Origin of the sequence: Nonomuraea sp. NPDC048916, from assembly GCF_040649575.1 — a bacterium.
In the GTDB taxonomy this organism is placed as follows: Bacteria; Actinomycetota; Actinomycetes; order Streptosporangiales; family Streptosporangiaceae; genus Nonomuraea.
On record NZ_JBEZFS010000003.1, the window covers coordinates 283364 to 332702 of the forward strand.

The window sequence follows — 49339 nt, forward strand, 5'->3', positions numbered from 1 at the left end:
AGGCACGGCGGCGGCGCACACGCCGTGGGGCGTTGGCAGGATCAGGTGATCGGCGAGCCCGGCTCCGACTGGCAGGTGGCCCAGCTCGTCAGGCTGGCCTCCCTGCTCGGCGCCCGGCTCATCGGCGAGGACGGCGAGACCTACGCGCTGCGCGACGGCGTCCTGGAGGTCCTGGCCGACGGCACCGCGATGGAGATGGGCAAGTTCGACGAGATCATCGAGGCCGGTCCGGCCGAGTGGAGCCCGTGAACCCCTACGCCGAGCGCGTGCTCGAGGTGGTGGAGTCCATTCCCCCGGGCATGGTGATGTCGTACGGCGACATCGCCGAGTATCTCGGCGAAGGCGGGCCGCGTCAGGTCGGGCGGGTCATGTCGACGTGGGGCGGCGGTGTGCCCTGGTGGCGGGTCGTCCACGCCGACGGCACGGGTGCCCCTGACCACGAGCAACGCTGCCTGGTCCACTGGAGGGACGAAGGCACCCCTCTGCGCGGTGATCGTGTCGACATGCGGCGGGCCCGGTGGAGCGGGCGTTCAGGGGATTTTCAGGAAGGTGTTTGACCTGCGGATTCGTCTACTTGACGGATCCGTGGCAAATGACTCCCCTTAGCATGGGCTGAACAGTGATGGCGGTCCGAAAGGCGGTCCCCCGATGGCCACCGGCGTTACAGCCCAGAGCCAGGGCGGCGACCTTGCCGCCGACCGCCTGAAGGCTGTCCAGGACCTCTGCGATCGGGGTGAGTCACTCGAAGCGGTCATGCGGGCCGTGGGGCCTGGCGGTCGCGACGCGGCGTTCGACAGCGAGGTGCTCAGCGGTCCGCTGGGCGCCCGCATGGACCTCGCGGTCAAGCGCGGCGTGCCCCGCAGGCGCGAGCTGCTCACGTTGGTGCGCCCCTATCTGGCGGCCGTCGACGCCGGCGTCAAGCGCGAGCTGCCCGTCGCCCGGCGGCTCATCTGCCATCTGATCGAGCACCGGCCCGACGAAGAGCTGGTCGAGGGCGACACGCTGACCACGGTCGTGGCGGCCGCGGCCGAGCCGTCCAAGCGGATCCGCAAGGGCCTGCGCTGGTACGCCGACCTGCCGTTCCGCGACGAGCTCCCGCCCGCCCTGTTCCGGCTGCGCCGCGCCGACCTGGTGCCCGTCACCCACATCGACGACATCCAGTGGATCGACGGCAAGCTGCGGATCACCGGGTTCGCCTACCTCGCCGGGCTGTCCGTGCGCAGCCGCCGGTTCAACTGGGCGACCGTGGTGCTGCGCGGGCCGCGCTGGCTGCCGCCCGTGCGCCTGCGCACCCGCCGCGTGTTCGAGCCCGAGGCCACACACGGCGCCCGCGAGCCGGGCTGTAACTACGACTGGTCCGGGTTCTCCGCCGACCTCAGCCCGCTGGCGCTGCGCTGGCGCGGCGCGGTGCGCGGCCTGGTCTCCGCCGTGCGGCGGCGCATGCGCCACCGGCCCGCCGTCCGCGACGCGACGACGTGGCGCGCCGAGATCGTGTTCTGGAGCCGCGGCGCCAGGGCGACCGGCCTGCTGCGCGGCTCGTCGATCGGCCGCCCCGAGCGGCCCGCCGGGCGCAAGCTGCGGCCCGGGCTGTGGGCCAGGCCGGTCTGGACCTCCGACCGCGCCCTGCAGATCGTGCTCCAGCCCAACCGGGCCGAGCTGGCCGAGGCCTCTGTCCACGGCGACCGCCTCGACCTCAGGATCTTCCTGCCCGGCCGTACGGTCACCAAGGGGCACGCCCGCCTCGGCGGGCACCGCATGGCCGCCGAGTTCACCCCCGTCGCCAACGGCACCGAGGTCCTGGTCGGCCTCGCCGTCCCGGCCCTGCTGCAGGAGAAGGACGGCCGGCGGCTCTGGGTCGAGCCCAAGGGCGACCCCGCCGCGTCCGTCATGCTCGCCGATTCGGGAGAGATCCGGGCGCCGTCCGGCGACCGCGAGATCACCGTGCTCGGCGACCGCCGCGACCGCGTGATCGTGTCCGCCCACCGGATCCGCCCGGTGATCACCTCGGCGGTGTGGGAGGGCGAGTCGCTGGTCCTGCGCGGCCGCTACCCCGACGCCGCCGGGCCGCGTGTGGTGACCCTGCGCCACCGCTCGGGGCTGTGCTACTGGATCCCCATGGACCGCTCGGGCGACGAGTTCTCCGTACGGCTCGCGCCCGCGTCCATGGACCGCTTCGGTGAGGCGGTCCCGCTGTCGTCCGGCACCTGGAACATGTCGATCCGCCATCCCTCGGGCGAGATCGTCCCGCTGCGCATGGACCACGCGGCGCTGCCCGGCCTCGACGAGGACCCGCGCACGTTCGACGGCCGGGCCTACCGCATGGTGTCCACCCGCTTCGACGTGCCGGTGGTCACCGTCGAGGAGGCCCGCCCCGCCGACGAGAAGGGCGTGGCCGGCACCCATGTGCTGCGGCGCGTCTTCTACCCGGCGCAGCGCACGGAGCCGCTCAACGACGCCACCGTCTACGTGGCCAACGACGGGCGCCTCTACGCCGACAGCGTCCGGGCCATCTACGAGGAGCGGCTGCGCCGGGGCGACGACCGCGAGCACATCTGGGTCGTCAAGGACGGCGCGTTCGTCCCGCCCGGTGGCGCGACCGTGGTGCGCGCGGGCAGCCGCGAGCACCACGCCGCCCTGGCCAGATCCCGCCACATCGTGACCAACGCCTTCCTGCCCGTCTGGTTCCGCTCCCGCGAGGACCAGGTGGTGCTGCAGACGTGGAACGGCACCCCGGTCAAGCACATCGGCAACGACCAGCCCCACATGGCCCGCGACCCCCGCCCGCCGGTCTACCACCGGCAGGTGGCCGAGGTGCGCGGCTGGGACGTGCTGCTGTCGCAGTCGCCGTGGGCCACGCCGGTGCTGCGCCGGGCGTTCGGCTACCAGGGCGAGGTCCTGGAGAGCGGGCTGCCGCGCAACGACGTGCTCTCCTCTCCCGACCGCGACCGGCTCGCGGCCTCCGTGCGCGAGCGGCTGGGGCTGGCCGAGGGCAAGCGGGTGGTGCTCTACGCGCCGACCTGGCGTGACTACGACCGCAAGAACGCCATGGTCAAGCTCGACCTGGCGAAGGCGCGGGAGGCCCTGGGCGCCGACCACGAGCTGCTGGTGCGGGGGCATCCGATGCAGGCGGTGCCGGCGGTCCCGGACATCGCCCGCGACGTCACGACTTATCCGGATATGGCTGATCTCCTGCTCGTCACCGACGTGCTGGTCACGGACTACTCCTCGGTCATGTTCGACTTCGCCGCCACCGGCCGGCCCATCGTCTTCTACGGCTACGACCTGGCGAAGTACGCGTCGAAGCGGGGGCTCTACCTCGACCTGCCGGAGACCGCGCCGGGGCCGCTGCTGTCCACCTCGGCCGAGGTGATCGAGGCGTTGCGGTCGATCGACGAGGTGGCGGCCGCCCATTCCGACCGCTACGACGCCTTCCGGGCCACCTTCGCCCCCCGAGACGACGGCAAGGCCACGGCCCGGGTCGTCGACCACCTCTTCTCGTAGCCGCCCGCGTCAGACCTCCGACGCCGCCCAGTCGACGTGGGGTTGCTGATCAGCGGGGTCTCGCCTGGCTCGTCGAGGAGTCGGCTGTCGTCTGGCAGAGCTGTCGTCAGGCATCAGTGTCCACTCGCCGGCCGAGCCCACGGTCTGTCATCGAGCCGGACCGCGCCAAAGGGGGCGCAGGTGTACGGTTCTGGGCGGCGTGTCGGCGAGAACTTGGATATTTGCCTCGATATCGTTGGCGGATTCAGCGAGGAGACCGGTCAACTCGGCACGATCTACCCCTGTGGTCTGGTGGAATCTAGTGTTGTGAGTGGTCAGACCTGGCGGCTGGTGCGACGTGGGGGCGGGGGACCCGTTGAGGCCCCTGTGCTCGATGAGCACCAGCGTGCCGTGGTCCGGCACCAGAGCGGCCCGCTGCTCGTCCTCGCGGGTCCCGGCACCGGCAAGACCACGACCGTGGTCGAGTCCGTGGTCGAGCGCATCGAGCGGCGCGGGGTCGATCCCGAGCGGGTGCTGATCCTCACCTTCAGCCGCAAGGCCGCGGGAGAGCTGCGTGAGCGGGTCACCGGCCGCCTCCGCCGCACGACCAGAACCCCTCTGGCCCTGACCTTCCACAGCTACGCCTACTCCCTGCTCCGGCGGGAGGCGGTGCTCGCCGGGGAGCCGCCGCCGCGTCTGCTCACCGGCCCCGAGCAACTGCTGGAGGTCCGGCGGCTGCTGCACGGTGAGCTCGAGGACGGGGCCCCCGATTGGCCGGCCTCCCTGCGGGAGCCGCTGAAGACGCGCGGGTTCGCCGAGGAGCTGCGCGACTTCCTGTCGCGGGCGAACGAGCGCGGGCTCGACGGGGAGCGCGTGGAGGAGCTCGGCAGACGGCACGGCAGGGCCGACTGGGTGGCCGTCGGCCGGTTCGCGCTGCGCTACCAGGCGCGGTTCGACCTCGATCCGGAGCCGGCGCTGGACTACGCCGAGCTGATCAGGGCCGCGGCGGCGCTGCTGGCCGATCCCGAGGTGCGTCGCAGGGAACGCGCGGCTCACGATGTGGTGTTCGTCGACGAGTACCAGGACACGGACCCGGCGCAGGAGCTCCTGTTGCAGCAACTGGCCGGCGACGGGCGCGACCTGGTCGCGGTCGGCGACCCCGACCAGTCGATCTACGGGTTCCGGGGGGCCGACGTGCGCGGGATCCTGAAATTTCCGGAACGGTTCCGCACCCTGGACGGGCGCGACGCCCCGGTTCTGGCCCTGCGCGTCTGCCGCCGCAGCGGTCCCGACCTCTTGGAGGCGTCCCGTCGCATAGCCACCCGCCTCCCCGCCGCCCCCCTCCCCGATTCCCCAGCCGTCCCGGCCCCGGCCCGTCCGGGCGTTCTGGCTCCGAAGTCCCCGGCCGTCCCGGCTCCGGACCTTCCGGCCGTCCCAGTCCCCGACCTTCCGGGTGTCCCGGTCCTGGACTCTCAGGCCGTCCCGGCCCCCACCTCCTGGGACGACTCCCCGCGAGCCGGGGAGCGGCGGGTGCACGGGCATCGGGAGCTGGTGCCGCTGGCCGAGGCTGACGCCGGCGAGGTGCGGGTGCTGCTGGCCGACAGCACCAGCCAGGAGGCGGCGGTCGTGGCCGACACGCTGCGCCGGGCTCACCTGATCGACGGGGTGCCGTGGCATCGGATGGCGGTGCTCGTGCGATCCGCCACCCGGCAGGTGCCGCTGCTGAGGCGGGCCCTGGTCAGTGCCGGCGTGCCCACGATGGTGGCGGGCGACGAGGTGCCGATCGCGCAGGAGCCGGGCGTGCGGCCCCTGCTGACGATGCTCAGGGTGGCTCTCGAGCCCGGCGAGCTCGACGAGGGCGTGGCGGAGGAGCTCCTGACCGGCCCGCTCGGCGGCACGGACATGATCGGCGTCCGCCGCCTCCGCCGAGCCCTGAAGATCGCCGAGAACGAGGCGGCCGCACTGGATGAGGACGGCGCCGTCCCGGGGGAGGCGGCGTACCCGTCGAGGGTGCGTTCGTCCGGGGAGCTGCTGGTGGCGGCCGTGAAGGACGTGCGGGAGCTCACGCGGGTGGAGCCGCACATCGCGCTGCCCGCCGAGCGGGTGGCCGGGCTGCTGGCCACGGCCCGCGAGGCCGTACGGCGGCAGGGCACCGCCGAGGACGTGTTGTGGGCCGTCTGGCAGGCCAGTGGGCTGGCCGAGCGGTGGACCGAGCTGAGCCTGGGAGGGGGCGCCAGAGGGGCGCAGGCCGACCGCGATCTCGACGCGGTGGTGGGGCTGTTCGATCACGCGGCGAGGTTCGTGGACAGGATGCCCAAGGCGGGTCCCGAGGTGTTCCTGGACGACCTGGCCTCGCAGGAGATCCCGGGCGACACGCTGGCCGAGCGGGCGCCCGACGGCGACGCGGTGCGGGTGCTGACCGCGCACCGGTCCAAGGGGCTCGAATGGGATGTGGTCGTGGTCGCCGGGGTGCAGGAGGGCGTCTGGCCCGACCTGCGGCTGAGGGGTTCGATGCTGGGCGTGGAGGATCTGGTCGAGGTGGTGGAGGGGGCGCGGCCCAGCGCGGCGTCCCTGGCCTCCAAGCTGCTGGCCGAGGAGCGCCGCCTGTTCTACGTGGCCGCGACGCGGGCCAGGAAGAGGCTGGTCGTCACGGCGGTGGGCGGCGAGGACACCGACGAGCGGCCGTCCAGGTTCCTGAGCGAGCTGATGCCGGGGGCCGTCGACACGGCCACGGTGGACGACCGGGCGCGGTGGCTCAACATGTCGGCCCTCGTGGCCGACCTCCGGAGCGCGGTGACCGATCCCACTAAGTCAGCAAAAGTCCGGCAGAAGGCGGCTCAGCAGCTCGCCCGGCTGGCCGCCGCCGGAGTCCAGGGCGCCCACCCCAACGACTGGTACGCCCTCACGACCATGACCGACGACCGCCCCCTGAGCTGGCCGGACGACATCGTCAGGATCTCCCCGTCGGCGGTCGAGAGCTTCAGCAAGTGCGGCCTGCGCTGGCTGCTGGAGACGGCCGTCGGGGCGGCCGGCACCAGCTCCGCCCAGGGGCTCGGCACGGTCATCCACGCGCTCGCCGTGCTGGCCGCGACCGACCTGCCGAACGAGGACCTGCTGGGCGAGCGCCTCGACGAGATCTGGAACGAGCTCGACTTCGGCGGCGTGTGGTTCAACCGCAAGCAGCGCCAGGTGGCCGAGCAGATGATCGGCAAGTTCCTGCGCTGGCACAAGGAGAACCCTCGCGAGCTGGTCGCGCTGGAGGAGGCCTTCATCGCGACCGTGAGCGACGGCGTTCAGATCAAGGGCCGGGTCGACCGCGTGGAGCGCGACTCGGAGAACCGCGCGGTGATCATCGACCTCAAGACCGGCGGCTCCAAGCCCAAGGCCGGCGAGCTCGACCGCCATCCCCAGCTCGGCGTCTACCAGCTGGCCGCGCTGCTCGGCGCGTTCGCCAGGCACGGCATGACCGAGCCGGGCGGGGCCGCGCTGGTCCAGCTGGGCAAGGCGGCGGGCAAGAGGGAAGCGCTCGAACAGGAGCAGGGCGCGCTGGCCGACGACCCGAACCCCGGCTGGGCCAGAGACCTGGTCGACACCGTCGCGGTCGGCATGTCGGGCCCGTTCTTCCAGGCCAAGGTCAACGACGGCTGCCGCACCTGCGCGGCCAGGGCCAGCTGCCCGGTCAACGACAACGGGGGTCAGGTGTGCTGAACCCCGCCGAGCTGGCCGCGAAGCTCGGCGTCCTGCCGCCGACCCCCGAGCAGGCCGAGGTCATCAAGGCCCCTCTCGAACCGATGGTCGTCATGGCGGGCGCGGGCTCGGGCAAGAGCGAGACCATGGCCGGCCGGGTCGTCTGGCTGGTCGCCAACGGCATGGTCAGGCCGGAGAACGTGCTTGGGCTGACCTTCACCCGCAAGGCCGCCGCCGAGCTGGCCACCCGGGTGCGGGAACGACTGGCCGGGCTGGCCGAGGCCGGCCTGGTGGAGCCGGGGCTGCTCGACGAGGAGCCGACCGTCTCCACCTACCACGCCTACGCGGCGCGCCTGGTGACCGACCACGCGCTGCGCGAGGCGCTGGAGCCGACCATGCGTCTGGTGACGCCGGCCGTCTCGTGGCAGCTGGCGTCGAGGGTGGTGGCCATGTACGACGGGCCGATGGACCGGATCGAGCTGGGCCCGCCGTCGGTCACCGCAGCCGTGCTGGAGCTCGCGGGTGAGCTGTCGGAGCACCTGCGCACCGCCGCCGACGTGCGGCGGGTGGGGAAGTGGCTGGCGGAGCGCCAGGCCGGGCTCCCGGGCCGCATCACGCTCGCGCAGCGCAAGCCCGGCACCGTACAGGCCGCGAGGGAGCAGTTGCTGCCGCTGGTGGAGGCGTACGAACGGCTCAAGCGCGCCAGGGAGGTCATCGACTACGGCGACCAGATGTCGCTGGCCGCCAGGATCGCCGCCAACCACAGGGAGGTCGGCGAAATCGAGCGCTCCCGGTTCGCGGTGGTGCTGCTCGACGAGTACCAGGACACCAGCCACGCCCAGCTGGTCCTGCTCAGAAGCCTGTACGGCAACGGCCACCCCGTCACGGCGGTGGGCGATCCCTGTCAGTCGATCTACGGCTGGCGCGGCGCCTCGGCGGGCAACCTGCGCCGGTTCCCGTCCGACTTCCGCACCGGCGCCGGCGATCCGGCCCCGGTGCGGCAGCTCGGCGTCAGCTTCCGCAACGGCGACCGGGTCCTCGACGTCGCCGCCCGGGTCCAGCTGCCGTTGCGCATGGAGGCCCGCGAGGTGCCGGTGCTCGTCCCCGGCGCCAACCGGGTCGACCGTGGCCGCGTCACCTGCGCCTTCCACGAGACTGCCGAGGACGAGGCGAAGTGGATCGCCGACGGCGTCGCCGCGATCCTCGGCCAGGAGGTCGCACCCGACGGGCTGCCGTGGGGCGACGGCGAGCGCAAGAAGACGCCGGCCCTGCAACCGCAGGACGTGGCGATCCTGGCGCGGAGGCGGTCGCAGTTTCCGGCGCTGCGCAGGGCGTTCGAGGAGCGTGACATCCCGGTCGAGGTGGTGGGCCTGGGGGGCCTGCTGACCGTGCCGGAGGTCAACGACATCGTGGCCACGCTGCGGGTGCTCTACGACCCGACGGCGGGTGACGCGCTGGCCAGGCTGCTGGCCGGGCCGCGCTGGCGGATCGGGCCCGCCGACCTGCGGGTGCTGGGCGAGTACGCCAGGGAGCTGAACCGCGAGCCGCGCGAGGGCCGCCGGGAGCAGGACCCGCTCGACCAGGTGGTGGCGGACCTGTCCGAGGAGCGTGGCAGCCTGGTCGACGCCCTCGACGAGCTGCCCGACCGGGAGGCGTGGCTGGAGTCGTTCTCGCCGCTGGCGAGGACCCGGCTCGTGGCGCTGGCCCACGAGCTGCGCCAGCTCAGGGCGCACACCGGTCAGCCGCTGCCCGACCTGATCACCGAGGTGGAGCGGAGGCTGGGCCTGGACATCGAGGTGGCCGCGCGCGGAGGCACGGTCAGCGCCTTCGCCGCCCGGGCCGACCTCGACGCGTTCCTCGACGCGGCCTCCCGGTTCGCGGGCGACTCCGAGGATCCGACGCTCGGCGCGTTCCTGGCCTATCTGCAGGCGGCGGAGAGCGAGGAGTTCGGGCTGGAGGCGGGCCGGGTCGGCGAGAGCAACAGCGTCAAGCTGATGACCGTCCACGCGTCCAAGGGTCTGGAGTGGCCGGTCGTGGTCGTGCCGGGCCTGTCGCAGCTGGTCAGCTCGAAGGGCACGATCGCCAGCGGCAGCATCTTCCCCGCCACGCCGGTCACCAACAGTCGCTGGACCGACAATCCGCGCAAGCTGCCCTATCCGCTGCGTGGCGACGCCGGCGACCTGCCCCGCCTGACCGGGCTGAGCAAGGAGGAGCTGGCGGCGTTCGAAGAGAGCTGCCGCGAGCGCGACCTCATGGAGGAGCGGCGGCTCGCGTACGTGGCCGTGACCAGGGCGCACTACCACCTGATCGCCTCCGGCTACCGCTGGGGCACCGCGTCCAAGCCGCTGGAGCCGTCCGACTTCCTCCTGGAGATCCGCGACACGGCCGACCGGGTCGCCTTCTGGGCGCCCGCCCTGGCCGACGGCGCGACCAACCCGTTGCTGGCCGAGCCCGCCGCGGCCGTCTGGCCGGTCACGCCCGAGGGCCTGCGGTACGAGTCGGTGCTCGACGGCGCCCGCCTGGTGGAGGGCGCGCTGGCGGGCGACCTGGAACCGGCCGAGGACGAGCCGCTGCGCCCGTTCGAGGAGGAACGCGTCCGGGCCTGGGAGCGCGACACCGACCTGCTGCTGCGCGAGCGGGAGCTGCACCGGCGGCGCGGCGCCACGACCGTCGGGCTGCCGTCCAGGCTGACCGTGTCGTCGCTGGTCACGCTGGCGGCCGACCCTCGCGAGCTGGCTCGCCGGATCCGCCGCCCGGTCCCGGTCAAGCCGGCGCCGCTGGCCCGCCGGGGCACCTCGTTCCACAGGTGGCTGGAGTCGCGCTGGGATCAGCAGCGGCTGCTCGACGACTTCGAGCTCCACGACCTGGACCGTGAGGAGGCCGAGGAGGCCGACGTGCGTCTGGCGGAGCTGCAGGAGCTCTTCGAGCGGAGCGAATGGGCTGAACGCCGGCCGCTCGACCTGGAGGTGCCGTTCGAGACCATGATCGCCGACCGGCTGGTGCGCGGCCGGATGGACGCGGTCTTCGAGCTGCCCGGCGGGCGCTACGAGGTGGTCGACTGGAAGACCGGCGAGCCGCCGAAGGGCAAGGGGGCCAAGGCCGCGACGGTGCAGCTGGCGGCCTACCGCCTGGCCTGGTCGCACCTCGCGGGGGTGACCCTCGACCGGGTGGGCGCGGCCTTCCACTACGTACGCGCCAACCGGACCGTCCGCCCGGTGGACCTGCTCGACGCCGACGGCCTGGTGGCGCTGATCGAGGCGGTGCCGGTCGGCCCTCAGACGTAGTGGAACTCCGGGTGGGGGTGCATCAGGAAGTCGTGGTGGGAGATGTTCCAGGCGTAGGCCCCGGCCATCGCGAACACCACCGTGTCCCCCATTCGAACCGAGGTCACGATATTTCGGGCGAAGACGTCTTTCGGGGTGCACAGCTGGCCGACGAGCGTGACCGGTTCGTCCGTCACGCCCGGTCCGTCGCCCGTGGGCAGGACGGTGAACGGCTGGTCATGGCCCTTGGTGACCGGCGTGCGCAGGTGGTGGGTGCCGCCCAGCAGGATGGCGTACGCCTGGCCGCGCACCCGCTTCACGTCCACGACCGTGGTCACGTAGTGGCCGCAGTAGGCGGTCAGCGCCCTGCCCGGCTCCACCCGCACCCGCTGCCCCGCCCGCCGCAGCCCGGCCAGCCCGCCGCCGTAGCCGGCCCAGTCGAACCTCGCCTCCGGCGCCGCGTAGTCCACGGCCATGCCGCCGCCCAGGTTGACCTCGGCGTGGTCGGTGTCCAGCAGCCGCTCGGCCAGGCCCAGCAGCCGGGCGGCGTCGAGGCCGCTGGCCAGATGGGCGTGCAGGCCGCGCAGCCGTACCCGGTCGGTGAAGAGCGGCAGGCACTCCTCGACGCCGGCCTCGTCCATGCCGAACGGCCCGTTCATGGTGAGCGCGGCTCCCTCGACGGGCAGGTCGGGGTTGACCCGGAGCAGCACGTCGGCCTCCCGGCCGGTGGCGAGGAGGCGGCGCAGCTCGTTGGGCGACTCGACGTGCAGGCGGTGGCAGGGCAGCCGCAGCTCGGCGTCGGTCTTGCCGGGACCGCCCAGGGCCAGCGGCCTGCCCGGGAGGAGCGCCGCGACGTGCGCGTGCTCGCCGCCCGAGGACACCTCGAAGCCGTCCACGTGCCGGGCCAGCACGCGGAGCAGCTCGGGGTCCGGGTTGGCCTTGACGGCGTAGTAGAGCTCGATGTGCGGCAGCGCCCTCCGTACCTCGGCGGCGTGCTCGTCCAGCGCGGACAGGTCGTAGACGTAGGCCGGGACGCCGGACGCCCGGAGGGCGGCGGCCCGGACGCTCGGGCTGATCATGCGAAGGGATTGGCGATCGGAACATAGCCGGCGGACCGGTCGGCCGCCCTGGCCCAGCGGACGCTCAGGTTGGCCTTGGCGGGCAGCGGGTCGCCGGCCAGCAGGTTGGACAGGGGGAGCGGCCAGCCGAGGTCGGCGGCGTGCCGGGCGAGGATCTCGCGGGCCGCCCGCCACAGCTCGCGCAGCAGCTCGTCGCCGTGCGGCGCGGCCAGCGTGGCGGCGATCTCGGTGAGGTGGTTGACCAGCAGGCAGTAGACCACCCGGGCCCAGCCGCGCTCGGCGTCGTAGGTCAGCGCCTGCGCCACGCGCGACGCCATGCCGCCGAGGTCGTGGCGGCCCGCGGCCAGCTTGGTGCCCTCCAGGTCGCGGAAGACCGCCTCGACGGGCAGGCCCGTGGCGTCGTCCAGGCCCACGAGTACGTTCTGCAGGTGGGGCTCCAGGATCACGCCGTGCGCGAAGTACAGCTCCAGCACGGGCAGCGCCACCACGGAGACGTACGCCGTCCACCAGGCGAGCGGGTCGCGGGCCGGCGCGTCGAGGGCCAGGGCGCCGGCCAGGACGGGCACCACGCCGGGAGAGCACACCGACCACGGGCTGGCCCTGACGATCACGCCCAGCCCTTCGAGCAGCCGGGTGCCGAGCGCGGCCGAGCGGTAGCCGGGCTCGGGCAGCCATCGCGTGCCCGGCAGCCTGGCGGACACCTCGTCGAACACCGGGCCGAGCCGCGAGGTCAGCTCCACCGCCCCGGCCAGTTCGTACCAGGCGTTCTTCCGCACGCAGTTGGTGATCCGGACGTCCAGGCTGAACTTCAGGCACGCCCCCGCCTTCGCCGCGTACACCGTGCGGACCGACGAGGTGGGCACCACATCCGGGCCCGGACCCAGGTCGGCCAGCTCCGCCCCGAACGCCGGGCGCAGCAGATCGAGCTGCCACGGGTGCGCCGGGAGCAGCAGGTAGCCGGACGGCGCCTCGCCCAGCGCGTCGAGCGCCGACGCGTCCCCCTCCTCGGCGAGCATGTCCTCGCGCACCCCGAGCAGCCGCACCGGGAACTCCGCGTGGGCCTCGGGCGCGTAACGCAGCCAGTCGTGCTCGTCACCGCCCCGCGCCTTGGGGCTGGGATGGAACGGGTGCCCGTAGACCAGGGCCTGCTCGGAGGCCAGCCATGGGTCGGCGGGCGGCTCGGCCCCGGCCCTCGCCGCGAGGATCGCGGCCACCGCCGCCCTGCTGGCCGCCACCTGCCGGGCGAACTCCCCGTTGTGGGCGGCGGGCAGCCCGCCCGACAGCTCGGCCTCGGCGAGGCGGACCAGCTCGCCGGAGGTCAGCGGGTGCCAGGCGCCGTTGTCGAGGCGCTCGGCCGGCCCGTCGAAGCGCAGCGCCGCGCCGCCGTGGGTGCGGACGCGCAGCAACCGTTCCGCCACCCTGAGCAGAAGGTACGGCGGAGCGGGCCAGACCAGCCCCCGGGGGCCGGCCACCTCCCGCACGCAGCAGCGGAGCAGGGCCGCCAGCGTCGCCTCCTCGGCCAGCGTGGCGGGCGCGTCGAGGACCAGACCGTGCATTCAAGCTCTCCTCAGATAGTTGGGCCCGCTGGTGCCGTAGAACTTGTTGATGTCAAGCGCTCCGGAACGCTCCTTGGCCACGAGGGTCCCGGCGGTGAGCATGGACTTGCCGGTGAGCCTGGCCGCGTCGAGTGTCCTGGCCCGCAGCAACCTGGCCATGGGGTCGCCGCCGTGCTCGTCGAGCGCCTCGGCGAGGGTGTCGCGCAGCAGGGCCGCCGCCCGCCGGTGCGGCAGGGCGCCGAAGACGACCGCGGCGGCGGCCAGGTGCAGGGTGATGGTCACGAACACGTCGGCCAGCGCGTGGGGGTCGTCGGTCAGCATCCGCCGGTCGGCGAAGGCCGGCGCCTCGATCCCGGCCGCGGCCAGCCGGGCGGGGGAGGCGAGCAGCCCGTCGTTGTCCTTGACCAGCAGCCGCATCCGGCCCTCGTGGAAGACCAGCGACAGGTTCTGCTGGTGCGCCTCCAGGGCCACGCCGTAGCGCACGAACAGCCGCACGTGCCAGCGCAGCAGCACGCGCAGATAGCCGGGCAGCACCTCGCCCAGCTCGGCCCGCACTCCGGGCACGTTGAGCGCCGCCACCGGCACGATCGTCCCCTCGGGCAGCCGCCGCACCATCCAGGCGAGGTACTCGTGGCCGGCGTGCGCGTAGGTCTGCTCGTCGGCCAGCAGCACGTCGGGGTCGGCCAGCCGGCGCAGCAGGAGCTCCGCCCGGGCGCCGTCCTCGAGTGTGCCGGCCTTGATGGAGCGGCGGTTGCGCGCACCCAGGGTGCTGGTGGGCAGGGGCAGCTTGAGATGCGTACGGGGGCCGACCTCGACGGTCCGCATCGACAGGGTGGGCCGCACGGTGAGCCGGGACTCCTCCAGCAGCCGCACCCCGCCGGCTTTCCGCACCTCGTCCACGGCCAGCGGGTGCACCGGGAACAACACCCCGTCCGCGGCGAGACCGGGCGCGACGTCGGGCGGGAGCGCGGCGGCGGAGCCCGGCGCCAGCGCCTCCCGCGACACCACGACCCACCTCAGCTCGAACGAGGGCGCGAACTCCGGCGCGTAGGCGAGCAACTCCGAGGCGGACAGCCCGAGCCGGGCGCGGGACGTCGGGTAGACCGGATGGTCCGCGAAGGCGGCCAGCGACTCGTAGGACGGCCCCGAGGCGAGCACGGAGGCGAGCCGGTCGTCGTGCAGTCGCGAGGCGGCCAGCGCCTGCGTGCACTCCTCGGAGAACGCGGCCACCCCCTCAGCGTCCGCCGGATCGGCGACCTCGGCCAGGGTGTCGAGCACCTCGCGCAGCCGCAGCCGCTCCTCCGGCGCCACCACGAAGTCCTGGAACAGCACGCCGGGCGCCAGCCGCACGGTCCGCCCGCCGGCCAGCGTCACCCGGACACCCTCCCGGCTCCGGCTCACCCGCGACGACAGTCTCCCGTAGTCCTCCCGCAGCAGCGCGTCCAGCACACGGGCCGCAAGGTACGACTCGCGCTCGCTCACCCGACCACCCACGGCCGGGCCGCGCGGTAGGCGCCCACGGCGGCCTCGACCCGCTCCCTGTCGGGCCCCACCGCCCGGATCACGCCCAGATAGTCGCGGTTGGTGTGGGTCCGCCGGACGACGTCGCCCACGGACCGCAGCGGCCGGTGCCACAGCCGGACGTCCCCGGACTCCACCGACTCCGCTCCGGGCGCCGACCTGATCGTTCCCGACCGGTCGGCGACCAGGCTCACCGCGCTGCCGTAGCCGGAGCTCTCCGGCACGGGCGGCACCGGCTCCCCGAGGTGCACCCGCAGGATCCACTCGAACAGCGGCACCCCGAGCACGTCCGCCAGCAGGAAGTCGCAGTGGTCGCCGATCACCCGGTAGTTGACCTCGACGATGCGCGGGCCGGCCGGCGTGATGACGTACTCGGTGTGGCAGGCGCCGAAGCCCACGCCCAGCGCCCGCAGCGCGGCCAGCACGTGCTCGTGCGGCCCGCCGGGGGCCCAGTCCAGCCGCTCCTCGACGAAGTGGGGCAGCGGCCCGAGCGTGGTCTCGAACCCGCCCAGCACCCGCAGGCCGGCGCCGTCGCCGAGTGTTTCGAGGGTGCGCAGCGGCCCCTCCAGGTATTCCTCCACGACCAGCGCCTCGCCGGGCCGGCGCTTCCTCACCCCGGCCACCGCCCCGGCCAGGTCGCTCTCGACCAGCACCACGTCCTCGCTGGCCACGCCTTCGCGCGGCTTGACGACCAGGGGGTAGGGGAGGTCGTCAGGCACGGGATCGCCCGGCGCCAGCCGTACCGAGCGGACCCGCTCGACGCCCGCCTCGGCGAGCCGGCGACGGGTCAGGAACTTGTTCTTGGCCGACAGGCAGGCCCGCCAGTCCTTTCCGGGGAGCCCGAAGTAGTCGGCGGCCAGCGCGGTCTCGGCCTGCAAGTGGTCGGAGTTGGTGAAGATCGCGTCGGGCCGGCCGAGACCGGCGATCACGTCGATCACGGCCCGTGGGTCGCGTACGTCGCAGGCCACCGCGCCGGGGTGCCGGTCCGGCCGGTCGGTGAGGATCGTCACCTCGCAGCCCAGGGCCCGCGCGGCGGGCAGGAACCCGTCGGTCACCGAATCGGTCGGCTTGATCGCGGTCATGTAGAGCCGCAACGCGTGGCACCCCCGCTGATCAGGTAAGGCTAACCTAACCGCTAGATCCTAACTCCTGAGAGATCACCCCGCCGCCCGGATACCGTAATCGGTGGCTAACTCTGAGGTCATCGAATCTCATCAAGCCGGAGGCCTCGTCCTTCAGGGTAGAGCCGGAACGGCGCCCGCGGGATCGAACAGACGCGCGATATTTAGCCGATCTTGAAGTATCGTGTGAGGCGTGTCACGGATCGTGAAGCGGGCCTACAAGTACCGCTTCCACCCGACCTCTGAGCAGGCCGAAGAGCTTGCCCGGACGTTCGGCTGCGTCCGCCTGGTCTACAACAAGGCGCTGGAGGAACGCACTCGCGCCTACGCGTTGGAAGGTCGGCGCGTCTCCTACGTGGAGTCCTCGGCGGCGCTGACGGCCTGGAAGCGCAGCGGCGACTACGACTTCCTGTTCGAGGTCTCCTCGGTGCCGTTGCAGCAGGCGTTGCGCCACCTTCAGGCGGCGTTCGCCCACTTCTTCGCCAAGCGGGCCGAGTATCCTGCGTTCAAGTCCCGCAAGAAGTCGCGCCTGTCGGCGGAATACACCCGTTCGGCGTTCCGCTGGTGTGAGGGCCGGTTGACGCTGGCGAAGATGGACCTGCCGCTGGACATCGTGTGGTCGCGGCCTCTTCCCGAAGGCGCGCAGCCGTCCACCGTGACGGTGAGCAGGGACGCGGCCGGGCGCTGGTTCGTGTCGCTGTCGGTGGAGGAGAAGATCTCCCCGCTGCGCCCGGTGGAAGAGGTGGTGGGGGTGGACGCGGGCCTCAGCGCTCTGGTCACGCTGTCGACCGGGGAGAAGATCGTCAACCCGCGTCATGAGCGGGCCGACCGCAGGCGGGTGGCCAAGGCCCGGCGGATGCTCGCCCGTAAGGAGAAGGGCTCCGCCAACCGGGCCAAGGCCCGGCTGAAGGTGGCCCGGGCGTATGCGCGGATCTCCGATCGGCGCCGTGATTTTCTGCACAAGCTGTCGACTCGGCTCGTCCGTGAGAACCAAACGGTCGTGATCGAGGACCTGACCGTGCGCACCATGGTCAAGCACCACTCGCCGGCGCGCGCCATCTCCGACGCGTCCTGGCGGGAGCTGCGGTGCATGCTGGAGTACAAGACGGCCTGGTACGGGCGGAAACTCGTGGTGGTGGACCGCTTGTTCCCCTCCTCCCAGCTGTGCTCGGCCTGCGGGGCCCTGCGCGGCAAACCGCCGCCGAACGTCCGGACCTGGGTGTGCGCCTGCGGAGCGACCCATGATCGGGACGTGAACACGGCGAGGAACATCTTGGCCGCCGGGCTGGCGGACAACTGAAACGCCTGTGGAGCCGGCGTGAGACCTCAAGGGAAGTCCTTCCTGGCGGGCGGCCGGCGGTGAAGCAGGAAACCTCACCCGTGAGGGTGAGAGTCCCCCTCGTTGAGGAGGGGGAGGAGGTCAAAGGACGGCATGGAAAGGGAAGGGTGGGCCTGTGGAGACCAGGGCGGCAGAGCAACTCATCGGACCGCTGCTGCTCGCACGCGGCACCATCGACAGATCGTCCGCGCTGCGGGCCGACAACGGCTGGCTGGAACAAGCCTGGGCCGAGCCGACGAGCAGGGTCCTGGTCGTCCACGACGGCCAGACGCTGGTCAGGCGGGTCGGCGACGAGGTGCGGGCGGTGCTGTTCACCACGCGGGAGGCGCCGCCCGGCGAGCGCTACCTCCTGGGCGTCGACGGCGACGTCGTCTACTTCGCGGTGGCCGCGCCGCTGCCCGGTGGGCCGGCCGCCGACGTCAACGGCCGCGTGACGGTCCCGCTGGGCCTGCGCGACACGCCCGACGGCGCGACGGTCCCCGCCGGTCTGCGCCAGGCGGGCGGGCTGCTGGGCGACCGCGACGCGGGGCTCCTGGTCTACGCGGTGGCGCTGGACGCCTGGCACACGACCCACGAGTTCTGCCCACGCTGCGGCGGCCGTACGAACGTGATGGCGGGCGGCCACATCCGGATCTGCCCGCACGACTCCAGCCAGCACTTCCCGCGCGTCGACCCCGCGGTGATCATGCTGATCCGCGACGAGCACGACCGCTGCCTGCTCGCCCGGGGCCCCCAGTGGCCGGAGGGGCGCCTGTCGATCCTGGCCGGGTTCGTGGAGCCGGGCGAGTCGCTGGAGCACGCCGTGGTGAGGGAGGTGGCGGAGGAGGTCGGCATCACCGTCGTCAACCCACGCTACCTCGGCAGCCAGCCGTGGCCGTTCCCGCGCAGCCTCATGCTCGGCTTCTTCGCCGACGCCCTGTCCACGACGCTCACCCTCGACTCCGAGGAGATCGCCGAGGCCCGCTGGTTCTCCCGCGCGGAGCTGTCCGACGCGCTCGGCTCAGGAGAGCTACGCCTCCCGCCGGCGGTCTCGATCGCCCGCCGCCTGATCGAAACCTGGTACGGCGGCCCTCTGACCGGAGACTGGTAAGCCACCATCACTTAGCGTAAATTCGAAGACACCTTCGGTAGCGGAAGGAGTAAACTCGTGGACATGAACGAGTCACACATCGTAGAGATCCTGGATCTCGAGCGTCAGAAGTTGGCCATCCAGCACGCCGCCACCGAGGTGCGGATGGATGACAAGATCAAAGCCTCGGAAAGGCGGATCATCGACGCGGTCACGGGTGCCATCACCAACGCCGTGGTCGAGCTCAAGGGTGACATCATCGACGTGCGCAACGAGCTCAGCAGTACTCGGACCGAGCTCAAGGACGACATCGCCGAGCTGCGGACCGAGCTCAAGAGCGACATCGCCGAGGTGCGGACGGAGCTCAAGAGCGACATCGCCGAGGTGCGGACCGAGCTCAAGAGCGACATCGCGCGCCTCGAGCGGAAGCTGGACAGTCACGTTCACTGATATGAGGACCTGAGTGACTCAACCACCCAGGTCCTCACGGGCATGGTAACCAACAACTAGAGCCTCCGGCGGAAGCCGGGGGCTCTATTCAGTGGTCAGGCCGCTTCGAGCAGAGCCTTGACCTCGCGAGCGGAGGGGTTGGTGCGCACCACCCGGCCCCGGGGGGTCTCGATCACCACGGTCGGTACCACCTGGTTGCCGTTGTTGACGCTCATCACGAACTGAGCCGCGTCCGGGTCACGTTCGATGTCGATCTCGTCGAAGCTGATCCCCTCGCGGGTCAGCTGCGACTTCAGCCGCTTGCATGGGCCGCACCAGGTGGTGCTGTAGACCGTGAGCGCCATGTCGGTGAATCCCTCCAAAGGACAAAGGAAACAGGCGTTCGGTGCAACAACGGGGAACGGCCTGGTAATCCCTAACCGATGCGGTCGGCGATCCACCGCTGCACGCGCTCCGCCACGCCCTCTTCGCGGTAGAGGGCGGAGCTGTGCGACACACCGGGCATCGTGAAGATCGTCACCGGCACACCGGCCTGGCCGAGCATCTCCTTGAGCACCTGGCTGTGCGTGGCCGGGACGAACTCGTCCTGCGAGTGGATGGTCAGCATCGGCGCGTCCTTGCGGCTGGCGTGCCAGGCGATCTCCATGCTGGCCCAGATCCGCGAGCACTTGCCCTTGGGGGCGCAGCCGCCGGCCAGCTTGATCGCGGACGTGCGGAGCTTGCGCTTGTAGGGGTCGGTGCTGGCCGCGCCGTCGGAGTAGGCGCGCAGCGGGGAGACGATCGGGGACAGCCCGACGACCCCCTTGAGCCCGTTGAGGCCGTCGCCGTAGGTGCCGACCGCCCCCGCGATGTGCCCGCCGGCGGAGAAACCCACCACCACGTAGTTCTTGGGGTCGAACGACCAGCGCTCGGCGTGCTTGCGGGCCATCGCGATCGCGGCCAGGGCGTCGGTGCGCTGCGCGGGCCAGGCCGCCTGGCTGGTGAGCCGGTAGTTGATGTTGAAGACGGTGTAGCCGAGCTCGGCGTAGCTCCGCGCGATCTCGCTCATGCCCCTCTTGTCGCCGCTGGACCACCAGCCGCCGTGAACGAGGAAGACGCCCGGGCGCTGCGTGCCCTGGGAGGTCCACCAGACGTCCATGTCCTGGCGGCGCTGCGAGGCGTAGGAGACCGTCTCGAACGACAGGCCGCCCAGTCCGGACGGGTCGGTCGGCATCGTCACCTCGGGCCCGGGAGTGGGCCCGATGGTCGCGTGTGCGGTCACCGGTGTGAGCGCGACGGTTGCGAGCGCGAGCGCGCCGGCGGAAACCGCAAATCGCACAGCGTTCCCTTTCCCCATGGACATGGTCGGGCCCCATTGTGAGGGAAGTGACCAGTTCTCGCATCTCGGCGACCCGAAAGAGGCGACGGGCGGCATGTTGCCAGAATGGAGCACCGCACCGCCACCGGCTGGGAGGATTGACAGGTGAGCGACGTGAACGACGTGCTGACCGGGCTGGATCCGGAGCAGCGCGAGGTGGCCGAGGCCGTGCGCGGGCCGGTGTGCGTCCTCGCGGGTGCCGGCACCGGCAAGACCAGGGCCATCACCCACCGCATCGCTCACGCGGTGCGCAGCGGGGTGGTCGACGCGCCGAGCGTGCTCGCCGTGACCTTCACCACGCGGGCGGCGGGCGAGCTGCGGCAGCGGTTGCGCGCGCTGGGCGCGCCGGGGGTGCAGGCACGCACGTTCCACGCGGCGGCGCTGCGGCAGCTCACCTACTTCTGGCCACGGGTGATCGGTGGCGAGGCGCCTTCGGTGATCGAGTCCAAGCTGCCGGTGCTGGTGGAGGCCTGCCGCCGGATCCGGAAAAATCCGGATCGGTCCGAGCTGCGGGACATCGCGGCCGAAGTGGAGTGGGCCAAGGTCACCCAGATCGGGCCGGAAGACTACGTCGCGGCCGCGGGCAAGCACCACCGCACCCCCCCGGTGCCCGCCGACCAGGTGGCCGTTCTCTACGAGACGTACGAGCAGATCAGGCGCGAGCGGCACCTGGTCGACTTCGAGACGATCCTGGAGCTGACCGCCGCGGTGATGACCGAGCACCAGGAGGTGGCGGCGCAGATCCGCGGCCAATACCGCTATTTCGTGGTCGACGAGTACCAAGACGTCAACCCGCTGCAGAAGCTGCTGCTCGACACCTGGCTCGGCGGCCGCGACGACCTGTGCGTGGTCGGCGACCCCAACCAGACCATCTACTCCTTCACCGGCGCCACCCCCCGCTACCTGACCGGGTTCGCCGTCGAGCACCCCGGCGCCGCCGTGATCCAGCTGGTCCGCGACTACCGCTCCACCCCGCAGGTGGTCGACCTCGCCAACCTGGTCATCGCCAAGGGCAGGTCGCCCCACCGGCTGCGGCTCGTCGCCCAGCGGCCCGACGGGCCGAGACCGGTCTTCCACGACTACGACGACGAGCCGGCCGAGGCCGCCGGGGTCGCCCGCGCCATCAGGAAGCTGCTCGACCGGGGCGTCGCCTCGCGCGAGATCGCCGTCCTGTTCCGCACCAACTCGCAGTCCGAGGCGTACGAGTCGGCACTGTCGAAGGCGGAGATCCCCTACGTGCTGCGCGGCGCCGAACGCTTCTTCGAGCGGCCGGAGGTGCGCCAGGCGGTCGTCCTGCTGCGGGGCGCGGCCAGGTCCGCGTCCGGCGAGCCGCTCGCCTCGGAGGTCCACCACATCCTGGCGGGGGTCGGCCTCACCCCGGAGCCACCCGGCGGCGGCAAGGCACGGGAGAAGTGGGAGTCGCTGAAGGCGCTGGCCGACCTGGCCGAGGACATGGCGGCCGACGGGGCCGGGCTGCCGGAGTTCGTCGCCGAGCTGGAGCGCCGCGCCTCCGAGCAGCACGCCCCGCCGGTCGAGGGCGTCACGCTGGCCTCCCTGCACGCCGCCAAGGGCCTGGAGTGGGACGCCGTTTTCCTGGTCGGCCTCACCGACGGCATGATCCCGATCATCTACGCGGAGACGCCCGAGCAGATCGAGGAGGAGCGCCGCCTCCTCTACGTCGGCATCACCCGTGCCCGCGAGCACCTGTCGCTGTCATGGGCCCTGGCCCGCTCGCCCGGCGGGCGCAAGGGGCGCCGGCCGTCCAGGTTCCTCGACGGCCTGACCGGTCGTGCCTCCGCCCCGCCGCGAGCCGCCTCGGCCACCCGCGAGCGCCGCCAGGTCGCGGCCCCGGTGAGCTGCCGGGTGTGCGCCAAGACGTTGACGGCCGCCGCGGAGCAGAAGCTGGGCCGGTGCGCCACCTGCCCGGCCGACTACGACGAGGCCCTGCTGGAGAGCCTGAAGGCGTGGCGCACGGCGGCCGCCAAGGAGGCCAAGGTCCCGCCGTACGTCGTCTTCACGGATGTGACGTTGCAGGCGATCGCCGAGCGGGTGCCGGCGAGCGAGCAGGAGCTGCTGTCGATCGCGGGCATCGGCCGCGTCAAGGTCGACCGCTACGGCGAGGCGGTCCTGGGGCTCTGCCGTTCGGCCGGCGGCTGACGCGCGTCGTAACGGGACCGAAATGAAGGCGCGCCATCATACGTTGGGCGAGTTTGGTGTGGTGTGGGCGACAAGTCAGACTTGCCAATAGACGGTTATCGCGAGGGGGACCCGTGAACGAGGCGCTGAAGGAGCTCCTCGACTTGCTCGACCTGGAGCAGATCGAGCTCGACATCTTTCGCGGCCGCAGCCCGGAGGAGCGCATCCAGCGCGTGTTCGGGGGACAGGTGGCCGCGCAGGCGCTGGTCGCGGCCGGCCGCACGGTGCCGGAGGACAGGACCGTGCACTCGCTGCACGCCTACTTCATCAGGCCGGGCGACCCGTCCATCCCGATCGTCTACAACGTCGAGCGGCTGCGCGACGGGCGGTCGTTCAACACCCGCCGGATCATGGCCATCCAGCACGGCAAGGCCATCTTCACGATGTCCGCGTCCTTCCACATCTTCGAGGAGGGCGTGGAGCACCAGGCGTCCGTGATGCCGGAGGTCCCCGATCCCGAGACGCTGCCGATGTTCCAGGACCAGATGTTCGGCCTGGTCGGCGACGCGCCCGAATACCGCGACTGGCTGTCGCGGCCACGCCCGGTCGACGCCCGCTACGCCTCGCCGCTGACCTGGGAGGCCTACCGGAATCCCGCGCTGAAGAGCGCCCAGACCAACGTGTGGTTCCGCTACCACGCCGAGCTGCCCGACGACCCGCTGCTGCACGTGGTGCTGGCCGCCTACGCGTCCGACTTCACGCTGGTCGACACGATCATGCTCGCCCACGGCATGGCGTGGGGCGCCTCCGACGTGCAGGGTTCCTCACTCGACCACGCCATGTGGTTCCACCGGCCGTTCCGGGCCGATGACTGGCTGCTCTACGCCCAGGAGTCGCCGTGGGCGGGCATGGGGCGAGGGCTCGCCCGGGGTGAGATGTTCACCGCGTCGGGTGACCTCGTCGTCTCGGTCGTCCAGGAAGCCTTGATTCGCCGCACAAGGTCATGAAATCGCAGGTAGAAAATATGTTGCCGGGTCCCGGGTTCCCGGTTTAGGGTCATGGTCAAGCAAGTCGGACGCTCCTGTCCGACTGTCCCAGAGTGGAGGTGAGTCCCAGTGATCAGCATCAAGGTGTCGGCCACGCCGTGGCTCACGTCCGCATGCCGTAATTCGGTGAGGCTCGTCGATGGGCCGGCCAGACTGCGGCAGCACCAGTCTGCCCGTAGCCAGGCCACCGCCTATGCGCTCGCCCACCTGGGCGCCCGCGCTGAGAGCGCGCCCGTCTTCTTCGCAGGCGCCGAAGTGCCGACCCGGCAGATCACCAAGGGTGGAATGCGTGGTCCGCAACCCTGGAGGGATGCTCCGGTCATAACCTGACCGGCACAAGAGCAGCCCCCAGGCCGCGGATCCGCACACAGGATCCGCGGCTTCTTTGTTTTCCGTGATCCCCCCACCACCCACGAGGTGCCCGAACAAGATCAAAAAGATCGATCAGAAGGAGAAACAAGATGGGGGCGAAGACGATCATGGACCTGATCGACGAAGCCAAGATCCCCTGTCGTACCGACCCCGACCTGTGGTTCGCCGAGTCGCCGGAGGACGTCGAGTTCGCCAAGGCGCTCTGCGGCGGCTGCCCGATCCAGAAGGCCTGCCTGGACCGCGCGCTGGAGCGCGAGGAGCCCTGGGGCGTCTGGGGTGGCGAGCTGATCCTCCGGGGAGCCATCGTGCCCCGCAAGCGGCCCAGGGGTCGCCCGCGGAAGCACCCGGTCGCTGCCTGAACACGCACCATCGAACGAGAAAGCAGACAGACAGATGAGCACGTACTTCACCAGAGGCTTCGAACTGCCGTATCTCTACCATGATCTGGTAAACGACCGAATACAAACGCTCCACCGCGAGGCGGAGGAGCAGCGCCTGATCGCACGCGTCCGACGCGTGCAGCGGGCGCGGCGCGAGGTCCGGCGGGCGAACGAACGCCTCAGCCGGGCTCTGAGCCGGGAGGTCTGACGCGGGAGATCCTGCCGCCGGCGCAGGATCTCCCGCGGATCCTTCTGAGTAGGGCCGGGCGCGACCATCGCGCCCGGCCCTTTTCGTGTCCGGTGCCTCGTGTGCCTCGTGTGCCGTGCGGCTGCTCAGGCGAGGAGGCGGCGGGTCTCGAGATGCGAGACGGCCAGAGCCCGGCCGGCTCGCGCGGTGCCCGTCAGGATTTCGGCCCGGGCGTCAGGATGCAGGCGCAGGGCTTTCAGGGTCGCACCGGCCAGGCCGGGCAGGGCCAGCGTCTCGCGGGGGTCGCGCAGGCGGGAGTAGACCTCGAGCACCTCGCGCACCCCGGCCGGACGGTTGACCAGCGCCCGGAGGAGCTCGAACTGGACATGGGCCAGGCCGTCACCCCTGCCCAGCAGGTTGGTCCAGTGGTAGGTGTGGACGCATTCCACGTTCCGCCCGCGTTCCCAGGCCCGTACGGCCCGGTCGAGCGAGGCGGGATCGTCGAGGGCGGTGGCGGCGGCCTCGCCGAGCAGGCGCCCGAAGCGCAGGGCGTCGCGGATGCCCTGGGCGGTCACCGGGTCCTTGAAGTGCCCGGCGTCGCCCGCCAGAGCCCAGCCGGGTCCGGTGGAGCTCCGGAAGTAGGACGGGTGCTCGGCGGAGCTGACGATCTTCGAGACTCTGACGCAACCGTCCAGCCGCTCGGCCAGTCCCGGCACCAGGCTCACCGTACGGTCGAACTCGGCCTCCAGGTTGCCCCGGAAGTCGGCGACGCGGTCGACCGGGGGCATCAGCAGCACCATGGTCAGTCCGCCGTCGCAGGGGAAGGCGTTGCCCAGTTCGCGACCGGTGAGCCACATCGCCGCCGTCGAGCGCCACTCCTGGCGGGGGTCCTCGTAGTAGGCGTAGTAGCAGGCCCTGCCGTTCGGGTGGGTGAGGCGGGGGCGCGCGGCGCCGACCAGCCGGGCGACGGTGGAACGCCGGCCGTCGGCGCCGATGACGAGAGACGCGCGCACCTCGTAGTCCTTGCCGTCGTGGTCGCGGGCGCGCACTCCCGCCACCCGGCCGCCGTCCCACAGCAGCCCGCTGACGCGGTGGCCCTCGCGCACCTCGGCCCCGCTCTCCCGGGCGGTCTCCACGAGTGCCTGGTCCAGGGGCGCCCGGCGTACGCACAGGCCGTAGTCGAGGTCGTCGACGGGGGTGTACTCGCCGCGCGCGGCGAGGCCGGGACCACCGATGAAGGCGTGCGGCAGCCGCGGGGCGCCGATCTTCTCCACGCGGTCCAGCGCGCCGAGGCGGGAGAGCTCGGCGACGCCGCCGGCGAAGAGCAGGTGGGTGGAGACGGTCGGCGACGGGATGCGGGCCGGGTCGAGGGCGAGCACGTGCCGGCCCTTCCGGGCCAGCGCGGTCGCCGTGGCGGATCCGGCACACCGTGCCCCGGCGATGACGACGTCGACTCGCTCGGCCATCCGACCTCCAGGCTGGGTAACCGACTGGGGTGTCGGTTATTGTGGACGGTAAGCCGTCGGATCCCGCGAGTCAACGGGTAGGGTGCGGGCGTGGATGTCAGGGAGCCGAAGAGGCGAATGGCGGGATCCGCGCGCCGGGCGCGCATCACCGAGGCGGCGCTCGCCGTGTTCGCCGCCCGCGGCTACCACGCCAGCGCCATGGAGGAGATCGCGACCTCGGCCGGCGTGACCCGCTCGGTGCTCTACGACCACTTCCCGTCCAAGCGGGTGCTGCTGATCACGGTCCTCCAGGAGCAGAACGCCCTGCTGGTCGCGCATGTGGGCGCGCGGATCACCGGCTCCGGGTCCCCAGGCCACCGCCTGCGCGCCACCCTCGACGCCTACTTCAGCTTCGCCGAAGATCGGCCCGAGGCTCGCTGCCTGCTGTTCGACCGCACCGACGAGGACGACCCGGAGATCAAGGCCGTGCGCTGGGGCATCAGGGAGGCCCGCACCCGGGCGGTGGCCGCGATGCTGGCCCGCGACCTGAGCCGCCTGGGCCTCGATCCGGGCGCGTTGATCACCGAGGCGGTGGTCGAGCTGCTGATCACCGGCACCGACGGGCTGGCCCAGTGGTGGATGAGGCATCCGGAGGTGCCGCGCGCCGACCTGGTCGAGGCGGCCATGCGGGTGCTGTGGAGCGGGCTGTCCCAGCTTCCCGCCGAGCCGGGCGAGCCCGCCGGTAAGTGATCGGTTGCGTTCACGCACAGCACGTATTGACAGAAGCGATCCTGGGCTTCATCGTTCCGCGTAACTGAACCAACAGAGGTGTCGGTTATGCGGGAGGTTCGATGGCTGAGCAGGAGCAGGGCGGCACGCGGGCAGGGATCGGCCGGCGTGAGCTGATCGCCGGTTCCATGGCCGCGGCGGCGGGCGCGGTGGTGGGACCTCTGGCGGGAGCGCCGGGGGCGAAAGCGGCGGCGCCCTCACTGGTGCCGGCCTCGGCCGGCCAGCGGGTCGCGATCTTCGGTGGCGGGATGGGCGGACTGAGCGCCGCACAGGAACTGGCCGAGCGTGGCTTCCAGGTCACGGTCTACGAACGCAAGGCCCTCGGCGGCAAGTGCCGCAGCATCCCGGTGCCGGGCACGGCCGCCGACGGGCGCCGTGACCTGCCCGGTGAACACGGATTCCGGTTCTTCCCCGGTTTCTACCAGAACCTCCCTGACACGATGAGCCGCATCCCACGCGCGGGCGGCGGCAGCGTACGCGACAACCTCGTGTCCGCGAGCCTCGAGGTGATCGCCTACCGGGGCAGGGAGATCAACATTCCGGTGCCCGGCAGCATCGACGGCGTCCTCACCCCCGACTCCCTCAAGAACTACTTACGCGCGGCGGCCACGCTGGCAGGCGAAGTGCCGATCCTCGAGGTCGAGTTCTTCATCTCCAAACTGGTCGCCTTCGCCACCAGTGGCCCCCGCCGCCGCCTCGGCCAGTGGGAGAACATGGGCTTCGCGGACTTCATCAAGGCCTCCAGGATGTCGGAGGGCTACCGCGAGTTACTGGTGAAGATGTTCACCGCCTCCCTGGTGGCCGCCCAGCCCGACAAGGCCAACACCCGCACCATGGGCCTGATGTTCGAGGCGCTGGCCTTCAGCGCCCTCGGTCTCGGCCCGTACGGCCCGCCGGACCAGGTGCTCAACGGCCCCACCAACGAGGTGTTCATCGACCCGTGGGTCGGCTACCTGGGCGGCCTCGGCGTCGACCTGCGGGTCGGCTGGACCGCCACCGGCATCACCTACTCCGGCGGCCGCATCACCGGCGTGCAGGTCAGCGACCCGTCAGGCGCCTCCGGCACGGTCACCGCCGACCACTACGTGCTGGCCCTGCCGATCGAGCGGATCCAGCCGCTGATCACCACCTCCATGAAGGCGGCCGACCCCGCGCTCGCCCGGCTCGCCGGCCTCACCACCGACTGGATGAACGGGGTGATGATCTACCTCAAGGAGCCGCGCCCGATCGCCGAGGGCCACCTGATCTACGCGGGCACCCCCTGGGCGCTGACCTCGATCAGCCAGGCGCAGTTCTGGCAGAACAACTTCCCCACGACCTACGGCGACGGCACCGTGAAGGACTGCCTGTCCATCGACCTGTCCGACTGGAACACCCCCGGCATCCTGTTCGGCAAGACCGCCAAGCAGTGCACGAGACCGCAGATCGTCCAGGAGTGCCTGGCCCAGATGCGGGCCGCGCTGCCCAACGGCGCGACGGTGCTGCCTGACTCGCTGGTGCACTCCTGGTTCGTCGACCCGGCGATCACCGGCGAGGGCACGCCCTCGGTGGCCAACGACGAGCCCCTGTTCATCAACACCACCGGCTCGTGGGCCGACCGGCCGGAGGCCACCACGAAGATCCCCAACCTGTTCCTGGCCGCCGACTACGTGCGCAACAGCATCAACCTGGCCACGATGGAAGGCGCCAACGAGGGCGGCCGGATGGCGGCGAACGCCATCCTGGACGCCGCCGGCTCCTCGGCCACCAAGGCGAGGCTGTTCAGCCTCTACCTGCCCTCGCAGTTCAAGTCCCTCTACGACACCGACGACCTGCGCTACCGCCTCGGGCTGCCCAACCAGTTCGACCTGCTCAGCCCGTACTGGCCCTGACCCGGTGACCTGACCAGGCGGCCGGTGACGCCGCGCCGCCGGTCATGGCACGCTCTGGTACGCCGCGCCCACCGCGTGCGTGACGAGGGTGGTGAGGACATCCTTGACCGAGGCCCGGTTGCGCGCGTCGCACATGACGACCGGGGTCAGCTCGTCCAGGCCGAGCGCTCGCCGTACCTTCGCGGGATCGTGGCGGCGGGCGCCGTCGAAGCAGTTGACCGCGACGACGAAGGGCAGGCCGCGCTGCTCGAAGTAGTCGACGGCCGGGAAGCAGTCCTGCAGGCGGCGGGTGTCGGCGATGACGACGGCGCCGAGCGCGCCGAGCGACAGCTCGTCCCACATGAACCAGAACCGATCCTGGCCGGGGGTGCCGAAGAGATAGAGCCAGAGGTCCTCACGGATGGTGATGCGGCCGAAGTCCAGCGCAACCGTCGTCGTGACCTTGGTCTCGACGCCCGAGAGGTCGTCCACGCCCATGCCGCGGTCGCTCAGCAGCTCCTCGGTGTGCAGCGGGCGGATCTCACTGATCGTGCCCACCAGGGTGGTCTTGCCCGCACCGAAGCCGCCCGCCACCAGGATCTTCAAGGCGGTCGCGGCGGTGAGCGCCCTTCCAGCGGGCCGGTGACGGTCAGAGCCTGCGAATTCCATGCAGTACTTCCCTGTAGGTGCGTTCGTCGATCGTCTGGTCGGTGGTCTTCGGCGGGTCGATGGTCACCAGGCCCTCGCTCCGCAGGTCACCGAGCAGCACGCGGGTGATGTTGAGCGGCAGGCCGACCTGCGCGGCCACGTCGGCCACCGGGGCCGGCCTGCGGCAGACGGACAGGATGGTCTGGTGCTCGGGGTTCAGGCCGGCCGGTTCGAACGGCAGCCTGATCGTCGTCACGATCGCCACCAGGTCGAACGTCTCGCCGGGCGGTCGCGCTCGGCCGCCCGTGAGCCCGAACAGCCTGACCAGTGGCCCGGGATCCTCGTCCGTCACGGGCTCGTGCCGTTCCATACGGGCGCCGGGGCCGCTCCCCTCGGCTGCGTGGACAGGTGCTCACCCACCCGCTTGACGAGCAGTGCCATCTCGTACGTGACCAGGCCGAGCTCGGCGTCACCCGCGGCCAGCACGGCCAGCCGGGCGCCCTGCCCCGCGGCCGTGACGAACAGGAAGCCGCCCTCCAGCTCGACGATCGTCTGGCGCACTCCGCCGAGGCCGAAATGGCGCCCGGCGCCCATGGCCAGGCTGTGGCTGCCGGCCGCGATGGCCGAAAGATGCTCGTTGTCCTCCCTGGACATCCCCTGTGAGCCGCCCATCGTCAGACCGTCGGCGGACAGCAGGATCGCGTGCCGTACGCCCGCGACACGCTGGGTGAGGTCGTCGAGCAGCCAGCTCAGCTCAGTTCTCGGGTCTGCCATGAGGGTCCTTTCCGTTCCGCGCGTCGTGGGTCCACTCGGCCTCCTCGCGTCCCTGCCGCCAGCCTTCCTGCATGGAGGACATGACACGGAGGAGCTCCTCGGGGGAGCGGGTGGTGACGTCGGGCTCATCCCGCGGATGCGGCTTGCGTAGTTGTGGTGCGAGGCTGGCCTGCCGAACTCGTACCGGCAGGCCGTCTAGGTCGTCGGCGGTGTCCGGCGGCGGCGCGGTCGCCGCCCCGACCGGCGCCGTTCCGACCGGCGATGGCCCGGCCGGTGGGGCCGCGTTCAGCGTCCGTACGGCGGGCGCGGTGCGGAGTGCCCCGGCGGCCGGGGGAGCAGGCCAGGAGGGCGCGGCCGTGGAGGATCGGCCGGCGTCGAACAGCGAGACCTCGGTCCGCGTGTCGGCGCCGCCGCATTCGGCGATCAGGCTCGACGGCAACATCACGATCGCCGTGGTGCCGTCGTACGGCGACGGGCGGAGGACGACCTTGATCCCGTGGCGGGCGGCGAGCCGCGACACCACGAAGAGTCCCATCCGGTCGCTGCCCGCCAGGTCGAACTCCGGCGGGGCGGCCAGCAGGGCGTTGAGCTGCTCCAGGGTGGCCGGGTTCACGCCCAGGCCGCGGTCCTCGACCTCCAGGGCGAAGCCGTTGGCCGCGGTCAGGCCGCGCACCTGCACCATGGTGTTCGGCGGCGAGAAGACCGTGGCGTTCTCCACCAGCTCGGCGATCAGGTGGATGACGTCGGTCACCGCGCCGCCGACCAGCAGCGGAGCCTGGGGCATCGCCTGCATGGTGACCCTGGTGTAGTCCTCGACCTCCAGCACCGCGCTGCGCACCACGTCGTAGACGGGCACCGGGTCGCGCCAGCGCCGGCCGGGGGCCGCGTCCGACAGGATGATCAGGTTCTCCGCGTGCCGGCGCATGCGGGTGGTGAAGTGGTCGAGCTTGAACAGGCCTTCCAGCGTCTCCGGATCCTCGACCTTGCGCTCCATCGCGTCGAGCAGGTTGAGCTGGCGGTGCAGCAGCGCCTGGTTACGCCGGGCCAGGTTGAGGAAGACCTGGCCGACGCTCTTGCGCAGGGTGGCCTGGCCGACGGCGGCCTCGACCGCGGTCCGCTGCACGGCGGAGAACGCCTGGGCGACCCGCTCCACCTCGGCGGTCCGCGCGCGTTCCAGCTCGGGGGTCTCAGCGGGGTCGACGTCCTCGCCCTTGCGCAGCCGCTCGACGAGCTGTGGCAGCCGTACCTCGGCCAGTTCGACGGCCGAGCCCTGCAGCCGCTTCAACTCGTTGATCATGGACCGGCCGAACCGGTAGGAGAGCACGATCGACAACACCACGGCGAGCAGGCCGAGCCCCAGGACCAGCGAGATGCGGAGCAGGCCGGCCGCGACGAGGTCCTCGCCCTTCGCGGTCGCGCGGGCCAGGTCCTTGTCGGCGTTGCCCCTGAGCCCGGCGATCGTGGCCTCGGTGTCGCGCTGCCAGGCGCTCGCGGACACCGGCAGCTTGCCGGGCGTGTGCCAGCTGTAGACGGCGTCCTCGGCCGTCAGGAAGCGCTGGTAGGAGGGGGTCGCGATGAGCTGCGCGTGCCACTCCCGCAGGTCGGGGCCGATGTCACGCTCGGCGTTGGTCAGCTGGAGCCGGCGGCTGGTCATCGCCGTGACGAACGCCGCGTGCTCGGCCCGGGTCATCTCCCCACGGGTCAGCGCGGGCGTCAGGATGGCGTTCTCCCTGGCCAGGAACTCGGTGGCGGAGCTGTAGGAGGACAGGCCGCGCAGCACCCGGTAGGAGGAGATCTCCGTGATCCGCTCCACGCCGCCGAACTGGCCGTTGGCGACGCTGATCAGCGCGCTGTACTTCTCCGTCGCCGTGAGCGGGGTCATCTGCCCCTCGTCGGTGGCGGAGCGCACCGCGGGCAGTCCATCGAGCGCGTCGAGGAGCGCCTGCACGGTCTCGGGTTTGGTGCCGATCGGGTGTTGCTCGCCCACGGCGGTCGCCACATCCCGGATCCGGGCCCCCGCCCCGTCGGTGCGCTGCCGCTGCGCGGCGAGCTCCGGATCGTCCGCGGTACGGCCGGCACGCGCGGCGGTGAGCTGGCGTTCCCGCTGGATCTCGGCGATCAGCGCGCGTGTGGGCTCGCCGACAACGTCCCATTCGTCACGGCTCTGCGCGAATCCGGACGTTTCGCCGACCATCGAATAGGCAATGAATCCCCACAAGGCGACCAGCGAGACCAGCGGCACCAGGAGGATCCTGAGGATCTTGGAGCGGATCGGCGGGACGGATCTCATGCGTACTGTCCAATTCCGCGCGTGTGGCTGCGCATGGTCGAACGGCCTGAGTGAGGCAAAAAGTGCAAGGTGTGCTCGCTGCGACAAGCGCGTTGTGATTTGTCCCACTATGCCGGGGGGGCTCGCGCGCTACAAGATGGAGCCGCAAAAGTTGAGATTTCGAGATGGAATCCCCGTGCCCACCGGCGTTTCCGCGACATCCTGATCTCCCCGTTCACCTCCTCGGGCAGTGCCGGGATCGAGCGTCCTTTCGAGAGCCCCGTCCACGTCGAGTCGCCCACCCGCGGCACCCCGTCCGGCGCGGCGAAGTCCATGATCGTCGAGTTTCTCGCCGTCGGCGACGTGAGCCGGGACCCGTGCCGCCACCAACGACACGTGGCCGGAGCCTTCCGCCGCGAGCACGGGAGATGTTTCATCGAAGCAGGCCGAAGGCCGATCGTCACCGCAGACACGACTCTGGAGGCAGGCAGTGGCATTCCAGCTCATCGCGCTCTACAACCACCCCGAGAGCGCCGCGGCTTTCGACAAGCACTACAACGAGACGCACGCGCCGCTCGCGGCCACCCTTCCCGGACTGCGCGCCTACACCGCCACCCGCCCCGGCCCCACCACGGGCGAACGGCCCGCCTACCACCTGGCCGCGGTGCTGACCTTCGACGACGAGCAGTCGTTCAACGCCGCCATGGGCAGCGAGGCGGGCAAGGCCGCACTGGCCGACCTGGCCAACTTCGCCGGCGCCGGAGTCACGTTCCTCACCGGCCCGACGGACACCATCGTCTGAGACCTCGTCCGCCCGCCGAAGGCCGTGGTCTCCGTTCTCCCGGAGACCACGGCCTTCCCGCGTGGCGAGCCGCTTGCTTCTCGGGAGTTGTACCCGCTACCACCTGGCACGGAGCACGCTGACTACGTGATGCAGGGCACCGTCGGCATCCAGTCGGGCAACAGCAGCCATTGCGACTATCTGGTCCGCGTCTCGCTCCTGAGCAAGCTGCCCGGAATCGTTCACAAAGAGTACGATCTACGGTTTCGCACACGCGAAACGCTCGCCTCGCGCGAGTCCTGGGACGCCGCCCATACCTGGATGAGGCGCCCGCTCCGGCGCATGGCGGGAGCGCTGGCCGCCGTGATCGGCGCCTCCATGATCAGCGACATCGTGTTCGACCTGTCCGAAGTAGTGGAAGTCGCGATGATCGCGACCCAGCTCACGATCCTCATCGGCGGCCTGCTGCTCATCGGCTGGCGGGCCCATCGTGTGGCCGCAGAGGTCAACCGGCAAGCGGCGGCTCCAAAGGTGCCGGCCAACTCTCCACGCGCCTGAGGCTCCATCGGTACGACCGGCCGCAAGCCGCCGCGTCCGGAGGCGACCACGGGAGGTTCGAAGTGCCAAAGAAAGAGCCCTGGTCTCCGGCGAACCGTTGACCAGGGCCTTCTCAGAGTAGCGGGGGCAGGATTTGAACCTGCGACCTCTGGGTTATGAGCCCAGCGAGCTACCGAACTGCTCCACCCCGCGTCGGTGTGTGTGCCAAGACTATCGGCCGTGCGGGGTGGGTGCAAACCGAATGGCTCCGATTACCCGCCCAGCTAGGGGCTGGGCGCGGGTGTCGGTGTCGTGGTCGGCGTGGCCGATGGGCTGGCCGACGGTGACGGGCTGGGCGTGCCGGTCGCCGCGGGCTCGGCGCCGAGGTCGCGCAGCGCCTTCAGCGCGTCGTCCAGGCGCTTCTGCGCCTTCCCGTACTCCTCCCAGTTCGGCGGGTTGGCCTTGAGGGCGTTCTGGGCGTCCTCGTAGGCCTGCTGCGCCGTGGTGATGGCCTGGGTCAGCGCGGTGATCTGCTGGTTGGGCTGGGTCTGCTGGTCGGGCTGCGTCTGGGTGGTCTGCTGGGTCTCGCCGAACACCTGCTTCAGAGCGTCTTCCAGCTTGTCGCCCGATCCCACCTTGTTGCCGAACGCCACCAGGACGCGCCTGAGGATGGGGTAGGGCTCCTGCCCGGTGCCGGCCTTGGTCTGCACGTAGACGGGCTCGATGTAGATGAGCCCACCGGCGTACGGCAGGGTCAGCAGGTTGCCGTATCTGACGTTGGCCTGGCCCAGCCCGAGCGGGCCCAGCTCGCCGGAGAACTTGTTCTGGAAGTTGTTCTGGGCCTGGCCCGGGCCCGGGATGGCGGTGTTGGACGGCATGCGCAGGATGCGCAGCTTGCCGTAGTCGTCACCGACCGTGGAGCCCGCCGCCATAAAGGCCGCCAGGTTGGGGCCCTCCTTGGGCACGAACGTCGTCGTCAGCGAGAACGACGGCTTGGCGTTGCCGACCGGCATCGTGGTCGTCAGGTAGTAGGGCGGCTGCTTGGTCTGCTGGTCGCCCTGCGACGGATCGCTGGGGACGTTCCAGAAGTCCTGGCCGCTGTAGAAGGCGCCCGCGTTGGTGATGTGGTAGCGCGAGAGCGTGTAGCGCTGCACCTTGAAGAGGTCTTCGGGGTAGCGCACGTGGCTGTTGAGGTCGGGGCTCATCTCGGAGACCGGGCGGATGATCCCGGGGAAGGCCTTGCTCCAGGTCTTGAGCACCGGGTCGGTCTCGTCCCAGCCGTAGAGCGTGACCGTGCCGTCGTAGGCGTCGACCGTGGCCTTGACCGAGTTGCGGATGTAGTTGATGTGGTCCTGGGGCTGCTGCGCGACCACGCGACGGTCGGTCGTTGTGTCACGGGTCATGTCGCCCAGGCTCTCGCTCTGGGAGTAGGGGTATTCGTTGGAGGTCGTGTAGCCGTCGACGATCCAGGTGATCCGGCCGTCGATGATCGCCGGGTAGGGGTTGCCGTCGAGCGTCAGGAACGGCGCGACCTTCTGGACCCGGTCACGCGGGTTGCGCACGTACAGGATCTTGGAGTTGTCGTTGACGTCGCCCGACAGCAGGATGTTCTTCTCGCCGTACTTGGCGGCGAACATCATCCGGTTGATGAACGAGCCGACCGGGACACCGCCCTTGCCGGTGTAGGTCGTGTTCTTCTGGCCGGTGCCGCCCGTCTCCGGGTAGTCGAGCTCCTGCGGGGTGTTGGGGTTGCCGCCGGCGATGACGTACTCGTTGGCGGCGGTGGTCTCGCCGAAGTAGACGCGCGGCTCCGACAGCTTGGTCGTGGAGGCCAGTTGGCCGGTGACCGGCATGTCCTTGGCGTCGTAGTCGGGCAGGCCGCCCGAGTCGACCTCGTTGCCGGGCGCGGCCACGAAGCCGTAGCCGTGGGTGTAGACGAGCGCCTTGTTGATCCAGTTGTTCTGGCCCTCGGGCGGGCCGAGCAACTCGCGGACGCTCACCACGTGGTCGACCGTCTTGCCGGTGGAGTCGGGGTAGCGGTCGACGTCGAGCTGGTCGGGGAAGCCGTAGAAACCGCGGATGCGCTGCGTCTGCTCGTACGTCGCGGAGACCAGAGCGGGGTCGAGCAGGCGCACGCCGGACACGGAGGCGTCGCCGTCGTTGGCCTTGACCTTGGTCGGGTCGGCCTCGGCGGTGTATTCGATCATCTCGGCGTCGGCGACGCCGTACGCCTCGCGGGTCGCCTCGATGTTGCGATCGATGAAGGCGGCTTCCTTGAGCTGCTGGTTGGGCTTGACCTGGAACTGCTCGACCAGCAGCGGGTAGACGCCGCCGATCAGCACGGCCGACAGCACCAGCAGGCCGAAGGACACGCCCGGGAGCATGCCGCCCGGCCTGATCACGCCCGCGAAGAACAGCGCGGCGCAGATCAGCGCGATGATCGCGAGGATCGTCTTGGCCGGCAGCACGGCGTTGACGTCGGTGTAGGACGCGCCGTTGACGAAGCCTCGGTCGGAGAAGACCAGACCGTAGCGGTCGATCCAGTAGGCGATGGCCTTGAGCAGCACGAACACGCCGAGCAGCACCGACAGGTGCGCCCGCGCGGCCCGGGAGGCGTGCACGCCCGGCGACTGCAGCCGGAACCCGCCGTACAGGTAGTGCGTGATCGCCGACAGGATGATCGAGATGATCACCGCGGTGAACAGGAAGTTCAGCACCATCCGGATGAACGGGTAGTCGAACACGAAGAACGAGATGTCGAACCCGAACAGCGCGTCCACCTTGCCGAACGACTGGCCGTTGACGAACTTCAGCCACGTCGGCCACTGCCCGGCGAACGACGAGCCCGCGAAGAGCGCGAGCATGCCCATGCCGACGATGAAGATCAGCTTGCGGTGGGGGTCGAGCGCCATCCGGTAGCGGTCGGCGCCGCTGCCGCCGCCGAACATGGCGGGGCCGAACATCGGCCGCGTCCGGAAGGCCAGCAGCATGTTGCCGCCGACGATGCCCACCATCAGCACCGCTCCGACCAGGAACAGCACGATCTCGGTCAGCAGCACACTGGAGAAGACCGACGTGTAGTCGATCGCGTCGAACCACAGATAGTCGGTATAGAAGCCGGAAAACAGAAAGAACAACGCCACGATCGCCACAAGTGCGATCGCGACAGGCAGAAGCAGTCGCGGTCGGCGGGGCAAGCGCATCGCCCTGCCGGCTCCTGGGGTCCGGAAGCTCAAGGCCAACCCCTCGTCGTGATGAACAAACGGTCCGTGTCTGGCAACCTACACCGCAGGGCCAGCCATACGGCTAACGTACGACGGCTGCCAGAAGTTTCATCCGGTGCTGCACGAGGGCACAGCGCCCTTCCCGGTGCGCAACGCGTCGAGGGCGAGCACCGCGCCGTGCAGGGTGTCGGCCTTGACCAGTCGCAGCCCGTCAGGCGCGGCCTGCAGGGCCTCGTCGCAGTTGTCGGCCGGGGTGAGGAACACCGAGGCGCCCGACTTGCGGGCGCCGACCATCTTCTGGGCGATGCCGCCGATCGCGCCCACCTCGCCGGACGGGGTGATCGTGCCGGTGCCCGCGATGTCCTTGCCACCGGTGAGCTCGCCGGGAGTGAGCTTGTCGACGATCCCGAGGGAGAACATCAGCCCGGCGCTCGGCCCGCCCACGTCGCCCACGTTGATGTCGACGTCGAACGGAAACTTGTACGAGGACTGCATGACCACGCCCACGATCGCCTTGCCGTCGGCGGTGGCCACGGTCGGCACGGTCACGTCGAGCTGGTCCTTGCCCCTGGTGATGTTGAAGGTGACGTTTTCGCCTGGCTTATGCGACTTAACCGCGTCGGCAACGGTTTTGACCTCGGTCACCTTCTTGCCGTCGACCGTGTTGATCTCGTCGCCCTGGTTCAGTTTGCCGTCGGCGGGCTTGCCCTTCTCGGTGGACACCACCGAGACGACGGTGGTGTAGGAGATCTTGAGCTCGGTCAGCGCGGCGGCGGTGGCGAAGTCCTGGGAGTTGGTCATCTCGACCGTGTTCTCCTCCTCGACCTGCTTCTGCGAGCGGGTGTCGGGGAAGATCGTCTCCTCGGGGACGACGGCGACGCTCGGATCGATCCAACCCCGCAGCGCGGTCAGCAGATCGATCCGGCTGCTGGGGCCGCCCTGGTAGGCCACCGTGACCAGGCTCAGCGCGCCGCTGGTGGGATAGGTCTGATGCCCGTTGATCGCGATCACGGGCTTCTTGTCGATCTCGCCGATCGTGTTCTCGGTCGGCCCGGGACTCAGCACGACGTACGGGACCTTCGCGATGGCGCCGATGATGCCGAGCGCGAGCACGAGGAACCCCGAAACCAGCAGGGTCAAGGCGCGTCGTGACATGGAGACGAGCTTATTCGCAGGCACCGACCCACTCGGCCGACCCGTCGGTGAACACCTGATGTTTCCAGATCGGGACCTGGGACTTGAGATCGTCGATCAGCCGGCGGGACGCCTTGAACGCCTCGTCGCGGTGCGGGCAGGCCACCGCGACGATCACCGCCGTGTCGCCGAGCTCCAGGTCGCCGACCCGGTGGACGGCGGCCAGCGCGGTCACGGAGAAGTCGGCGGCGACCTTCTCGGCCACCCGCCGCAGCTCGTCGACGGCCGAGGGATGGGCCGAGTAGGAGAGCCGGGTCACCGGCTTGCCCTGATCCTGCTCACGCACGGTGCCGACGAAGATCGTGGTGCCCCCCGCGGCGTGGTCGCCCACGGCGGCCAGCACCTCGTCCACGGAGAGCGCGGTGTCTCGAATGGCAAGCAACCGGATGACGTCCACGTAAGGAGCCTACAGATTATGTCCCGCGATGCCGCGTCAGTGGCGCCGCTTCTTGCGTACTTGACGGACGATGGCCGCGGTGCCGATGACCGCGACGGTGGCTCCGGCCGCCGTGAGCGTGGCCTCCTTGACCGGCAGCCGCCGGCCGACCACGGTCGTGCGGTTCTCCCGGAGCTCCAGCAACTGCTCGAACGCGGCCTCGTTCGTCCAGGCGGGCTTCCAGCCGGACTCGCGCAGCCCCGCGCAGTCGACGACCCACGGGTAGACCACGTAGTGCAGGTCGGTCGCGGGGGCCGGGGTGATGCCGAGCCGGTGCAGGCGCTGGGCCGTGCCGAAGGTCAGGCCCGCGGGCAGCTCGAAACGCCGCAGCCCGGACAGCTCCTCGACCTGCTCCTGCTCCAGCCATCCATCGGAGCCGACCGCCACCACGCCCGTCACCAGGCCGCGCGCGGCCAGAACCAGCGCCGACAGCAGGTCGTCGACGTGACAGAACTGCCAGCGCGGCGAGCAGCCCTTGACGGTCAGCAACCTGGGCGACTCGAAATGCCGGGTGATGACCGTGTCGACGCCCGGCCCGACCACCGCCGCCGGCCGCAGAACGGTCACCTCGAGGCCGGGATGGCTGCGCAGCGCCCGGCGGACCAGCGCCTCGATCTCCAGGTAGTCGCCCACCACGCCGGTGTCGGGCTCGGCGGCGACCGCGGCGTTCTCCGGCAGCGGCACGTCGTTCTCCGGCGCGGCGCCGTACACCATGGCGCTCGTGACGAGCACCACACGGCGGACGCGCGCGGCGGCGGACGCGGTCAGCACGGTCTGCGCCGCCCGCAGGTTGTAGGCCCGGCGCTCGCCGGGGACGGAGTCGACCGCGTAGTCACCGGCCAGATGGACCAGCACGTCGATGTCGGAGATCCGGTTCGCCAAGAGCGGATCTCGCACGTCGATCACTCTCCACGTGGCCTCCTGGATGTCGCCGCGCTCCTCGTCAATGGCCACCACCCTGCGGAAATCCGCGGAGGATACGAGCCTTGCGAGCAGCTCGCGGCCTAGGCCTGAGGCCGCGCCGGTAACGGCTACGACTGGTTGGCGCGGGCGTTTCGAGGTAGGCACCAGGTCCTCACTTTGCACTGATCCGCCGTAGGACGACTAACGTTGCGGATGTGGACTCCTCCATCCTGCACGAGGTAGAGCGGTGACTGACCTGCCAGGTCGCGAAAACGACCCTAACGAGAACCCGTTCGCCATGTTCGGCAACCCTGAGCAGATGGCTCAGGCGATGCGCCAGTTCGCCGACATGCTGTCGGCGCCGCAGGGTTCGGGCCCTGTCAACTGGGACATGGCCAAGAACATCGCCCGCCACGCCGTTGTCGCCGAAGGCGATCCCAGCGTCATGGAGGGCGAACGCCGTCAGATCGTCGACGCGCTGAGCCTCGCCGACCTCTGGCTGAACGAGGCGACCTCACTGCCCAGCGGTGTGTCCAACCCACAGGCGTGGAGCCGTTCCGAATGGATCGAGAACACGATCCCGGTGTGGCGCAAACTCTGCGAGCCGATCGCCGAGCGCATGGTCGACACCATGGGCGGCGCGCTCGGCGGATCCGGCCTGCCGCCAGAGGCGCAGCAGATGGCCGGGCCGTTGATGGGCATGCTCAAGCAGATGGGCGGCATGATGGTCGGCCAGCAGATCGGCCAGGCCCTCGGCTCGCTCGCCCGCGAGGTGATCGGCACCACCGACATCGGCCTGCCGCTGTCCGGCACCGCCGCGCTGCTGCCCGGCGGCATCGCCTCCTTCAGCCAGGGCCTCGAGCTGCCCGCCGACGAGATCAGGCTCTACCTCGCGCTGCGCGAGGCGGCCCACCACCGGCTGTTCCAGCACGTGCCGTGGCTGCGCTCACACCTGCTCGGCGCGGTGGAGGAATACGCCAAGGGCATCACGGTCGACACGTCCGCTCTGGAGGAGCAGATCCGCGGGCTCGACATCAACAACCCGGCGGCGATCCAGGAGGCGCTGAGCGGCGGCGCGCTCCTCAAGCCCGAGGAGACCGAGCGGCAAAAGGCCGCGCTGGCGCGCCTGGAGACGATGCTCGCCCTGGTCGAGGGCTGGGTGGCCACGGTGGTCGACCAGGCCGCCGACGGCAAGCTGCCCTCCGCCGGCGCGCTGGCGGAGACCGTACGCCGGCGTCGCGCGACGGGCGGCCCGGCCGAGCTGACCTTCGGCACGCTCGTCGGCCTGGAGCTGCGGCCCCGCCGGCTGCGTGAGGCGGCGGCCCTCTGGCAGGCGCTGAAGGACGCGCGCGGGATCGACGAGCGCGACGCCCTCTGGTCACACCCCGACCTCATGCCCCACGCCGACGATCTGGACGATCCCGAGGCGTTCGTCCGCGGCGACTCGACGTGGGACATCTCACAGCTCGAGGCCAAGCCCGACGACGAGGGCGACGGGAGTTGAGCTCGCACCGCGACGCGGTTGCCGTGCTGACCGACTGGGTGGCGCCGACCGTCGAGGAGAAGCTGCTGCGCGAGGAGTTCCTCGACCACCTGCGCTCCCACCACGACGCGATGCGGCGCGAGTGCGTGCCCGGGCACCTGACGGCGACCACCGCGGTGCTGTCGCACGACGGCGCCCGCGTGCTGCTCACCCTCCATCCCAAGGCCGGGATGTGGCTCCCGATGGGCGGTCACTGCGAGCCGTCCGACCCGACGCTCGCCGCCGCCGCGCTGCGCGAGGCCACCGAGGAGTCCGGGATCACCGGGCTGGAGCTGCTGCCCGGGCCGCTGGCGCTCGACCGGCACAAGGTCTGGTGCCATCCGCCCCACAGCTGGCACCTCGACGTCGAGTACGCCGCCGTGGCGCCCGCCGACGCCGAGGCGGTGATCAGCGAGGAGTCGCTCGACCTGCGCTGGTTCCCGGTCGACGAGATCCCCGAGCTCTCCGACGACGCCACCCGCCGGCTGGCGGCGCGCGGCCGGGCGGTTCTCACATCGCGTTCACGCGCACGCGGCTAGAGTCCGTACCGTTCCAAAGGGGGATAGGTGGACATCTCAGCCGAGAGTCCTGTCGGTGGCACGATCGTGACGCCCGTGCGCGGACCTCGCCGAAAGGTCGCCGGCAGCGTGCTGACCTGGCTGGCGGTCACGCCGTTCGCGGCCTGGGCCGTGGCCAGGGTGGTGGGGCTGGAGCGGGGGTCGCTGCCCACACAGCTCATGACCGCCACACCGTACGCCGCCGCCGGCTCGCTGATCCCCCTGCTGATCGCCGCGGTCGGCCGCAAGCGCGCCGCGACCGTGGTCGCCCTGCTCACGACGACGGCTTTCGGCTTCAGCGTGCTTCCCCGGGCTCTTGGCACGGCCGAGGCCACGGCGGGCAGGCCGTTCAAGGTGATGACGATCAACCTGCTGTTCGGCCGGGCCGACGCGGAGATGGTCGTCGACCTGGTGCGCCGCTTCGATCCCGACGTGCTGAGCACCCAGGAGCTGACCCCTGGCGCGGTCGACGAGCTCGACGCGCTGGGGCTGAAGACCCTGATGCCGCATCGGGTGCTCCAGGACGAGTGGAGCGCGGGAGGCAGCGGGATCTACTCCAAACATCCCGTCCAGCCGCTCGACGGCCTGGTCCCGCCGGTCGGGCACAACATGCCGGCGGCCCTGGTGTCGCTGCCGGGCGGCAAGGCGATCGAGTTCGTGGACGTGCACCCCTACCCGCCGCTGGGCCGCCAGGTCACGAGTTGGAACGAAGCACTGGAGGCGCTGCCGTCGGCCTCGGCCGAGACGGTGCGGGTGCTCGCGGGCGACTTCAACGCCACGGTCGACCACGCCCCGATGCGGCGGCTGCTGTCACGCGGCTACAAGGACGCGGCCGACCAGGTGGGGGCGGGCCTGATCCCGACGTGGCCGGCCAACAAGCGGGTGCCCCCGATCATCACGATCGACCACGTGCTGGTCGACCAGCGCGTGGGCGTCAAGGAGGTCAGCGTGCACACGGTGGCGGGAACCGACCATCGCGCGGTGTTCGCCGAGCTCACCGTGCCCTGATCAGGGCACGGGTGTTGTCCCAGCCCTCGAGGCCGGGGTCGAGGCGGTCGAGGTCGGCAGGGGTGCACAGGCGGTGCCAGCCCGGGCCCGTGGCGACCATGCGGGGGCCCGGAGCCCGGGCGCGCAGGGTCGCCACCAGGCCGGGGTCGTCGAGGTCGGGATCCGCCCAGCCGGGCAGCGGAAGGCCGCAGGCCAGGGCCACGGCTCCGCCCTGCTCGGCCGGGCAGACCGTGATCCGGGCGCGGCCCAGCTCGCGGAACAACTTGCCGATCAGCAGGGGCGGCAGGTCGGGCGCGTCGGCGGCGACTACGGCGGCCTGCTCGCCCTTCAGCCGTCCGATGACGCCGGCGAGCGGCGTGTCCTCGTCGACGACGATCACCTCGGTGCCGGGCCAGACGATCTCCTCGAGCTCCGGGACACTCGTCACCAGGACCGGCGTGACGAGCTCCAGGCCCGCGACCATCTCGTAGGTGTCTTCGGCGATCGCCTCGAGGAACGTCCGGGGGGCGACGCCCTCGGGCGCCGCTCTCGCCATGCTTTGTCGTGCCAGCACCGCGACGACGCGCGTCAACATTCCTCCGGTGTGGAGTGCCCGGCGGCGGAGAACCCTTCGAGGAACCCGCGCGCCCTCTCAGCCTTGGGATACTGCTCCACCAGCTTCCAGAAGGCGGGGCCGTGGCTCGGCACGAGCAGGTGCACCAGCTCGTGGATCACGACGTAGTTGATCACCCATTCCGGCAGGCCCTTGAGGCGCGTCGAGATGCGGATCGTTCCGTTCTCCGGTGTGCAGGAGCCCCATCGGTGCTGCTGGTTGTCGACCCAGCGCACGCTCACCGGCTCGGCCTTGCCGTCGAGGAACTTCAGCGACAGCTCCCTCGCCCGGGCGAGGAGATCCTCGTCGGTCGGCCGCCTTCGGCGCTCCTTGGCCGCCAGCCGATCGAGCATCCGGCTCACCCATTCGTCAGCGTCTTCACCGGTGAGCCAGGCGGGCAGCAGCACGATCGTCTTGTCGCCGTCGCGGTAGGCGGAAACCGTCCGCCGGCGACGAGGACTGCGACGAACCTCGACTGTCTCGGGGGGCACATATGCACGTTAGCCGAGACTGACGAAATTCCACAGAGGGAGAGTGGTTGTTTCTGCTGGTCAGATGATTAAGACCCGGTGAATTTGGGCATGCGCCTTTCCCGATGGGCGGTCAGACCCTCGATCATGTCGGCAGAGGCCATGGTCACCGGCTGGGCGAGCGACTCCCAGCGCAGTGCGGCTTCCAGATCCTGGTGGTCTTGGTTCAGAGCGACTTTGGTGAGTTTGGTGGCGACAGGGGCGTTGCCGGCGATCTTCCGGGCGACGGCATCGACCTCCGACAGGAGGTCATCCTTCGGGAAAGATTGATTTACCAGTCCTTTGCTCGCCGCCTCCGCTCCGGTGAGCGTGCGACCGGCGAGCAGCATCTCCCGAGCCAATCCGACCCCCACCCTCCTGGGCAGCAGGTACGTCGCCGCCATTCCCGGGTGCAGGCCCAGCGAGGTGAACGGGGCGAGCAGCTTGGCGTCGTCGGCCGCGTAGATCAGATCGCAGGCCAGTGCCACGCAGAGCCCGGCGCCCACGGCGGCCCCGTTGACGGCCGCGATCGTGGGCACCTCGAGCTCGGTGATGGACAGCCAGGTGCGGTAGAAGCCGAGCATCCGATCCCGCAGGTGCGGCACGGGCTCCACGCCCCGCTCGCCCAGCCAGGACAGGTCGCCGCCCGAGCTGAACGCCGTCCCCGCGCCCGTGACCACCACGCAGCGGACGTCCCGGTCCGTGGCCAGCTCGGCCATCGTCCGGCGCCACTGATCGGTCATGTCGTCGGTCATCGCGTTGCGCCTGCCGGGCAGGTTGAGGGTGACCCGGACGACACCGTCTTCAGATCGATCAACCAAGAGCTCGCTCATGCCGGAGATCGTAACCGTCCACAGGCCGGCCACCCCGGGGCGGGGTTATCCACAGGGAGACGGAAACGGGCGCCGGTGTTCGGGCGCACGTGAGATCTTGCGGCCATGAGGCCACGTGTGAAGCCCGCGTTGAGGCGGATCGTCCGCGACGAGCAGACGTTGCAGCTGGGCGTGCATCCAGGGCGGGCGGTCCTGCTGACCGGGCTCACTCGGTCCGTCCGGCAGTGGATCGACGGGCTCGACGGGAGCCGTGACCTCGGGCAGACGCTGGTCGCCGCCTCCGCGGCCGGTCTGGCCGAGGCGGAGGCTCAGGGCCTGCTCGACCAGCTCACCGCCCGGGGCGTCGTGCACGACGCCGCCACCGTTCCCGCGAAGGAGCTGCCCCTCGCCGAGCGTGATCGGCTGGCGCCCGAGCTCGACGCCCTCGACCTGGCGTCGACCGCCCCGGAGGGCGCGGCGGCCGCACTCGCCGTCAGGAGGCGGGCGCGGGTACGGGTCTACGGCGCCGGACGGGTGGGGGCGCAGGTGGTCACGTTGCTGGCCGCCTGCGGGGTGGGGGATATCCGGGTGATCGATCCGGGGACGGTCCGGGTTCGCGACATCACACCGGGCGGGGTGACCTGGGCCGAGGTGGGGCTGAGCCGCCAGGATGGAGCGGTGGCCGTGGCCCGGCGGCTCACGTCCGGCGGCGGGCCCACGCCGGCCGCCCGAGTGCGCGCCGGTGGCCCCTACCTGGGCGACCGGTCAGAGCGGCCCGATCTCGTCATCCTGGCTCCGGTCGGCCCGCTCGACGCTGTGCTCGTCAGCGAGCTGACCGCGCTCGGCATCCCCCACCTCCTGGTTTCCGCCTTCGAGGGCCACGGTTCGGTCGGCCCTCTGGTGCTGCCCGGCCAGACCGCCTGCCTGCACTGCCTCGACCTGACCCGCCGCGACGGCGACCCCGCCTGGCCGATCGTCACCGCCCGGCTGGGCGGCTATCCACCCGGCGAGATCGCCTGCGATTCCACCCTGGCGGCGCTGATGGCCGCCGCCGTGACCGGCCACGCGCTGGCGCATCTTGACGGCCGCGAGGCTGCTGTGACCAACGGCACAGTGGATGTCATGCCTGATTGGCAATGGAAAAGCAGGTCATGGAGCCCTCACCCCGAATGTCGTTGTATGCGAAACAATCCTTATTCGCTAAGAATGGGGATGTCAGCGACCAGGGACTGACGAGATCCGGAGACGACATCGCGAAGGGGGGAGCGGTTTCTCGACCGAGACACCGCGCATCAGTGTGAGCGATCTTCCGCGCCGCGCCGTCACGCGCTCCGCAAAGCTGGCCACCCTTCCGCTCGGGTTCGCCGGCCGCACCGCCCTGGGTCTGGGCAAGCGGATCGGGGGCAGGTCCGCCGAGCTCGTCGCCCAGGAAATCCAGCAGCGCACCGCCGAGCAGATCTTCAAGGTGCTCGGAGAGCTCAAGGGCGGCGCGATGAAGCTCGGGCAGGCGCTGTCCATCTTCGAGGCGGCGCTGCCTCAGGAGATCGTCGGCCCCTACCGCGCCACGCTCACCAAACTCCAGGAGGCCGCGCCCCCGCTGCCCGTCGCCACGGTCCACAGGGTGCTGTCCGAGCAACTGGGTGACGACTGGCGCGAAAACTTCCTGGCCTTCGACGACCAGCCGACCGCCGCGGCCTCCATCGGCCAGGTCCATCGGGCGGTGTGGCACGACGGCAGGGAAGTCGCCGTCAAGATCCAGTATCCGGGCGCCGGCAAGGCCCTGCTCGGCGACTTCACGCAGTTGGCCCGTCTCGGCAAGCTCTTCGGCGCGCTGCTGCCGGGCCTCGACATCAAGGCGGTCCTTTCGGAGTTGCGCGAGCGCATCGCCGAGGAGCTCGACTACTTCCGCGAGGCGGAGGCCCAGCACGCCTTCGCCCTGGAGTTCCGCGACGACCCCGACTTCCACGTGCCCGACGTGATCGCCGCCAACGAGATGGTGCTGGTCACCGAGTGGATGGACGGCACCCCGCTGTCCCGCGTCATCGCCGACGGCACCCAGGAGCAACGCGACCGGGCAGGCCTGCTCTTCGTCCGCTTCCTGTTCTGCTCGCCGGCCCGGGTGGGCATGCTCCACGCCGATCCCCATCCGGGCAACTTCCGCATGCTCGACGACGGCCGGCTCGGCATCCTCGACTTCGGTGCGGTCAACCGCCTCCCGGAGGGCTACCCCAAGGCCTTCGGCCAGCTCACCCGCATCTTCAACCATGGCGACATGGAGACGGTCGTGGCGGGGCTCCGCGCCGAAGGCTTCATTCGCCCCGGGATAGAGGTGGACGTCGACGCCCTCCGGGGGTTCCTGGCCCCCTACGTCGAGCCGACCGCGGTGGAGGAGTTCACCTTCAGCCGCCAATGGCTACAGGCCCAGGCGGCCAGCGTCACCGACCTCCGCCCCAACAACGTGGTCCGCCAGCTCAACCTCCCGGTGTCCTACGTGCTGATCCACCGGGTGCACGCCGCGGGAGTAGGCGTGTTGTGCCAGCTCAACACCACCGCCCGGTTTCGTGACGAGGTGATTCGCTGGGTGCCCGGCTTCGCCGACGACCCCGACGACGAACCCCTCGCCATCAGCTGACCTCCCCGCGCTTCGGGTCCGCACCCGCCGCCAGTGGCCGGCGCGTCCTCGGCAACTGGGATCCGGCGGCCGGGTCTGACGACCAGGTCCGTCGGCCGGGGCCGATGGCCGGGCCGAGCAACGAGCCCGTCTTTACCGGCAAGTTAGAAAAGATGATCCGATCGGGCCGCTGTTCGCGCATGTGGCTCCTGATCATCCCAAGTATGTAGCCATGTGGCTGGGCGAGGTCTTCGGTGGCCACGATCGCCATAGCGAGGAGCGGCGTGGCGGATACCCGTACATGCTCTCCGCGCACCTCGGCAAGGGCATTACGAGCCGCAGCGCCGCCGCTGGGTCAATCTGCTCATGGACGCGGCCGACGAGGTGAGACTGCCGGACGACCCCCGAATTCCGGGCCGCGTTCGCCGGCTACATCGAGTGGGGCACACGGCTCGCCCTGCACAACTCGCAACCGGGCGCCAAGCCCGTCACCGGCGCGCCGGTGCCTCGCTGGGCTGGGGCGTGGCCCCGCCGTACACGCCGTAACGCCCTGGCCCTAGTGATCTTCTTCCTCGAAGTACGATCTGGGTTCTTCGAGCAGGTCCAGGTGCGTGTCCGACTCGCGTCCGTCCTCCTCGCGCACCCACCGCGAGATGTTCCGCGCCACTTCGTCGTCGATCTCGTCGATCCGGTGCAGCTGCGGAAGTCTGTCCAGATACATGGCGATCCACGACTCCTGCGGGTCGTCGCCCATGTCGTGACTGATTTCGTAGAGTTCCTCGCTCATGGCACTCACGCTTTATTGATCATCAAGACCGCTCTCCGCACGGCCCAGCCGGCCAGGAAGAGGCCGAACACGGCCTCCGCGATGCGCATCCAAAGGGGAGAGGCTTCATCCGCATAAATCACGACGCCGAGCCACATCAGGCCGAATACTCCGACAAGGATGATTGCCGCCCAATTCAACCCTCGTTGCCACATACGCGCAGTCTTACAGTCGTACGCCCAAGGGCGGGTATGTCCGCGGTTGTCATCCGGTCACCGCTCCACGTGTTAGCTTGCCAGCCATGAAGGACCGACCCCAAGATCTCGACGAGCATGACCTGCGGCCGGTCTTGTCCGAATGGGGCATACAACCTGCGGCGTTGGACTACGCTCCGGTCGGTTTCGGCGACTACCACTGGATCGCGACCGACACCGATGGGCGGCGATGGTTCGTCACCGCCGCGGACCTGCGCCTGAAGGAGCAAGACGGTGAAGCCGCGCTGCGCCGTGCGATGGACACCGCCGACGCTCTGCGGGAGCTGGACTTCGTAGTGGCTCCGGTGCGCACCGCACATGATGAAACCGTTCGCCTGGTGGGTGCCCGGTATGCGGTGAGCGTCTTCCCGTACCTGGATGGCGTATCCGGATTCTTCGGTCAGGAGCTGACCCCCGCGCACCGAGGACAGGTCGTGGACCTCCTGGCCAGGCTGCACGGGGCGGCGCCACCGGCTCGGTGTCCCGTCCTCCGGCCCGAACCCGCACTCCGGGCGCTGCTGGAACAGGCCATCGAGGAATCGGATCAGTCCTGGGAGGCAGGGGTGTTCGCGCGAGCGGCCGGAGCCCTGGTGGCGGGCCACGCCGCGGGCCTCCGCCGACGGCTGGCCGAATTCGACCACCTCGCGAGGAAGGTCGATCGAAGCGAGCTTGTCGTGACCCACGGGGAGCCGCACCCGGGCAACCTGATGTGGTCGGGAGATCGGTGCCTGCTGGTCGACTGGGACACGGTGGGGCTGGCGCCGCCCGAGCGAGACCTCTGGATGTTCGCTGAGGATCTCGCGAGATATGAGGACACTTCCGGCCGCCGCCCCCAGCAGGCCGCTCTGGCCTTCTACCGCCTGCGATGGGCCCTCAACGACGTGGCAATCTTCGTCGACCAGTTCCGCCGGTCCCATGAACGAACACCCGATACGGAACAGGCATGGGCGGCGTTCGCCGGCACGGTGGAGGAGCTGACGGCTTAGCGCCGGCCAGTGCCGACGCAGCGACGCACGCGCATGCCCTGCGGGCGGGTGGCCACGTTCTGCTCCAGGCAGGCGAGCAGCGCCGCCGCCGTCCGGGCATCGGAAAGGATGCGCTGTACGGCCTCGCCGGCCGCGGGCAACTGGCCCCGCTCGGCCAACTCGTGCTTGAGGAAGGCCAGGGGATCGGGCGCGTCCGCGATGTCCGCGGCGATCGTGGCCCTGGCGGCGGTGAGCAGGCGCAGGTAGTGCGTCCGAAGGACCGCCTCACGCATGCGAGCGTGTTCGAGGTCGTCGATCAGGGTCCGGGCGACTCGCAGCAGGTCTCCAGCATGAGTCGCCTCGTCGGTGAGGTAGGCGCGGATGTCGTCGAACTCCGAGCGAGTCATGGCGGACACCTCCGTGGGCGCAGAGTGCTCGTAGGTACTTCGTACCGAGACGCGATTGCGGATGACTTGCGGTCGGCTTGACTTCACGGAAGTGGGGCGGCGTGTTGGAAAGGTTTGAGCGTCAGGTGGTGAGGGGAGGACCTGACGATTACCTATGTGGCGCCGAGTGGGGGTCTCGGGCTGCTAGAGTTGCGGAGCGCAGGGCGCCGCAGGTTCGCAGAATCTCGGAGATGCCCGGCACATCCCACTTCTTCTGGTTTGTCCGGATGGTTCGTATCTGTCCGGATGTCTGGTAGGTTAGAGGGGTTGCCCTGGGAACGGGGTGGTGTTCGGTTTCTGCTGGTCAGGCTGGTTCGGGTGAATTTGACACGGATCTGGGTGGCTGGAAGGATTTAGAACACAGCAGTACGAAATGAAATGAAATGTGCGCCTCTGAGCGGGGT

At 70.7% G+C, this 49339-nt stretch carries 44 protein-coding genes and 1 tRNA gene (1 of these 45 only partly in view); 23 read left to right on the plus strand and 22 right to left on the minus strand.

Going from position 1 to position 49339, the window contains the following annotated elements; all coding sequences use genetic code 11:
• The 5 genes from AB0C16_RS04300 to AB0C16_RS04320 all read left to right on the plus strand — a co-directional run.
• On the plus strand, nucleotides 1–249 hold the 3' portion of the coding sequence (locus AB0C16_RS04300; RefSeq protein WP_357678711.1) for a hypothetical protein. The gene continues 111 nt to the left of window position 1, outside the view; the window shows 249 of its 360 coding nt (coding positions 112–360); its start codon lies beyond the left edge, outside the window; the stop codon is at nucleotides 247–249.
• Nucleotides 237–557 (plus strand): MGMT family protein, encoded by a 321-nt coding sequence (locus AB0C16_RS04305; RefSeq protein ID WP_357678713.1) that lies wholly within the window; start codon nucleotides 237–239, stop codon nucleotides 555–557. The genes AB0C16_RS04300 and AB0C16_RS04305 overlap by 13 nt, the downstream gene beginning before the upstream one ends.
• A 91-nt stretch (nucleotides 558–648) precedes the next feature.
• Complete coding sequence (locus AB0C16_RS04310) at nucleotides 649–3501, plus strand: CDP-glycerol glycerophosphotransferase family protein (RefSeq protein WP_357678715.1); 2853 nt, start codon at nucleotides 649–651, stop codon at nucleotides 3499–3501.
• Nucleotides 3502–3867: 366 nt separating this feature from the next.
• On the plus strand, nucleotides 3868–7188 hold the full coding sequence (locus tag AB0C16_RS04315) for a UvrD-helicase domain-containing protein (RefSeq protein WP_357678717.1): 3321 nt from the start codon (nucleotides 3868–3870) through the stop codon (nucleotides 7186–7188).
• Nucleotides 7182–10451, plus strand: coding sequence for an ATP-dependent DNA helicase (locus tag AB0C16_RS04320; RefSeq protein ID WP_357678719.1), 3270 nt, complete (start codon nucleotides 7182–7184; stop codon nucleotides 10449–10451). The genes AB0C16_RS04315 and AB0C16_RS04320 overlap by 7 nt, the downstream gene beginning before the upstream one ends.
• On the opposite strand, the gene AB0C16_RS04325 is transcribed toward AB0C16_RS04320, so the two are convergent.
• From AB0C16_RS04325 to AB0C16_RS04340, 4 genes are read right to left on the minus strand one after another with little or no spacing between them, the layout of a single operon-like run.
• Nucleotides 10442–11509 (minus strand): type III PLP-dependent enzyme, encoded by a 1068-nt coding sequence (locus AB0C16_RS04325; RefSeq protein WP_357678721.1) that lies wholly within the window; start codon nucleotides 11507–11509, stop codon nucleotides 10442–10444. The two genes, AB0C16_RS04320 and AB0C16_RS04325, sit on opposite strands and share 10 nt — an antisense overlap.
• Entirely contained in the window at nucleotides 11506–13065 is a 1560-nt protein-coding gene (locus AB0C16_RS04330; RefSeq protein ID WP_357678723.1) for an IucA/IucC family protein, read from the minus strand. Before AB0C16_RS04330 ends, AB0C16_RS04325 begins: the two co-directional genes overlap by 4 nt.
• Nucleotides 13066–14547, minus strand: coding sequence for an IucA/IucC family protein (locus tag AB0C16_RS04335; RefSeq protein WP_357678725.1), 1482 nt, complete (start codon nucleotides 14545–14547; stop codon nucleotides 13066–13068). It lies immediately after the preceding gene.
• A complete protein-coding gene (locus AB0C16_RS04340; protein WP_357678727.1) occupies nucleotides 14544–15680 on the minus strand; it encodes a siderophore biosynthesis protein in 1137 nt (378 codons plus the stop codon). Before AB0C16_RS04340 ends, AB0C16_RS04335 begins: the two co-directional genes overlap by 4 nt.
• A gap of 220 nt (nucleotides 15681–15900) precedes the next feature.
• Here AB0C16_RS04340 and AB0C16_RS04345 point away from each other — a divergent pair, with 220 nt between their 5' ends.
• The 3 genes from AB0C16_RS04345 (at nucleotide 15901) to AB0C16_RS04355 (ending at nucleotide 18565) form a co-directional block, all read left to right on the plus strand.
• Nucleotides 15901–17007 carry an RNA-guided endonuclease TnpB family protein gene (locus tag AB0C16_RS04345; protein WP_357678729.1) on the plus strand — a complete coding sequence of 369 codons (1107 nt, stop codon included), beginning with the start codon at nucleotides 15901–15903 and terminating at the stop codon, nucleotides 17005–17007.
• A 154-nt stretch (nucleotides 17008–17161) separates the two neighbouring features.
• Entirely contained in the window at nucleotides 17162–18136 is a 975-nt protein-coding gene (nudC, locus tag AB0C16_RS04350; protein ID WP_357678731.1) for an NAD(+) diphosphatase, read from the plus strand.
• 63 nt (nucleotides 18137–18199) lie between these two features.
• Nucleotides 18200–18565 (plus strand): hypothetical protein, encoded by a 366-nt coding sequence (locus tag AB0C16_RS04355; RefSeq protein ID WP_357678732.1) that lies wholly within the window; start codon nucleotides 18200–18202, stop codon nucleotides 18563–18565.
• Between the two features lie 95 nt (nucleotides 18566–18660).
• Here AB0C16_RS04355 and AB0C16_RS04360 read toward each other — a convergent pair whose 3' ends face one another.
• Together AB0C16_RS04360 and AB0C16_RS04365 are read right to left on the minus strand one after the other, a co-directional pair.
• Complete coding sequence (locus tag AB0C16_RS04360) at nucleotides 18661–18909, minus strand: glutaredoxin domain-containing protein (RefSeq protein ID WP_189128745.1); 249 nt, start codon at nucleotides 18907–18909, stop codon at nucleotides 18661–18663.
• A gap of 71 nt (nucleotides 18910–18980) precedes the next feature.
• Nucleotides 18981–19883, minus strand: a complete 903-nt coding sequence (locus AB0C16_RS04365) for an alpha/beta hydrolase (protein ID WP_357678734.1) — start codon at nucleotides 19881–19883, stop codon at nucleotides 18981–18983.
• Nucleotides 19884–20036: 153 nt separating this feature from the next.
• Here AB0C16_RS04365 and AB0C16_RS04370 point away from each other — a divergent pair, with 153 nt between their 5' ends.
• From AB0C16_RS04370 to AB0C16_RS04390, 5 genes are all read left to right on the plus strand, one after another.
• Nucleotides 20037–22079, plus strand: coding sequence for an ATP-dependent DNA helicase UvrD2 (locus AB0C16_RS04370; protein ID WP_357678803.1), 2043 nt, complete (start codon nucleotides 20037–20039; stop codon nucleotides 22077–22079).
• A 113-nt stretch (nucleotides 22080–22192) separates the two neighbouring features.
• The gene (locus tag AB0C16_RS04375; RefSeq protein ID WP_357678736.1) at nucleotides 22193–23065 is read left to right on the plus strand and encodes an acyl-CoA thioesterase II; all 873 of its coding nucleotides are present in this window, start codon (nucleotides 22193–22195) and stop codon (nucleotides 23063–23065) included.
• Between the two features lie 108 nt (nucleotides 23066–23173).
• On the plus strand, nucleotides 23174–23434 hold the full coding sequence (locus AB0C16_RS04380) for a hypothetical protein (RefSeq protein ID WP_357678737.1): 261 nt from the start codon (nucleotides 23174–23176) through the stop codon (nucleotides 23432–23434).
• Nucleotides 23435–23565: 131 nt separating this feature from the next.
• Nucleotides 23566–23835, plus strand: a complete 270-nt coding sequence (locus AB0C16_RS04385) for a WhiB family transcriptional regulator (RefSeq protein WP_357678739.1) — start codon at nucleotides 23566–23568, stop codon at nucleotides 23833–23835.
• A 34-nt stretch (nucleotides 23836–23869) separates the two neighbouring features.
• Entirely contained in the window at nucleotides 23870–24064 is a 195-nt protein-coding gene (locus AB0C16_RS04390; RefSeq protein ID WP_357678741.1) for a hypothetical protein, read from the plus strand.
• 125 nt (nucleotides 24065–24189) lie between these two features.
• Here the strand turns inward: AB0C16_RS04390 and AB0C16_RS04395 are convergent, their stop codons facing one another.
• Nucleotides 24190–25509: an NAD(P)/FAD-dependent oxidoreductase gene (locus AB0C16_RS04395; protein ID WP_357678743.1), complete on the minus strand. Its 1320-nt coding sequence runs from the start codon at nucleotides 25507–25509 to the stop codon at nucleotides 24190–24192.
• 117 nt (nucleotides 25510–25626) lie between these two features.
• On the opposite strand from AB0C16_RS04395, the gene AB0C16_RS04400 reads away from it, so the two are divergent.
• Together AB0C16_RS04400 and AB0C16_RS04405 are read left to right on the plus strand one after the other, a co-directional pair.
• Nucleotides 25627–26238 (plus strand): TetR/AcrR family transcriptional regulator, encoded by a 612-nt coding sequence (locus AB0C16_RS04400; protein WP_357678745.1) that lies wholly within the window; start codon nucleotides 25627–25629, stop codon nucleotides 26236–26238.
• A gap of 101 nt (nucleotides 26239–26339) precedes the next feature.
• Nucleotides 26340–28148 carry an FAD-dependent oxidoreductase gene (locus tag AB0C16_RS04405; RefSeq protein ID WP_357678746.1) on the plus strand — a complete coding sequence of 603 codons (1809 nt, stop codon included), beginning with the start codon at nucleotides 26340–26342 and terminating at the stop codon, nucleotides 28146–28148.
• A gap of 42 nt (nucleotides 28149–28190) precedes the next feature.
• Here AB0C16_RS04405 and AB0C16_RS04410 read toward each other — a convergent pair whose 3' ends face one another.
• Genes AB0C16_RS04410 through AB0C16_RS04425 form a run of 4 tightly spaced genes read right to left on the minus strand, consistent with a single transcriptional unit; the run spans nucleotide 28191 to nucleotide 31839 of the window.
• Nucleotides 28191–28796: an ATP/GTP-binding protein gene (locus AB0C16_RS04410; protein WP_357678748.1), complete on the minus strand. Its 606-nt coding sequence runs from the start codon at nucleotides 28794–28796 to the stop codon at nucleotides 28191–28193.
• Nucleotides 28777–29127: a DUF742 domain-containing protein gene (locus tag AB0C16_RS04415; protein ID WP_357678750.1), complete on the minus strand. Its 351-nt coding sequence runs from the start codon at nucleotides 29125–29127 to the stop codon at nucleotides 28777–28779. Before AB0C16_RS04415 ends, AB0C16_RS04410 begins: the two co-directional genes overlap by 20 nt.
• Entirely contained in the window at nucleotides 29124–29549 is a 426-nt protein-coding gene (locus AB0C16_RS04420; RefSeq protein ID WP_357678752.1) for a roadblock/LC7 domain-containing protein, read from the minus strand. The genes AB0C16_RS04415 and AB0C16_RS04420 overlap by 4 nt, the downstream gene beginning before the upstream one ends.
• The gene (locus AB0C16_RS04425; protein ID WP_357678754.1) at nucleotides 29530–31839 is read right to left on the minus strand and encodes a nitrate- and nitrite sensing domain-containing protein; all 2310 of its coding nucleotides are present in this window, start codon (nucleotides 31837–31839) and stop codon (nucleotides 29530–29532) included. Before AB0C16_RS04425 ends, AB0C16_RS04420 begins: the two co-directional genes overlap by 20 nt.
• 469 nt (nucleotides 31840–32308) lie before the next feature.
• Between AB0C16_RS04425 and AB0C16_RS04430 the strand changes: the two genes are divergently transcribed.
• The gene (locus AB0C16_RS04430) at nucleotides 32309–32620 is read left to right on the plus strand and encodes an EthD family reductase (RefSeq protein WP_357678756.1); all 312 of its coding nucleotides are present in this window, start codon (nucleotides 32309–32311) and stop codon (nucleotides 32618–32620) included.
• A 126-nt stretch (nucleotides 32621–32746) separates the two neighbouring features.
• Nucleotides 32747–33157, plus strand: coding sequence for a hypothetical protein (locus AB0C16_RS04435; RefSeq protein WP_357678758.1), 411 nt, complete (start codon nucleotides 32747–32749; stop codon nucleotides 33155–33157).
• Nucleotides 33158–33275: 118 nt separating this feature from the next.
• Here AB0C16_RS04435 and AB0C16_RS04440 read toward each other — a convergent pair.
• The 5 genes from AB0C16_RS04440 to AB0C16_RS04460 form a co-directional block, all read right to left on the minus strand.
• A tRNA-Met gene (locus AB0C16_RS04440) sits at nucleotides 33276–33349 on the minus strand.
• Nucleotides 33350–33420: 71 nt separating this feature from the next.
• A complete protein-coding gene (locus tag AB0C16_RS04445) occupies nucleotides 33421–36339 on the minus strand; it encodes a UPF0182 family protein (RefSeq protein WP_357678760.1) in 2919 nt (972 codons plus the stop codon).
• 129 nt (nucleotides 36340–36468) lie between these two features.
• Nucleotides 36469–37515, minus strand: a complete 1047-nt coding sequence (locus AB0C16_RS04450) for a PDZ domain-containing protein (protein WP_357678762.1) — start codon at nucleotides 37513–37515, stop codon at nucleotides 36469–36471.
• Nucleotides 37516–37525: 10 nt separating this feature from the next.
• On the minus strand, nucleotides 37526–37951 hold the full coding sequence (locus AB0C16_RS04455) for a molybdenum cofactor biosynthesis protein MoaE (protein ID WP_357678763.1): 426 nt from the start codon (nucleotides 37949–37951) through the stop codon (nucleotides 37526–37528).
• A 36-nt stretch (nucleotides 37952–37987) separates the two neighbouring features.
• Nucleotides 37988–39061 carry an NAD-dependent epimerase/dehydratase family protein gene (locus AB0C16_RS04460; RefSeq protein ID WP_357678805.1) on the minus strand — a complete coding sequence of 358 codons (1074 nt, stop codon included), beginning with the start codon at nucleotides 39059–39061 and terminating at the stop codon, nucleotides 37988–37990.
• 130 nt (nucleotides 39062–39191) lie between these two features.
• Here AB0C16_RS04460 and AB0C16_RS04465 point away from each other — a divergent pair, with 130 nt between their 5' ends.
• The 3 genes from AB0C16_RS04465 to AB0C16_RS04475 are packed head-to-tail and all read left to right on the plus strand — an operon-like array spanning nucleotide 39192 to nucleotide 41980.
• Nucleotides 39192–40397, plus strand: coding sequence for a zinc-dependent metalloprotease (locus tag AB0C16_RS04465; RefSeq protein WP_357678807.1), 1206 nt, complete (start codon nucleotides 39192–39194; stop codon nucleotides 40395–40397).
• Nucleotides 40394–40954 carry an NUDIX domain-containing protein gene (locus tag AB0C16_RS04470; protein WP_357678765.1) on the plus strand — a complete coding sequence of 187 codons (561 nt, stop codon included), beginning with the start codon at nucleotides 40394–40396 and terminating at the stop codon, nucleotides 40952–40954. Before AB0C16_RS04465 ends, AB0C16_RS04470 begins: the two co-directional genes overlap by 4 nt.
• A 27-nt stretch (nucleotides 40955–40981) precedes the next feature.
• The gene (locus AB0C16_RS04475; RefSeq protein WP_357678767.1) at nucleotides 40982–41980 is read left to right on the plus strand and encodes an endonuclease/exonuclease/phosphatase family protein; all 999 of its coding nucleotides are present in this window, start codon (nucleotides 40982–40984) and stop codon (nucleotides 41978–41980) included.
• Here the strand turns inward: AB0C16_RS04475 and AB0C16_RS04480 are convergent.
• The 3 genes from AB0C16_RS04480 to AB0C16_RS04490 form a co-directional block, all read right to left on the minus strand.
• Nucleotides 41967–42554 (minus strand): hypothetical protein, encoded by a 588-nt coding sequence (locus AB0C16_RS04480; protein WP_357678769.1) that lies wholly within the window; start codon nucleotides 42552–42554, stop codon nucleotides 41967–41969. The two genes, AB0C16_RS04475 and AB0C16_RS04480, sit on opposite strands and share 14 nt — an antisense overlap.
• Nucleotides 42548–43063 carry a M48 family metallopeptidase gene (locus AB0C16_RS04485; RefSeq protein ID WP_357678771.1) on the minus strand — a complete coding sequence of 172 codons (516 nt, stop codon included), beginning with the start codon at nucleotides 43061–43063 and terminating at the stop codon, nucleotides 42548–42550. Before AB0C16_RS04485 ends, AB0C16_RS04480 begins: the two co-directional genes overlap by 7 nt.
• A gap of 68 nt (nucleotides 43064–43131) precedes the next feature.
• Complete coding sequence (locus AB0C16_RS04490) at nucleotides 43132–43914, minus strand: enoyl-CoA hydratase-related protein (protein WP_357678773.1); 783 nt, start codon at nucleotides 43912–43914, stop codon at nucleotides 43132–43134.
• A 105-nt stretch (nucleotides 43915–44019) separates the two neighbouring features.
• Between AB0C16_RS04490 and AB0C16_RS04495 the strand changes: the two genes are divergently transcribed.
• Entirely contained in the window at nucleotides 44020–45126 is a 1107-nt protein-coding gene (locus tag AB0C16_RS04495; protein WP_357678775.1) for a ThiF family adenylyltransferase, read from the plus strand.
• A gap of 64 nt (nucleotides 45127–45190) precedes the next feature.
• Nucleotides 45191–46525 (plus strand): AarF/ABC1/UbiB kinase family protein, encoded by a 1335-nt coding sequence (locus tag AB0C16_RS04500; protein WP_357678777.1) that lies wholly within the window; start codon nucleotides 45191–45193, stop codon nucleotides 46523–46525.
• 535 nt (nucleotides 46526–47060) lie between these two features.
• Here AB0C16_RS04500 and AB0C16_RS04505 read toward each other — a convergent pair.
• Together AB0C16_RS04505 and AB0C16_RS04510 are read right to left on the minus strand one after the other, a co-directional pair.
• A complete protein-coding gene (locus AB0C16_RS04505; protein ID WP_357678779.1) occupies nucleotides 47061–47291 on the minus strand; it encodes a hypothetical protein in 231 nt (76 codons plus the stop codon).
• A gap of 5 nt (nucleotides 47292–47296) precedes the next feature.
• Nucleotides 47297–47485 carry a hypothetical protein gene (locus AB0C16_RS04510; protein ID WP_357678781.1) on the minus strand — a complete coding sequence of 63 codons (189 nt, stop codon included), beginning with the start codon at nucleotides 47483–47485 and terminating at the stop codon, nucleotides 47297–47299.
• An 86-nt stretch (nucleotides 47486–47571) separates the two neighbouring features.
• On the opposite strand from AB0C16_RS04510, the gene AB0C16_RS04515 reads away from it, so the two are divergent.
• Nucleotides 47572–48510, plus strand: coding sequence for an aminoglycoside phosphotransferase family protein (locus tag AB0C16_RS04515; protein WP_357678783.1), 939 nt, complete (start codon nucleotides 47572–47574; stop codon nucleotides 48508–48510).
• Here AB0C16_RS04515 and AB0C16_RS04520 read toward each other — a convergent pair.
• Entirely contained in the window at nucleotides 48507–48896 is a 390-nt protein-coding gene (locus tag AB0C16_RS04520; protein ID WP_357678785.1) for a hypothetical protein, read from the minus strand. The two genes, AB0C16_RS04515 and AB0C16_RS04520, sit on opposite strands and share 4 nt — an antisense overlap.
• Nucleotides 48897–49339 lie beyond the last annotated feature (443 nt).

Coding starts and splice junctions, on each gene's coding strand:
- AB0C16_RS04420 (WP_357678752.1), bottom strand. CDS start 29,549: ATGGCAGACCCGAGAACTGAGCTGAGCTGGCTGCTCGACGACCTCACC.
- AB0C16_RS04395 (WP_357678743.1), bottom strand. CDS start 25,509: ATGGCCGAGCGAGTCGACGTCGTCATCGCCGGGGCACGGTGTGCCGGA.
- AB0C16_RS04465 (WP_357678807.1), top strand. CDS start 39,192: ATGTTCGGCAACCCTGAGCAGATGGCTCAGGCGATGCGCCAGTTCGCC.
- AB0C16_RS04425 (WP_357678754.1), bottom strand. CDS start 31,839: ATGAGATCCGTCCCGCCGATCCGCTCCAAGATCCTCAGGATCCTCCTG.
- AB0C16_RS04520 (WP_357678785.1), bottom strand. CDS start 48,896: ATGACTCGCTCGGAGTTCGACGACATCCGCGCCTACCTCACCGACGAG.
- AB0C16_RS04450 (WP_357678762.1), bottom strand. CDS start 37,515: ATGTCACGACGCGCCTTGACCCTGCTGGTTTCGGGGTTCCTCGTGCTC.
- AB0C16_RS04445 (WP_357678760.1), bottom strand. CDS start 36,339: ATGCGCTTGCCCCGCCGACCGCGACTGCTTCTGCCTGTCGCGATCGCA.
- AB0C16_RS04505 (WP_357678779.1), bottom strand. CDS start 47,291: ATGAGCGAGGAACTCTACGAAATCAGTCACGACATGGGCGACGACCCG.
- AB0C16_RS04510 (WP_357678781.1), bottom strand. CDS start 47,485: ATGTGGCAACGAGGGTTGAATTGGGCGGCAATCATCCTTGTCGGAGTA.
- AB0C16_RS04405 (WP_357678746.1), top strand. CDS start 26,340: ATGGCTGAGCAGGAGCAGGGCGGCACGCGGGCAGGGATCGGCCGGCGT.
- AB0C16_RS04355 (WP_357678732.1), top strand. CDS start 18,200: ATGAACGAGTCACACATCGTAGAGATCCTGGATCTCGAGCGTCAGAAG.
- AB0C16_RS04400 (WP_357678745.1), top strand. CDS start 25,627: ATGGCGGGATCCGCGCGCCGGGCGCGCATCACCGAGGCGGCGCTCGCC.
- AB0C16_RS04495 (WP_357678775.1), top strand. CDS start 44,020: ATGAGGCCACGTGTGAAGCCCGCGTTGAGGCGGATCGTCCGCGACGAG.
- AB0C16_RS04390 (WP_357678741.1), top strand. CDS start 23,870: ATGAGCACGTACTTCACCAGAGGCTTCGAACTGCCGTATCTCTACCAT.
- AB0C16_RS04360 (WP_189128745.1), bottom strand. CDS start 18,909: ATGGCGCTCACGGTCTACAGCACCACCTGGTGCGGCCCATGCAAGCGG.
- AB0C16_RS04480 (WP_357678769.1), bottom strand. CDS start 42,554: ATGTTGACGCGCGTCGTCGCGGTGCTGGCACGACAAAGCATGGCGAGA.
- AB0C16_RS04330 (WP_357678723.1), bottom strand. CDS start 13,065: ATGCACGGTCTGGTCCTCGACGCGCCCGCCACGCTGGCCGAGGAGGCG.
- AB0C16_RS04410 (WP_357678748.1), bottom strand. CDS start 28,796: ATGGAATTCGCAGGCTCTGACCGTCACCGGCCCGCTGGAAGGGCGCTC.
- AB0C16_RS04325 (WP_357678721.1), bottom strand. CDS start 11,509: ATGATCAGCCCGAGCGTCCGGGCCGCCGCCCTCCGGGCGTCCGGCGTC.
- AB0C16_RS04515 (WP_357678783.1), top strand. CDS start 47,572: ATGAAGGACCGACCCCAAGATCTCGACGAGCATGACCTGCGGCCGGTC.
- AB0C16_RS04310 (WP_357678715.1), top strand. CDS start 649: ATGGCCACCGGCGTTACAGCCCAGAGCCAGGGCGGCGACCTTGCCGCC.
- AB0C16_RS04490 (WP_357678773.1), bottom strand. CDS start 43,914: ATGAGCGAGCTCTTGGTTGATCGATCTGAAGACGGTGTCGTCCGGGTC.
- AB0C16_RS04385 (WP_357678739.1), top strand. CDS start 23,566: ATGGGGGCGAAGACGATCATGGACCTGATCGACGAAGCCAAGATCCCC.